This window comes from Marinomonas sp. A3A (genome assembly GCF_018336955.1).
GTDB classification, from domain to species: Bacteria; Pseudomonadota; Gammaproteobacteria; order Pseudomonadales; family Marinomonadaceae; genus Marinomonas; species Marinomonas lutimaris.
The window spans coordinates 1,078,551-1,136,221 of record NZ_CP025532.1 but is presented as its reverse complement, the minus strand read 5'-3'; the positions used below and the strand labels follow the sequence as shown (position 1 = coordinate 1,136,221).

The 57,671-nt window shown below is 42.3% G+C and carries 55 protein-coding genes, 1 tRNA gene and 1 pseudogene (2 of these 57 cut by a window edge); 29 read left to right on the top strand and 28 right to left on the bottom strand.

Translation table 11 applies throughout. From position 1 onward, the window contains the following. The 3 genes from dnaG to CYL31_RS05245 all read left to right on the top strand — a co-directional run. Positions 1-1,244: the 3' portion of a DNA primase gene (gene dnaG, locus CYL31_RS05255; protein ID WP_212917908.1), read on the top strand. It extends 757 nt beyond the left edge of the window; the window shows 1,244 of its 2,001 coding nt (coding positions 758-2,001); the start codon falls outside the window, past its left edge; it ends in the stop codon at positions 1,242-1,244. A 115-nt stretch (positions 1,245-1,359) separates the two neighbouring features. Then, complete coding sequence (rpoD, locus tag CYL31_RS05250) at positions 1,360-3,198, top strand: RNA polymerase sigma factor RpoD (RefSeq protein WP_212917907.1); 1,839 nt, start codon at positions 1,360-1,362, stop codon at positions 3,196-3,198. 348 nt (positions 3,199-3,546) lie between these two features. After that, a complete protein-coding gene (locus CYL31_RS05245) occupies positions 3,547-4,953 on the top strand; it encodes a PhoH family protein (RefSeq protein ID WP_212917906.1) in 1,407 nt (468 codons plus the stop codon). 101 nt (positions 4,954-5,054) lie between these two features. On the opposite strand, the gene CYL31_RS05240 is transcribed toward CYL31_RS05245, so the two are convergent. The 4 genes from CYL31_RS05240 to CYL31_RS05225 form a co-directional block, all read right to left on the bottom strand. Then, on the bottom strand, positions 5,055-5,681 hold the full coding sequence (locus CYL31_RS05240) for a bifunctional 4-hydroxy-2-oxoglutarate aldolase/2-dehydro-3-deoxy-phosphogluconate aldolase (protein WP_212917905.1): 627 nt from the start codon (positions 5,679-5,681) through the stop codon (positions 5,055-5,057). Between the two features lie 39 nt (positions 5,682-5,720). Further along, on the bottom strand, positions 5,721-7,196 hold the full coding sequence (zwf, locus tag CYL31_RS05235; RefSeq protein ID WP_212917904.1) for a glucose-6-phosphate dehydrogenase: 1,476 nt from the start codon (positions 7,194-7,196) through the stop codon (positions 5,721-5,723). A gap of 19 nt (positions 7,197-7,215) precedes the next feature. Then, entirely contained in the window at positions 7,216-8,190 is a 975-nt protein-coding gene (gene glk, locus CYL31_RS05230; protein ID WP_212917903.1) for a glucokinase, read from the bottom strand. Positions 8,191-8,293: 103 nt separating this feature from the next. Beyond that, positions 8,294-9,358 carry a GGDEF domain-containing protein gene (locus tag CYL31_RS05225; protein ID WP_212917902.1) on the bottom strand — a complete coding sequence of 355 codons (1,065 nt, stop codon included), beginning with the start codon at positions 9,356-9,358 and terminating at the stop codon, positions 8,294-8,296. Between the two features lie 319 nt (positions 9,359-9,677). On the opposite strand from CYL31_RS05225, the gene CYL31_RS05220 reads away from it, so the two are divergent. Then, positions 9,678-10,001 carry a hypothetical protein gene (locus CYL31_RS05220; RefSeq protein ID WP_212917901.1) on the top strand — a complete coding sequence of 108 codons (324 nt, stop codon included), beginning with the start codon at positions 9,678-9,680 and terminating at the stop codon, positions 9,999-10,001. Between the two features lie 11 nt (positions 10,002-10,012). On the opposite strand, the gene CYL31_RS05215 is transcribed toward CYL31_RS05220, so the two are convergent. After that, positions 10,013-11,044, bottom strand: coding sequence for a DUF3080 family protein (locus CYL31_RS05215; RefSeq protein WP_249411701.1), 1,032 nt, complete (start codon positions 11,042-11,044; stop codon positions 10,013-10,015). Between CYL31_RS05215 and CYL31_RS05210 the strand changes: the two genes are divergently transcribed. Next, positions 11,043-11,453 (top strand): acyl-CoA thioesterase, encoded by a 411-nt coding sequence (locus CYL31_RS05210; protein WP_212917900.1) that lies wholly within the window; start codon positions 11,043-11,045, stop codon positions 11,451-11,453. The genes CYL31_RS05215 and CYL31_RS05210 overlap by 2 nt on opposite strands. Positions 11,454-11,510: 57 nt before the next feature. Here CYL31_RS05210 and CYL31_RS05205 read toward each other — a convergent pair whose 3' ends face one another. From CYL31_RS05205 to rlmE, 15 genes are all read right to left on the bottom strand, one after another. Beyond that, positions 11,511-12,101: an LPP20 family lipoprotein gene (locus CYL31_RS05205; protein ID WP_212917899.1), complete on the bottom strand. Its 591-nt coding sequence runs from the start codon at positions 12,099-12,101 to the stop codon at positions 11,511-11,513. A 162-nt stretch (positions 12,102-12,263) separates the two neighbouring features. After that, positions 12,264-14,372 (bottom strand): polyribonucleotide nucleotidyltransferase, encoded by a 2,109-nt coding sequence (gene pnp / locus CYL31_RS05200; protein ID WP_212917898.1) that lies wholly within the window; start codon positions 14,370-14,372, stop codon positions 12,264-12,266. A gap of 175 nt (positions 14,373-14,547) precedes the next feature. Continuing rightward, positions 14,548-14,817 carry a 30S ribosomal protein S15 gene (gene rpsO, locus CYL31_RS05195; protein ID WP_012068748.1) on the bottom strand — a complete coding sequence of 90 codons (270 nt, stop codon included), beginning with the start codon at positions 14,815-14,817 and terminating at the stop codon, positions 14,548-14,550. A 111-nt stretch (positions 14,818-14,928) separates the two neighbouring features. Beyond that, entirely contained in the window at positions 14,929-15,855 is a 927-nt protein-coding gene (gene truB / locus CYL31_RS05190) for a tRNA pseudouridine(55) synthase TruB (RefSeq protein WP_212917897.1), read from the bottom strand. Positions 15,856-15,864: 9 nt separating this feature from the next. After that, a complete protein-coding gene (gene rbfA / locus CYL31_RS05185; RefSeq protein WP_012068746.1) occupies positions 15,865-16,254 on the bottom strand; it encodes a 30S ribosome-binding factor RbfA in 390 nt (129 codons plus the stop codon). Positions 16,255-16,266: 12 nt separating this feature from the next. After that, positions 16,267-18,840, bottom strand: a complete 2,574-nt coding sequence (infB, locus tag CYL31_RS05180) for a translation initiation factor IF-2 (protein WP_212917896.1) — start codon at positions 18,838-18,840, stop codon at positions 16,267-16,269. 26 nt (positions 18,841-18,866) lie between these two features. Further along, complete coding sequence (nusA, locus tag CYL31_RS05175) at positions 18,867-20,357, bottom strand: transcription termination factor NusA (RefSeq protein ID WP_212917895.1); 1,491 nt, start codon at positions 20,355-20,357, stop codon at positions 18,867-18,869. 28 nt (positions 20,358-20,385) lie between these two features. Continuing rightward, positions 20,386-20,847, bottom strand: coding sequence for a ribosome maturation factor RimP (rimP, locus tag CYL31_RS05170; RefSeq protein WP_113916650.1), 462 nt, complete (start codon positions 20,845-20,847; stop codon positions 20,386-20,388). Between the two features lie 328 nt (positions 20,848-21,175). Beyond that, positions 21,176-21,261, bottom strand: a tRNA-Leu gene (locus CYL31_RS05165). Positions 21,262-21,311: 50 nt separating this feature from the next. Continuing rightward, the gene (gene secG, locus CYL31_RS05160; protein ID WP_212917894.1) at positions 21,312-21,665 is read right to left on the bottom strand and encodes a preprotein translocase subunit SecG; all 354 of its coding nucleotides are present in this window, start codon (positions 21,663-21,665) and stop codon (positions 21,312-21,314) included. A 3-nt stretch (positions 21,666-21,668) separates the two neighbouring features. Continuing rightward, positions 21,669-22,418: a triose-phosphate isomerase gene (gene tpiA, locus CYL31_RS05155; RefSeq protein ID WP_212917893.1), complete on the bottom strand. Its 750-nt coding sequence runs from the start codon at positions 22,416-22,418 to the stop codon at positions 21,669-21,671. 89 nt (positions 22,419-22,507) lie between these two features. Next, on the bottom strand, positions 22,508-23,854 hold the full coding sequence (gene glmM, locus CYL31_RS05150) for a phosphoglucosamine mutase (RefSeq protein ID WP_212917892.1): 1,347 nt from the start codon (positions 23,852-23,854) through the stop codon (positions 22,508-22,510). Further along, complete coding sequence (gene folP, locus CYL31_RS05145) at positions 23,854-24,687, bottom strand: dihydropteroate synthase (protein WP_212917891.1); 834 nt, start codon at positions 24,685-24,687, stop codon at positions 23,854-23,856. The genes glmM and folP overlap by 1 nt, the downstream gene beginning before the upstream one ends. A 34-nt stretch (positions 24,688-24,721) precedes the next feature. Continuing rightward, positions 24,722-26,713, bottom strand: a complete 1,992-nt coding sequence (gene ftsH / locus CYL31_RS05140; protein ID WP_212917890.1) for an ATP-dependent zinc metalloprotease FtsH — start codon at positions 26,711-26,713, stop codon at positions 24,722-24,724. A gap of 60 nt (positions 26,714-26,773) precedes the next feature. Continuing rightward, positions 26,774-27,394, bottom strand: a complete 621-nt coding sequence (gene rlmE, locus CYL31_RS05135; RefSeq protein ID WP_212917889.1) for a 23S rRNA (uridine(2552)-2'-O)-methyltransferase RlmE — start codon at positions 27,392-27,394, stop codon at positions 26,774-26,776. Positions 27,395-27,493: 99 nt separating this feature from the next. Between rlmE and CYL31_RS05130 the strand changes: the two genes are divergently transcribed. Further along, complete coding sequence (locus CYL31_RS05130) at positions 27,494-27,796, top strand: YhbY family RNA-binding protein (protein ID WP_012068736.1); 303 nt, start codon at positions 27,494-27,496, stop codon at positions 27,794-27,796. 100 nt (positions 27,797-27,896) lie between these two features. Further along, on the top strand, positions 27,897-28,739 hold the full coding sequence (locus CYL31_RS05125) for a hypothetical protein (RefSeq protein ID WP_212917888.1): 843 nt from the start codon (positions 27,897-27,899) through the stop codon (positions 28,737-28,739). Positions 28,740-28,831: 92 nt separating this feature from the next. Here the strand turns inward: CYL31_RS05125 and erpA are convergent, their stop codons facing one another. Next, complete coding sequence (gene erpA / locus CYL31_RS05120; protein ID WP_072840290.1) at positions 28,832-29,179, bottom strand: iron-sulfur cluster insertion protein ErpA; 348 nt, start codon at positions 29,177-29,179, stop codon at positions 28,832-28,834. A 69-nt stretch (positions 29,180-29,248) separates the two neighbouring features. Further along, on the bottom strand, positions 29,249-30,835 hold the full coding sequence (locus CYL31_RS05115) for a peptide chain release factor 3 (protein WP_212917887.1): 1,587 nt from the start codon (positions 30,833-30,835) through the stop codon (positions 29,249-29,251). Between the two features lie 371 nt (positions 30,836-31,206). On the opposite strand from CYL31_RS05115, the gene CYL31_RS05110 reads away from it, so the two are divergent. Genes CYL31_RS05110 through fhuB form a run of 3 tightly spaced genes read left to right on the top strand, consistent with a single transcriptional unit; the run spans position 31,207 to position 34,834 of the window. After that, positions 31,207-31,971 (top strand): ABC transporter ATP-binding protein, encoded by a 765-nt coding sequence (locus tag CYL31_RS05110; protein ID WP_212917886.1) that lies wholly within the window; start codon positions 31,207-31,209, stop codon positions 31,969-31,971. 20 nt (positions 31,972-31,991) lie between these two features. Beyond that, complete coding sequence (locus tag CYL31_RS05105) at positions 31,992-32,858, top strand: iron-siderophore ABC transporter substrate-binding protein (RefSeq protein ID WP_249411700.1); 867 nt, start codon at positions 31,992-31,994, stop codon at positions 32,856-32,858. After that, a complete protein-coding gene (gene fhuB, locus CYL31_RS05100) occupies positions 32,858-34,834 on the top strand; it encodes a Fe(3+)-hydroxamate ABC transporter permease FhuB (protein WP_212917884.1) in 1,977 nt (658 codons plus the stop codon). Before CYL31_RS05105 ends, fhuB begins: the two co-directional genes overlap by 1 nt. Positions 34,835-34,988: 154 nt before the next feature. On the opposite strand, the gene CYL31_RS05095 is transcribed toward fhuB, so the two are convergent. The 6 genes from CYL31_RS05095 to CYL31_RS05070 all read right to left on the bottom strand — a co-directional run bounded on the left by CYL31_RS05095 (position 34,989) and on the right by CYL31_RS05070 (position 38,999). After that, positions 34,989-35,600, bottom strand: coding sequence for an HrpE/YscL family type III secretion apparatus protein (locus CYL31_RS05095; protein WP_212917883.1), 612 nt, complete (start codon positions 35,598-35,600; stop codon positions 34,989-34,991). 4 nt (positions 35,601-35,604) lie between these two features. Beyond that, complete coding sequence (locus CYL31_RS05090) at positions 35,605-36,234, bottom strand: hypothetical protein (protein WP_212917882.1); 630 nt, start codon at positions 36,232-36,234, stop codon at positions 35,605-35,607. 16 nt (positions 36,235-36,250) lie between these two features. Then, positions 36,251-36,979: a type III secretion system inner membrane ring lipoprotein SctJ gene (gene sctJ / locus CYL31_RS05085; protein ID WP_249411699.1), complete on the bottom strand. Its 729-nt coding sequence runs from the start codon at positions 36,977-36,979 to the stop codon at positions 36,251-36,253. A gap of 47 nt (positions 36,980-37,026) precedes the next feature. Beyond that, entirely contained in the window at positions 37,027-37,404 is a 378-nt protein-coding gene (sctI, locus tag CYL31_RS05080) for a type III secretion system inner rod subunit SctI (RefSeq protein WP_212917880.1), read from the bottom strand. A gap of 81 nt (positions 37,405-37,485) precedes the next feature. Then, positions 37,486-38,640, bottom strand: a complete 1,155-nt coding sequence (locus tag CYL31_RS20800; RefSeq protein ID WP_212917879.1) for a hypothetical protein — start codon at positions 38,638-38,640, stop codon at positions 37,486-37,488. Between the two features lie 125 nt (positions 38,641-38,765). After that, complete coding sequence (locus tag CYL31_RS05070; protein ID WP_212917878.1) at positions 38,766-38,999, bottom strand: type III secretion system major pilin HrpA; 234 nt, start codon at positions 38,997-38,999, stop codon at positions 38,766-38,768. A gap of 311 nt (positions 39,000-39,310) precedes the next feature. Here CYL31_RS05070 and CYL31_RS05065 point away from each other — a divergent pair, with 311 nt between their 5' ends. The 19 genes and pseudogenes from CYL31_RS05065 to CYL31_RS04975 all read left to right on the top strand — a co-directional run. Then, positions 39,311-39,871 (top strand): type III secretion system major pilin HrpA, encoded by a 561-nt coding sequence (locus tag CYL31_RS05065; protein WP_212917877.1) that lies wholly within the window; start codon positions 39,311-39,313, stop codon positions 39,869-39,871. A gap of 154 nt (positions 39,872-40,025) precedes the next feature. Then, positions 40,026-42,260 (top strand): PAS domain-containing protein, encoded by a 2,235-nt coding sequence (locus CYL31_RS05060; protein WP_212917876.1) that lies wholly within the window; start codon positions 40,026-40,028, stop codon positions 42,258-42,260. Continuing rightward, the gene (locus tag CYL31_RS05055) at positions 42,206-42,880 is read left to right on the top strand and encodes a response regulator (protein WP_212917875.1); all 675 of its coding nucleotides are present in this window, start codon (positions 42,206-42,208) and stop codon (positions 42,878-42,880) included. Before CYL31_RS05060 ends, CYL31_RS05055 begins: the two co-directional genes overlap by 55 nt. Positions 42,881-43,085: 205 nt before the next feature. Beyond that, entirely contained in the window at positions 43,086-43,979 is an 894-nt protein-coding gene (locus CYL31_RS05050; RefSeq protein ID WP_212917874.1) for a hypothetical protein, read from the top strand. Positions 43,980-44,056: 77 nt separating this feature from the next. Continuing rightward, positions 44,057-44,386, top strand: coding sequence for a hypothetical protein (locus CYL31_RS05045; protein ID WP_212917873.1), 330 nt, complete (start codon positions 44,057-44,059; stop codon positions 44,384-44,386). A gap of 187 nt (positions 44,387-44,573) precedes the next feature. Further along, positions 44,574-45,671 (top strand): type III secretion system gatekeeper subunit SctW, encoded by a 1,098-nt coding sequence (gene sctW, locus CYL31_RS05040; RefSeq protein WP_212917872.1) that lies wholly within the window; start codon positions 44,574-44,576, stop codon positions 45,669-45,671. 20 nt (positions 45,672-45,691) lie between these two features. After that, positions 45,692-46,165 carry a GNAT family N-acetyltransferase gene (locus CYL31_RS05035; RefSeq protein WP_212917871.1) on the top strand — a complete coding sequence of 158 codons (474 nt, stop codon included), beginning with the start codon at positions 45,692-45,694 and terminating at the stop codon, positions 46,163-46,165. A gap of 16 nt (positions 46,166-46,181) precedes the next feature. Beyond that, positions 46,182-48,269: a type III secretion system export apparatus subunit SctV gene (gene sctV / locus CYL31_RS05030; protein WP_212917870.1), complete on the top strand. Its 2,088-nt coding sequence runs from the start codon at positions 46,182-46,184 to the stop codon at positions 48,267-48,269. Continuing rightward, positions 48,259-49,413, top strand: coding sequence for a GGDEF domain-containing protein (locus CYL31_RS05025; protein WP_212917869.1), 1,155 nt, complete (start codon positions 48,259-48,261; stop codon positions 49,411-49,413). Before sctV ends, CYL31_RS05025 begins: the two co-directional genes overlap by 11 nt. A 202-nt stretch (positions 49,414-49,615) precedes the next feature. Next, positions 49,616-50,350: pseudogene (locus tag CYL31_RS05020) on the top strand (FHA domain-containing protein); the annotation flags it as partial. Between the two features lie 194 nt (positions 50,351-50,544). After that, positions 50,545-51,900, top strand: coding sequence for a FliI/YscN family ATPase (locus tag CYL31_RS05015; protein ID WP_212917867.1), 1,356 nt, complete (start codon positions 50,545-50,547; stop codon positions 51,898-51,900). Further along, positions 51,887-52,360: a hypothetical protein gene (locus CYL31_RS05010; protein ID WP_212917866.1), complete on the top strand. Its 474-nt coding sequence runs from the start codon at positions 51,887-51,889 to the stop codon at positions 52,358-52,360. Before CYL31_RS05015 ends, CYL31_RS05010 begins: the two co-directional genes overlap by 14 nt. Then, a complete protein-coding gene (locus CYL31_RS05005; protein ID WP_212917865.1) occupies positions 52,357-52,875 on the top strand; it encodes a type III secretion system HrpP C-terminal domain-containing protein in 519 nt (172 codons plus the stop codon). Before CYL31_RS05010 ends, CYL31_RS05005 begins: the two co-directional genes overlap by 4 nt. Next, entirely contained in the window at positions 52,868-53,968 is a 1,101-nt protein-coding gene (locus tag CYL31_RS05000; RefSeq protein WP_212917864.1) for a FliM/FliN family flagellar motor switch protein, read from the top strand. Before CYL31_RS05005 ends, CYL31_RS05000 begins: the two co-directional genes overlap by 8 nt. Next, on the top strand, positions 53,965-54,618 hold the full coding sequence (sctR, locus tag CYL31_RS04995; protein WP_212917863.1) for a type III secretion system export apparatus subunit SctR: 654 nt from the start codon (positions 53,965-53,967) through the stop codon (positions 54,616-54,618). The genes CYL31_RS05000 and sctR overlap by 4 nt, the downstream gene beginning before the upstream one ends. A 23-nt stretch (positions 54,619-54,641) precedes the next feature. Beyond that, positions 54,642-54,902, top strand: coding sequence for a type III secretion system export apparatus subunit SctS (gene sctS / locus CYL31_RS04990; protein WP_212917862.1), 261 nt, complete (start codon positions 54,642-54,644; stop codon positions 54,900-54,902). Between the two features lie 3 nt (positions 54,903-54,905). Then, complete coding sequence (gene sctT / locus CYL31_RS04985) at positions 54,906-55,700, top strand: type III secretion system export apparatus subunit SctT (protein WP_212917861.1); 795 nt, start codon at positions 54,906-54,908, stop codon at positions 55,698-55,700. A gap of 13 nt (positions 55,701-55,713) precedes the next feature. Next, entirely contained in the window at positions 55,714-56,817 is a 1,104-nt protein-coding gene (gene sctU / locus CYL31_RS04980) for a type III secretion system export apparatus subunit SctU (RefSeq protein WP_212917860.1), read from the top strand. A 406-nt stretch (positions 56,818-57,223) separates the two neighbouring features. Further along, positions 57,224-57,671: the 5' portion of an RNA polymerase sigma factor gene (locus CYL31_RS04975; protein WP_212917859.1), read on the top strand. Its footprint extends 80 nt past the window's final position; 448 of the gene's 528 nt are visible here — the first part of the coding sequence; it begins with the start codon at positions 57,224-57,226; the stop codon falls past the right edge of the window.

Genomic DNA, 57,671 nt, shown 5'->3' with positions numbered 1-57,671 from the left:
AGCAAAACACCCCAATACTCGACCAAATTATTGTGGTTGAAGGTTACATGGACGTCATCGTATTGGCGCAACATGGCATTACTAATGCGGTCGCCACACTGGGCACATCCGTAAATAGCCAACACATACGCAAATTATTTAAACTGGTCAGCAAAGTGGTACTCTGCTTTGATGGCGATAAAGCTGGCCGTGCCGCCGCAATACGCGGCCTAGAAGCCTCTCTTCCCGTCATGCAAGACGAAAAACAAATACGCTTTCTATTCTTGCCAGAGGGAGAGGATCCGGATTCTCTTGTTAGAAAAGAAGGCAAAGAAGCCTTTAATCACCGCCTAGAAGACGCATCATCTTTATCCCACGTCCTGTTTGACCACGCCCGAAATCAAGTAACCCTTGGTGATGAAGAAGGTGAAGCGCAATTTGCCCGCAACGCCATGGAAATGATTAAACAAATACCTAAAGAGCTAACCTTTCGCTCGGTATTAATTCGTCAATTAAGCGACCAATCAGGCATAGACAGCGAAACACTAGGCAACACGGTATTTAAAACTCGCCGCCAACACACACCGACGGAAGGTCACGAGCCAACACCTCAAAGCCACACACAGCAAATCCAACATTTTGATGGCGATACACCAGATCTAAGCCATTACGATTACGAACCATCCCATGGCGATTATGATGATTTTCACCATAACGATTACACACCCTCAACCACTCAACCCAAAACACAAGGTTCGTTCAAAAAACCATTTGGAAAAAAACCTTTCTCTAAGGGTAAATTTTACAACGACGAGCCAGCTCTTCCACCAGCAGCACCAAGTCTCAGCCGAATAAAACAAGCCACCCTGTGTATTTTGCTGCATCCGCATATAGCGAAAGAAATCGATTTACCCGACCCATTGGTGAATCAAGCTAACGACGAACTACAAATCTTTTGCAAAATATGGAGATATTTCGCAAAACACCCTCAAAAAAACACCGGACACTTGCTGGGCGAAATGACAGATCAAACCACAATATCGTCTATTTACGCACTATTAAACCACCAAGACGCTACAACCAAGCAAAAAATAACCAATGCGCAGCAAGAAGTGCTCGATATGGTTTTAGCACTAGAAAAAAACCTTGGATTAAATAGCAGCATCGCACGGTTGAAAAGTAAGGGGAATGAATCCATAAAGGATAATAGCAGCAAGCAGGAATTACGGAATTTAATGGATTTAATTAGACAAAAAAAACCTTAAACACCGTTTATTTTTCATTCAAAAAAAATAGGATTCGGTGGATAAAAGTGATTGATTTTGTTATAATCCGCGGCTTGCTAAACTCCCAAATGAATTTCTAACGATAGGTTGTCGAATGCCAGACACTCAACAGTCACGTCTCAAAGAGCTGATCTCCAAGGGTAAAGAACAAGGTTACCTAACTTTTGCTGAAGTTAACGACCACCTCCCTGATGACCTTTCAGACCCGGAGCAAGTAGAAGAAATCATTGCCATGATCAACGACATGGGCATTACGGTTTCTGAAGTTGCTCCTGATAAAGATAGCCTTCTTATGGAAGAAGGCGATGCTACAGATGAAGCTGCTGCCGAAGAAGCGGCTGCCGCATTAGCTGCAGTAGAAGGCGACATTACCAGAACAACCGATCCAGTGCGTATGTATATGCGCGAAATGGGTACAGTTGAGCTATTGACTCGTGCAGGCGAAATAGCCATTGCAAAGCGTATCGAAGAAGGTACTCGCGAAGTCATGGCGGCCATTTCATACTTCCCTGGTGCGGTAGACGTATTGCTTGATGCATACGCAAAAGTACAGGAAGAAGAAGGTCGTTTAAGCGATATATTTAGCGGTTTCATCGACGGTGATGGCGAAGAACCTGTTTTTGAAGAAGCAATTACTGAAGAACCGATTATCGAAGAAGACACTGTAGACAGTGACGACGATGACGATGATTCAGAAACAACTGAAGAAGAGACAGATAACGGCCCTGATCCTGAAGAAACAGCTTTGCGTTTCAACGATATCGCACGCATCTATAATGAGTTAAAAGTCTTGCTAGAAAATAGCAATAGACAAGATCCTGCAGTTCAAAGCAAGCAAGAAGAGTTAAGCATCAGCTTTGCTCCTATCAAACTTGTTCCTAAGCTGTTTGATGATTTGATTGATCGCGTTCGTTCACGCATGGAAAAAGTGCGCGACCAAGAGCGTCTTATCATGCAAGTGTGTGTACGTAAATCAGGCATGCCAAGAACTGAGTTTTTGAAACGCTTCCCAAGCAATGAAACCAACCCAGATTGGCTTAAAGAGCAAATTGCTTCTGGTGCCGATTACGCGGCAACGCTTGAAGAGAATGAAGCTGAGTTTATGCGCAGCCAACGCAAACTTCGCGCTGTTTCAAAAGAGACAGGCCTAACTATCGCAGAACTAAAAGAAATTAACCGTCGTATTTCTATCGGGGAAACTCGAGCTCGCCGAGCTAAGAAAGAAATGGTTGAAGCTAACTTACGTTTGGTTATTTCTATTGCGAAAAAATACACCAATCGTGGCCTACAATTCTTGGATCTTATTCAAGAAGGTAACATTGGCCTAATGAAAGCGGTTGATAAATTTGAATATCGCCGTGGTTATAAGTTCTCAACTTATGCCACTTGGTGGATTCGTCAGGCAATTACTCGCTCGATTGCCGATCAGGCTCGCACCATCCGTATTCCAGTACACATGATTGAAACGATTAATAAATTAAATCGTATCTCTCGTCAGATGCTTCAGGAAATGGGTCGTGAAGCAACACCTGAAGAATTAGCTGCTCGCATGGACATGCCTGAAGATAAAATTCGCAAAGTGTTGAAGATCGCAAAAGAACCTATCTCTATGGAAACCCCTATCGGTGATGATGAAGATTCTCACCTGGGTGACTTCATTGAAGACGATGGCGCTGAATCTCCTATTGATATAGCGACGATTGAAGGCTTACGTGAGTCAACAACCATGGTGCTTGCAGGCCTAACCGCTCGTGAAGCCAAAGTTCTACGCATGCGTTTCGGTATTGATATGAATACCGACCACACTCTTGAAGAGGTTGGTAAACAGTTTGACGTTACTCGTGAGCGTATTCGTCAAATCGAAGCCAAAGCACTACGCAAACTACGCCACCCTAGCCGTTCAGAGCACCTAAGAAGCTTCTTAGACGACTGAGGTTAGTCAAGCACCAAAAAACCGCTGCCATAAACAGCGGTTTTTTTATAACTAAAAAATGTTAAAAAATTCTATTAGAACAAGCATAAGCAACAAAACTGTCATACACTCTAATTAGAGTATGGATAAAGACAGTGAGGTTTAGCTTGCTACAAAGCCATAATCAAAAGAGTTCAATTTTCCACCCATCCTTGGCGGATACAATATCTAGCCAACCGCTTTCTATAGTATTTCACTTTCTCTCATTAAAAGCTCAGCTCCCCCCAAAGACACTAAGTACTTATTTGTTTTGTTCGTTTATTCGCTCTTCAAAAGAAAACTTCATGTTCATTGCCGGAGTAATACTCTATGGAAAAAATCTACGTTCTTGATACCAATGTTTTATTGCACGATCCATTGGCAATTTATGCGTTTGCCGAGCACAAAGTCGTTATTCCTATGACCGTCCTCGAAGAATTGGACGTTATTAAAGACAGAAGAGAAAAAGATGTGAGTCGCGAAGCTCGGGTTGCCATTAACACCATTGATAAAATAGTAGGCGATGCTTCACCTAGAGAACTACAAGCAGGAGTGCCAATCAGAATCGTGAGCAACGATGTGGATAAAGACCAGAATAAGCGAAGCGAAGGCTCTTTAGCCATTTACCCAGACCAACAAATCACTCTTACCGACAATGTTCCTTTCTTAAACGGCAACCACGACCACGCCAACGACAATCGCATCATCAATGTTGGCCTAAGCCTACAGGCAACCCACCCACGCTCTTCTGTTTGCCTTGTAACCAAAGATATCAATATGCGCATCAAAGCCAAAGGCTCTGGGTTAGAGCGCGTGGAAGACTACAGAAAAGATAAAGTTCTTGATGATCTAGACTTAATGAGCAAAGGCTATATTCAGTTTAGCGGTAGCTTTTGGTCTACTATAGAAAGTGTTAAAACTGAAGCGCATGGCCGCCACACAGTACATGTCATAGACAAAAGGCACTTACCCAACATCTATTTCAATATGTTTGTGATTGATGATGAAGACTTTATTGGATTTGTGGTCAATCTGGATCAGGAACACGTTTTTTTACTCGATATAAACAAACAGCACCTGATGAACCAAAACTTCTGGGGTATATTGCCACGCAACCTAGAGCAAGCCATGGCGTTTTATTTATTACGCCATGACAACTCAGACCTCATGGTAATGACAGGCCCAGCAGGCTCTGGTAAGACACTATTAGCCTTAGCCTATGGACTACAAGTCACCATGGAGGAAAAACGCTTTAATAAGATCATTGTTGCCAGATCAACACCACCAATGGCAGAAGACATTGGCTTCTTGCCAGGTACGGAAGAAGAGAAAATGGCGCCTTGGCTGGCAGCCTTCGATGATAACTTAGAAATTCTACACGGCGCTGACGAGCACTCTTTTAGCAGCATCGATTACGTAAAGCAAAAAGCCAACATTCAGTTCAAGTCTTTGAACTTTATGCGCGGCCGATCTTTTAATAATGCGCTAATTATCATTGATGAGGCGCAAGGATTAACGCAGTTTCAGCTAAAGTCTATCGTGACTCGAGTAGGCAGCAACTCAAAAATCATCGTACTTGGCAACTTGGCACAAATCGATAACAAGTACATCACCCCACTTACATCAGGCCTAACCTACTTAGTCGAAAAAACGAAATCCTTTAAATACGCCAGTATCATGCATGTCAATGGCATAGAACGAAGCCGACTCGCTGAGTTTGCCGAAGAAAATCTATAACAATACCGACAGCGAAAAACAAAAAAGGGAAGAGCATATGCTCTTCCCTTTTTTAATTATATAAATCAATAACACTAAATCTATTTACTATTTACTGCTTATTACTGAGCGACAGATTTCGCCAACTCAGTAATTTCATCCCATTTACCAGCACGAACCAAATCGGTTGGAACAATCCAAGAACCACCAACACAAAGCACGTTAGGCAGCGCCAAATACTCACGGAAGTTATCAGCACCAATGCCGCCAGTTGGACAGAATTTAATTTGAGGCAATGGTCCGCCAAATGCTTTTAGTGCCTTAACACCACCATTCACTTCTGCTGGGAAAAACTTGAAACGGTCATAGCCGTATTCCATCCCCAGTAAAATATCAGAAATGGTCGCGACAGCAGGCAAGTAAGGAACATCATACTCTTTACCTACAGCCAATAGATCAGCCGTCATTCCAGGGCTGATAATAAACTGTGATCCAGCTTCAATCGCCTGAATGTATTGCGCACGTGAACATACGGTTCCCGCGCCAACAATCGCATCAGGCACTTCCTTGCGAAGTGCAGTAATTGCCTCCAAGGCAGCTGGTGTACGTAAAGTAACCTCTAAAACAGGCACTCCGCCAGCAACAAGTGCTTTACCAAGCGCTACAGCTTGAGCAACATCATCAACAACAATAACAGGCACAACAGGCGTAGCTGTCATAACTTGTTCAGCAGTATAAGAGGTGGTCATTATTATTTTCCTTTTTTTAAAAGCTTCTTTGTTTTAGGGCTAGTAATCGTGCCAATTACGGCCGTCTTTAATTGGCAATGCCATAGACGCTGCAGGACCCCATGAACCAGAAGCATATTCTTTTGGACGCTCACTAGTTTGATTCCAAGCAGACATAATTCCATCCACCCATTTCCAAGCCGCCTCAACTTCATCGTAACGCATAAACAAAGTTGCGTCGTTGCGCATCACATCAAGCAATAATCGCTCATAAGCTTCTGGGCTACGCTTATCATTAAATGCTTCAGTCAGACTCAAGTTCAAATCAACTGGCTGAAGAACCATGCCTTCGCTCACGCCTGGAACCTTATTCATTACAGTTAAAGAGATTTTCTCTTCTGGCTGAAGACGAATAATCAACTGGTTACGCTGAAGTTGGCGATTACTCTCATCACTAAAGATACTGTGCGGAACAGCCTTATATTGAATAACAATCTCAGAATAACGCTGACCAAGACGTTTACCCGTTCTCAGGTAAAACGGCACACCAGCCCAACGCCAGTTATCAATATCAGCTCGCAAAGCAACAAAGGTCTCAGTTCTTGAATTCGGGTTACTACCCTCTTCATCAAAGTAACCTTGAACATCCTTACCTTTGATCATGCCTTTGGCATATTGACCACGCACGGTTTTGGTATAAGCATTTGCTCCAGCAATTGGACGCAGTGCTTTTAAAACTTTGATTTTTTCATCACGTACAGAGTCCGCATCCATTCGACCCGGAGGCTCCATCGCAACTAAGCATAAAAGCTGGATCAAATGGTTTTGCACCATGTCACGCATTGCACCGGCTTTATCGTAATAACCCCAACGACCTTCTACACCAACCGTTTCTGACACAGTAATCTGCACGTTATCAATGTGCGCACTGTCCCATAAAGGTTCAAATAGTGTGTTACCAAAGCGAATCGCCAACAGGTTTTGTACAGTTTCTTTTCCAAGGTAGTGATCTATACGAAAAGCTTGCTGCTCATTAAAGTTCTTCATTACTTCATCGTTAATCGCACGGGATGAAGCTAGATCTCGACCAAGTGGCTTCTCTAACACAACACGCATGCGATCAGCATTTAAACCGTGTGCTGCCAATGACGAACAGATAGAACCAAATAGATCTGGAGAAGTTGCTAGGTAAAATACAACGTCACGGTCATCGCCACCGACCTGGTGATCATTCAATCGAGAAAAATCAGACTCTTCCTGCGCATCAACAGAAACATAGCTCAAACGCTCTTTAAAGCGGGGCCATGTTTTTTCATCACCAATACTTGAAGGTACAAATTCATCAAGCGCAGCTCGAATCTTTGTCTGATACTCTTCAGTGCTTACTTCTCGTCTTGAAGCTCCAATGATACGCGTCGTCGGAGCAAGCAAACCATCCATATCCAAATGGAACAAAGCAGGAAGCAACTTGCGCATAGCAAGATCACCACCACCACCAAAAATTACAACATCACAGGCTTTTAAACTGGCCTTCATTATCTCTTCTCCAACTAATCTAGGCTTTCGACACAAGATGGGACGCATAACATGCACAGCCCATCAGCCCTGGGTATTCAGACATCACAACAAAAGTCGGAATAGGGGAAACAAATTCTTTCATACGACCTTTGTCTTGCATCGCGTCACGGAAACCACTTTCAAGAATTGCATTTAAATAACGAGGAACAATACCACCGGCAATATATACACCGCCGCGAGATTCAACTGACAGCACAAGATCGCCAATCACTCGCCCCAAAAACACAAAGAACTGCTCTAAAGTAGCAGTTGCTATAGGGTCATTACCAAGCTTTAATGCTTCGCCAATTTCAGGCGCTGTTAAGCGCTTTTCAATCCCGTCGCGCAATGCCAAGGCTTCGTATATATTTTCGAGTCCCATTCCTGATAAAACACGCTCTGCTGAAACTCGCTTATGACGGGTACGTAGGAATTTTAAAATATCATCTTCGACTTCGTTACATGCAGACAAGTCAACGTGCCCACCTTCTCCAGGCAACACAATATTAGGACCATTATCTTGAGGAACAACACAGGATATTCCCAAACCAGTTCCAGCTCCAACCACCCAACAAGCCCCTTTTGGATCTACTGTTGAGTTTTCACCAATGACAACCAGGTCCTTGGGTTCAAGGATTTCCAAACAATGACCAACCGCATCAAAATCGTTCAATAAGGCCACCGCTTTATCATCGCCAAAATAGGCCTGAACTTCTGCACGGGTAAATTGCCATGGATTGTTAGAAAAGCGTATTACAGGTTGGTTTACAGGCCCTGCAATCGCCAAAACAATAGCGTCTATTTTATCCATGCTAATACTACAGTTTTCTACATAGTCTGCTGCAGCATCAAAAAAACTATCGTAATTTTCACAAGGAAGCACTCTAACTTCTAGAGGCTCGTATTGATGGATAGGAACCAAGGCAAAACGCGCATTAGTTCCACCAAGATCGGCGATTAAAGCATGGGACATAAACGAACCCTATTTAATTTTTTTGAAATTTTACAACAAAATTGAGGTGAAAAATACCGCGACCTTGAAAAAATAAGCGTAATATTGTAATAAAATTACAACATTATCTGAGTCTATTTAAAAACTTAAAGACTTTTGTTGGCACCAATCTTTTACGGTTATTTTTATAATCATAGAGGCGCTCATCTGCTACTTTCAGCAAATGCTTATAGTTACTTGGCATGTCAGACATGACACTGGCACCACCGTAACTAATAGTAATAGGTACAAGATTAGATTTATACCTTAATGGGTTAGATTGCAGGTATTCTTGAATAGATTCCGCTACTAAAATAGCTTGATCATAGCTTTTCCCTGGCATGACAAACACAAATTCATCACCAGCAAAACGAAATGCCAGCCCTTGCTTATGAACGTATTTTAGCAAACGCTTAGCGATATACTCCAATACTTCATCACCACAATTATGGCCCAATGTATCATTGATCGATTTAAAGGCATCACAATCAATGAATACGACCGTTAAATCACGTTCCTGCATCTTAGACCGAGCAAACTCACGATCTAGCATTAACTCTAGCTGTCGGCGATTTAGTAAGCCCGTTAAAGGATCGCGCGTCGCCAAATATTCTAGTTTTTCCCTTGCCGTCACATTACTCAAGCAAATAGAAATCTTAATCGCCAACTGATCGAGCAAAAAAGTGTCTTTGGTGGTGGCATCATAGCGAGAACTATCTGAATCAGCTTGGCAAAACAACCCAACCAACTCACCATCAATAGTTAATGGTGAGATAGCAACAGAAGAAATAATATCCCGATACACAGGAGGAATGATCTCCCAGCAACGACTGAGATTGGTATTAATCAAAATCGTTTTATTACTGGATTTGATGATATCAATCATTGAACGACGTCTTGAAAAAAGCACTCGATCACGTAGATCAGGCATTTTTTCTAGACTTTCTATCAGATGAGACAAAGGCGCTTCATTAATTAAGTTTACCCAAACATAGGGCACACTAAATTGCTTTTGCACTTCTTTGGTTAACGTAGAAACAAACTGATCACAACGGCCAATCGAAAGGATACAGCGCTCGATCTCAAAAAACTTGCGCGCGATCTCTTCATTGCGTCTAACATTGTCGATCAGTTCGTTAATATCATGCATGCACTATGCCCTACCGCACTGATGTTAAGCGGCTCACTTTTCTAAATAAAAGCAGAAGATTCTAAAAATATAATTGATCTGTAATGCATTATAGTACGATGCTTAAACACTTTGGGCTATACATTGAATAAAAATTGATAGCCTTATCTACAAAAAATCACAATTAGAAAGTGCTCATATCGTACTGTAAGGAAAAATAGTTATATCCCACTCACAAAAACCTTCGATAAAAAGCATTTTTTAATTAATTCCCTGTTTTCTTTAAGAAAAATCACTCTGTGCCGATAGCGTTATCGTAGATAATTTAATAGGCTCATAAATGAACATAAGAGAAATTGTTGAAACACAGGTAACCCAAAGCAGTAAAGCGGGCAAACCGGTTTCTGGCAGTGCTCATTTTGCCTTATTAATGAGTTTATTTAATCAACCCGGCCCATCAATCATTGATACACCAGATGAATTAAGTCGCCATAAACCTCACGCAATTACACGGCCAATACAGTTTTCGCACAGCATTGGAGAAAATCCAATTGCAAACATAGCCTTGCTAAAAGCATTGAGCTTCGAACCTTTGGCAGAAGGACCCGCCTACCAATACGATGCGGTTGAAAGTTTAGAGCAACAAATAAATACTCATATCTAACGATTTCTTTGCTATAACTCACCACCAATAGAAACCGAACATTTAGTCAATAAAGCGCTCCACTGCCGAGCATGATTTTGAGAAGCCCACTGATAACGCTGCCAAACACTATCCGATTCCTTCAAAGAAAATTGATCCGAAAAATCATGCATATCTCGACTTAGTGGCTCACTGACCGAGAACAGTCGATTCAAAAGCGGTAAAACCTGATAAGCACCTCGATTAATTCTCCCCATATAAGGTTGAATAACCTTTACGTAATGCACCTCAAACTGTTGTTTAAGGTAAACCATTGGAGCACCACAAATATCGTCATCTAATGTTTTTATCTCACTAGCAACTAAATCCAAATAACTCGAGACCCTAACTAGGGAATACAGCAATCGGCCAGCATACTCACTATCCATCAATATTTTTAGATCACCTTCAAACACATTAGCATCTACAAGTGGAAGGTCTTCGAGATTTTCGCCAACAACAACTAATCGATTTAAAGCATTTAATAACTCTTGTTGCTCTGCAGTAGAATAGTTAAGAGGTAAAAAACCATTAGACAAACTAAAAAAAACACCACTTTCTGCGCCATTAAAAAGCGCATTACCAAATGCCATCGGTAACTCACGGCGCTTCTGCTGGGCTATCAGATGCAATTCTTTAGACAAGGATTCATTTTTGATATCGCATGATTCAATGGCTCGAATAATATCCAACTCATATAAAAATCGTTGACTATCAGGCATGACCTTGCCAAGAATACTATTTTTTCTGCCCGCCACAATACCAACATCACATTGCTGCAAAGACAAAAAATCCAATAAACCAATATCAAACTGAGTCAAACTTTGTTGACGATGACGTGATGACGGTAAGCTAGCTGGCATCACGATTGCAGGAGAAGAAACAGACATAAACTGCGAGCGATTTAAATCAGCAACATATTGAGATAAAACGTCTTCGGCTTGAAAGCGCGTGTCACAACCACTCATTCCAGCGAGTATAATGCAGCTTAACAGAATCATTGAAAGAAAGGGTTTTATTGACATGAACAAGCTACTCATTCAAAAACGAGAAGAAATATCAGAAACGCGCGTTGCAAAAATGGTCTTTCCAGCAACAACAAATCATTACGACACATTATTCGGTGGTATCGCCTTACAGTGGATGGACGAAGTAGCCTATATCGCAGCAACTCGCTTCGCCAGAAAAACCATGGTAACCATTTCAACTGAGCAAGTAGATTTTAAGCAACCTATCCCTTCAGGTATTTTAGTTGAGTTAATTGCTCGTGTCGTTCACGTGGGCAGAACATCATTGAAAGTAGAAGTATCGATTTTTCTAGAACAGTTGGACAGTGATAAACGCACAAAAGCAGTAACTGGACACTTCAACTTTGTCGCAGTAGATAGCAATAAAAAGCCCACTCCGATTTTTGATGAAGAGACAAATATTTAGAGCAAAATAATGATGAGTAGTGCTTAAACTTAAGCACTACTCATCATTATGGCTTATTTAATTAGCGTGACGTTTGGCGATTTCTTCTGCCAATTCATCAAAACTTTTTTCAGATTCTAATTTTTGATACAAAGCTTGTTCATTTTTCATAGAAGTACGCAAAATATCTTGTGCTACTTTTCCAGCTTGATCAGGATCTAAACCAACCAAAACAACCAAACCGCCACTAGGCGTTGGCATCTGACGCACAACTTTAGAGCCAATCAACTTTTGCTCTGTTACTTGCTTAGTCACTACGCTGTTTACGCGATCTACTGTTTCCGCATCACCAGCACCCGTTGTTTCAACATACTGCTTCACCATGTTTTGTAGATCAAGACTTAGCACTTGAGCCAATTCAACACGTGCAGCAGTCGCCGCCATTTGCTTCATGTAGTTAGGGCCAGCAGCTGATTTTTCGCTATAACCTACCGCAGACAAAGCAACACCTTCAACTGGCGCGCCACACACCCAAGCAGGAGCAGCTTGGTTCGAGCCATCAGCAAATACACAATCAGGAATCGCCTCAACAGGCGTGTTCAAAGCATCTTTACTACATGCGGCCAATACAAGGCTAGCTGCCAATAAACCCACGAATCTCAACGTCATCATCTTTTCCTTTATATAAGAGACTGAATTACCAAGAGGTAAACAGTGTCGGAAATACAACCAAAACATAAATTCAATACTGTTATTTTAGTCTATTACATACATTAAAAACAAAAAAAGGCGCTATAAATAGCGCCCTTTTACATCAATTTACACTAATAATTATTCAGTATAAGCTGCTTTTTCTTCTTCAGTCACATCTTTCATAGAAAGCTTGATACGACCACGAGCATCAACATCTAATACTTTAACGATAACTTCTTGGCCTTCAGAAAGGAAGTCGGTTACCGCACGAATACGCTCTTCAGCGATTTGAGAGATGTGAACCAAACCATCTTTACCAGGTAAGATATTTACGAATGCACCAAACTCAGCCAGACGAACCACTTTACCTTTGTAAAGTTTATCTACTTCAGCTTCAGCAGTGATTTCATGAATCTTAAGCAAGGCTGCATCAGAAGATGCTTTATCAGCAGCGTAAATACGAACAGTACCGTCGTCATCTAGATCGATAGACGCACCAGTTTGCTCAGTGATAGAACGAATTGTAGCGCCACCTTTACCGATAACGTCACGAATTTTCTCTGGATCAATTTTGATCGTCGCCATAGAAGGCGCGTTTGGAGAAACTTCTGGACGAGCGTAACCAATAACTTTCGCCATTTCACGAAGGATATGCGTACGAGCTTCAAGCGCTTGGCTCAAGGCGATGTCCATAATTTCTTCGTTGATACCTTCGATTTTAATGTCCATTTGAAGCGCAGTGATACCTTCTGCTGTACCCGCTACTTTAAAGTCCATATCGCCAAGATGATCTTCATCACCCAAGATATCAGTCAATACAGCAAAGCCGTCGTCTTCTTTGATAAGACCCATTGCGATACCCGCAACTGGTGCTTTAAGAGGAACACCAGCGTCCATCATAGATAAAGATGCACCACATACAGATGCCATAGAGCTTGAACCATTAGATTCAGTGATCTCTGACACGATACGAATTGTGTACGGGAATTCATCTTCAGAAGGTAATACAGCTTGAACACCACGACGAGCTAAACGACCGTGACCAATCTCACGACGACCAACCCCCCCCATACGACCACACTCACCTACAGAGTAAGGAGGGAAGTTATAATGAAGCATGAAGCTGTCTTTGCTTTCGCCCGTCAAACCATCAGTCATTTGTGAGTCACGGCTAGTACCTAGAGTACAAGTTGCAATCGCCTGAGTCTCACCACGTGTAAACAAAGCAGAACCATGAGTTTTGCTTAGCAAACCCACTTCTACGTCAATTGGACGAACAGTTTTGTTGTCACGACCATCAATACGAGGTTTGCCATCGATAACACGACGACGAACAATGCGTTTTTCAAGTTTAGAGAAAGCACCAGTCACATCAGCTTCTGAGAACTCGCCTTCTTCAGTAACCAGTGCAGCAACTGCAGCATCACGAACAACACCTAGCTGAGCGTAACGAGCCATTTTTTCACTGATTCCGTATGCTTCTTCGATTTGAGCTGCATAACCAGACTGAAGTGCATCAGTCAAAGAAACGTTTGCCGCATCAGCAACCCAATCCCAACGAGGCTTAGCACACTCCGCTGCAAATTCAGTAATAGCAGAAATAGCCGCTTGCATTTCTTTATGGGCGTAAAGTACAGCACCTAGCATTTCGTCTTCTGTAAGCTCTTGCGCTTCAGACTCAACCATCAATACTGCGTCTTTCGTACCCGCTACAACCATGTCTAGCAAAGAACCATCTAGATCAGAATAGCTTGGGTTAAGAACGTAACCAGACTCGTCGTTAAAACCAACACGAGCTGCACCGATAGGACCATTGAATGGGATACCTGAAATAGTCAATGCTGCAGATGTTGCTAACATAGCCGCAATATCAGCGTCTAAATTAGTGTTAGTAGACATTACTGTACAAACAACCTGAACTTCGTTCATGAATCCCTTAGGGAACAATGGACGAATTGGACGGTCGATCAAACGAGAAGTTAACGTTTCTTTTTCAGAAGGACGGCCTTCACGTTTTAGGAAACCACCTGGAATTTTACCAACAGCATAAGCACGCTCTTGATAATGAACAGATAATGGGAAGAAGTCTTGACCAGGTTTCGCTGATTTAGCACCTACAACAGTAGCAAGTACTTGTGCATCACCAATTGTACAAAGAACAGCACCTGTTGCTTGACGAGCAATGCGGCCTGTTTCTAGCGTTACGGTATCGTTACCGAACTGAAAAGTTTTAGTAGTAATACTCACACGTATTCCTTTTATTAAAAAAAATTCTTCTCCCAAAGACCTCTTTTTAAGCCAGTACTCATATGGACTCTTTTACTTTTTCATCAAAGAAAAGAAAAGTGCATATGAAGTACAGGCTGTCCCTTGGGAGACCAATAAAAAAAGGGCCATAATAATTTATGGCCCTTTCTCAGTCTTAGCGACGCAGACCTAGTTTTTTGATCAAACTAGTGTAACGAGCTGCATCTTTACGCTTAAGGTAATCCAACAACTTACGACGCTGGTTTACCATACGGATTAGACCGCGACGAGAATGATGGTCGTGGATATGAGCTTTAAAGTGACCTTGAAGACCTTCGATGTTCTTAGTCAACAATGCTACTTGAACTTCAGGAGAACCAGTGTCGCCTTCCGCTACTTGAAACTCTTTTACCAACGCTGCTTTTGATTCTGCAGACAATGCCATAATCTTAATCTCCAAATTAATATGCTATTAAAAGTAAAGGATAGCCGAGCATATTTTCAGTCATCCTAAGTTTGCAAGTTTAACACTCTTTTTAGCAGAACTCACTGCTATTTATAAAGAGAACTCGCTAGTATTTACCAATCGATAAGGACGAATAAACGCACCTTTAATTTGCCCAAGACCTAAGAACCGCTGCGATCCCTGATCATACATTCTCACCACCTCCTCATGATCTAATGAAGCAGGACTCGGAATGGTTCGACCAAACATCATGTCCAGTGTATCCACCTCAGGTAAATCGACTCTAGTGAAGTACTCTACAGCGGTATCCATCGAAATTAGATGAGAATCTAATGCCTCATATCCTTGCTCTGCTATCGCTTCGAACTGCTCTAGTGTCATCATATTTTCAGGCAAATAACCTGCTGTCGAAATACGATGCAAAGAATGAAGATGCGCACCACAGCCTAACGCCTCTCCAATATCCTCACCAATGGTTCGAATATAAGTACCTTTGGAACACTGAATATCAAGAGTCAGTGTATCTTCGGTTCTCGAAACAAGAGTTAGATTTGAAATAGTAACGCGACGGCGTTTCCTCTCTATAACAATGCCCTGACGAGCATATTCATACAAAGGTTTACCTTCGTGTTTTAACGCAGAATACATAGGCGGAATTTGCTCAATCTCACCACGAAAACCATTTAGAATTTCTTCAAGAGACTCATCGGTTAAAGCAGGAACGGAATCCTCCGTCAAAACCTCACCTTCCCGATCCCCTGTGGTGGTTCTTTTCCCTAATTGAATGCAGGTTAAATAACGCTTGTCTGCATCCAGTAAGTATTGGGAAAATTTCGTCGCTTCCCCTAAACACAATGGCAACATACCTGTTGCCAAAGGATCAAGCGCGCCAGTATGACCCGCTTTCGCTGCCTGATATAGGCGACGTACACGCTGCAGCGCTTGATTCGAACTCAAACCTATCGGCTTGTTCAGTAGGACGATACCGTCTACTGAACGCCATTTTGCTTTAACCATACGAACTTATTACTCGTCTTCGTTACCGTTTTTTGTCTCATCATCACGAATTGCTTCGTCAATCAGAGCAGACATGCGCGAACCATTAACAACACTCTGGTCGTAGTGGAAACGCAAATGCGGCATAACACGAAGTTTTACTTCTTGTGCTAAACGACGACGCAAGAACCCTTTTGCACTATCGAGTGCAGCTTGGTTCTCAGCCAATACTTCTGGCTGATCATCTTTACCAAGTACGGTGTAATAAATATCCGCATAGCCTAAATCTTTTGCTACACGTACTTCGTTGACAGTAACCAATCCTAAACGCGGATCTTTTACTTCAAACTGGATCAAGGACGCCAGCTCCTTTTGGAGCTGGTCACCAATCCGACTAGTACGACTAAATTCGCCTGCCATGATCTTGTCCTATTAAAGCGTACGCGCTACTTCGACGGTTTCAAAAACCTCGATCTTATCGCCTACTTTGACATCGTTGTAGTTCTTCACGCCGATACCACATTCCATACCGCGACTAACGTCGTTAACGGCATCTTTGAAACGACGAAGAGACTCAAGTTCACCTTCGTAAATAACAACATCATCACGCAATACACGAATCTGCTTGTTACGGTAAACCGTACCTTCGATAACCATACAGCCGGCAATCAAGCCAAACTTAGGCGAACGGAACACATCACGTACCTCAGCTGTACCTTTGATGTCTTCACGAAGATCTGGCGACAACATGCCAGACAAGGCAGACTTAACATCATCAATGATGTTATAGATAACGCTGTAGTAGCGAAGATCGATGCTTTCGCGTTCGATAAACTGCTTAGCAGAGTTGTCAGCACGTACGTTGAAACCGAAGATAACGGCATCAGAAGCCAAAGCCAAGGTTGCATCCGTTTCGGTGATACCACCAACGCCACTAGAGACAACATTCACTTTCACTTCGTCAGTGTTCATATCAGTCAATGATTTAATCAAAGCTTCTAGAGAACCACGAACATCGGCTTTTAAAACAACATTCAAAGTACGAACTTCGTCTTTGCCCATTTCAGAGAACAAGTTCTCCAATTTAGCAGAGTGTTGACGAGCAAAGCGTACTTCACGGTATTTACCCTGACGGAAGTTAGCTACTTCACGCGCTTTACGCTCATCAGCAACAACGATGAACTCTTCACCAGCTTCTGGCGTTCCGTCAAGACCAAGAATCTCAACAGGAATAGATGGACCAGCAGAATCAATAGCCTTACCAGTTTCATCCAACAAAGCTCGAACGCGACCCATTTGAAGACCAGCCAACACGATGTCGCCCTTCTTCAAAGTACCGTTTTGCACAAGCAAGGTTGCAACAGAACCACGACCGCGATCAAGGCGAGCTTCCACAACAACACCTTTAGCTGGTGCGCTAGGAACAGCCGTCAACTCCAATACTTCAGCTTGTAAAAGAAGCGCTTCTAGCAGCTCTTCAATACCTTCGCCCGACTTAGCAGATACACCAACGAACTGGATGTCACCACCCCATTCTTCCGGCACAACTTCTTGCGCTACCAATTCGTTTTTAACACGATCGATATCAGCGCCTTCTTTATCAATCTTAGTCATGGCAACAACCATCGGCACGCCAGCAGCACGTGCGTGCTGGATTGCTTCGATTGTTTGCGGCATAACACCATCATCAGCAGCACAAACCAGGATAACAATGTCTGTTGCCTTAGCACCACGAGCACGCATAGAAGTAAACGCTGCGTGTCCAGGTGTATCCAAGAAACTGATCATGCCATGTGGCGTTTCTACATGGTACGCACCAATGTGCTGGGTAATACCACCAGACTCACCCGCAGCAACGCGAGTGGTACGAATGTAATCAAGTAGTGATGTTTTACCATGGTCAACGTGACCCATTACCGTAACTACTGGTGCGCGTTTAATTGCTTCACCTTGGTAGTCAATGGCTTCAATCATGTCATTTTCGACTGCATTCTCATCGATAAACTTAACCGTGTGACCCATTTCTTCAACAACCAAAGTCGCTGTATCACGATCAATTGTTTGGTTAATAGTCGCCATAGCGCCCATTTTAAACATGATCTTAATAACTTCAGCGCCTTTCACTGCCATTTTTTCAGCAAGGTCAGCAACAGTAATGCTTTCTGGTAATGCTACTTCGTGAATCATTTTAGCTGTAGGCTTTTGGAAACCATGTTCTTGTTTAGATGGCTTCTTATTCTTACGACCCAATTTACCACGACGAGTAAATTCATCTTCGTCATTCACATTGACGCGTGAAGTACGTTTGTTATCTGGGTTTACGCGTCCACGAGGTTTGTCTTTATCTTTGTCGTTATCATGTCTAACCGGACCTTTTTTGCCTTTAGGTGCAACAGTAGATTTTTTACTATCCATTGCTGGTTGAGACACTTTTTTCGCCGCTTTAGGCTGCTTCGGTGATTCCACGGGTTCTGCCGCTCCTGTATCGGAAACATACTGCTCCGTTTCATTGACCGCGCCAGCATCCGCTACGACGTTTTTCACCGCTGCTTCTTGACGCGCTTTTTCTTCGGCTTCAGCCTTCGCTTTGGCCGCCTTCTCTTCTTCTAACTTACGCTCTGCTTCAAGACGAGCTTTTTCTTGTGCCAAACGCTCTTGCTCTTCTGCAAGACGCTTCGCTAACTCTTCTTTCTGTTGAGCTTCTTCATCAGCATCATCACGCTTAACATAAGTACGCTTTTTCTTAACAGCAATATTGACGGCTTTTCCACCATCGCCACGAGACAAAGTGCTTGTCGTCTTACGCTGCAAGGTAATACGTTGGCTATTATCGCCTTCTTCGCCATGTTGACGCTTCAAATAATTCAATAGAGCTTGCTTTTCAACTTCAGAGACTTCTTGACTTGCACTCGTTTGAGGTAAGCCAGCGTCTTTCATCTGAGCTAGTAGCTTATCGACTGGTGTATTTACCAGCTCGGATAGTATCTTTACGGTTTGAACTGTCATTAAGTTCCCCCTTATGTACTCAGATTTTATTCAGATTCAGTAAACCAAGGTGCGCGAGCAGTCAAAATAAGACGACCTGCACGCTCTTCAGTCATACCTTCAACGTCAAGCAATTCATCAACCGATTGTTCAGCCAAATCTTCCATAGTGATCACACCCATAGAAGCAAGGACCAAAGCAAGGTGATTATCCATTCCTTCCATCGCCAATAAGTCGGCAGCAGGTTTGGCATCGTCTAATTGCTCTTCAGCCTGAAGCGCTTGATTCAGCAAGGCTTCTTTTGCACGTGAACGTAGTTCGTTTACTAAATCTTCATCAAATCCGTCGATGTCTAACATTTCTTCCATTGGGATATAAGCGACTTCTTCTAAAGAAGTAAATCCCTCATCAACCATCTGGATCGCCAAATCATCATCGATATCTAATCCATTAACAAAGATATCAATCAGCTTTTGCGACTCTTCTTGTTGCTTAGCTTCTGCATCTTCGCTGGTCATTACATTCAAAGACCAACCAGTCAAAGTGGACGCCAAACGAACATTTTGACCGTTGCGGCCAATCGCTTGCGCTAAATTATCACTCTTAACTGCTACATCCATTGAATGCGCATCTTCATCAATAACAATAGAATCTACTTCTGCAGGCGCCATTGCGTTGATCACTAGCTGAGCTGGGTTATCATCCCACAATACGATATCGACGCGCTCACCATTCATCTCGTTAGAGACAGCTTGCACGCGCGCACCGCGCATACCAACACAAGCACCGATTGGGTCAATACGGCGATCGTTTGTTTTCACAGCAATTTTGGCACGTAGACCAGGATCACGCGCTGCACCACGAATTTCGATAACTTCTTCAGAAATTTCTGGCACTTCGAGGCGGAACAATTCGATCATGAACGCTGGCGCGTTACGAGAAAGAATCAATTGCGCACCACGGCTATCATCGCGAATTTCAAGCAACAACGCACGAATACGGTCATTCATTCTGAAGCTTTCACGAGCGATCAATTGATCTTTTGGTAATGACGCTTCCGCGTTTTCACCAAGATCGATGATCAAGCTATCACGAGTCACTTTTTTCACTTGACCATGAACAAGCTTGCCAACTTTTTCTGTATACAACGCCACCATTTTAGCGCGTTCAGCTTCACGTACTTTTTGCACGATAACTTGTTTTGCTGTTTGAGCAGCAATACGACCGAACACTTCAGACTCAACTTCTTCTTCGTAAATCTCGCCAATAGGCACGCCAAGATTTTGCTCTTCAGAATCATCGATTGTTAATTCAAACGCTGGTGCAGAATAATCTTCATCTGCAACAATGTGCCATTGGCGGTAAGTTTTATAATCGCCTGTACGCTGATCAATAGAGACACGAATTAATGCGTCTTCTTCAAAACGGCGTTTGGCAGCACTAGCTAAAGCAATTTCAACGGCTTCGAAAATAACTTGTTTCGGAACATCTTTCTCGTTGGAAACGGCTTCCACTACCAAAAGAATTTCTTTGCTCATCCTTTTAGCCTCTCTTCAAGGTTAATTTTTAAAATTGTGGAACAACATTTGCCTTGTCGATCAAATCAATAGGCAATAAGTATTCTTCTTGATCTACGCGAATAACAATATCTTCGCTTTCGATCCCCATTAGTTGCCCTTTAAATTTACGACGGCCATCAAAAGGCACACGCAAACGCAAAGAAACAATAGAACCGATATAAGCCTGATATTGAGCCAAACTGAATAAAGGCCGATCTAAACCTGGTGACGATACTTCTAGGTTGTATTCCCCTGTAATTGGGTCTTCAACATCTAGAATAGAACTAACTTGACGGCTAACGCGGGCGCAATCTTCTACATCAATCCCTTTTTCATCATCCGTTTCAATATAAATACGAAGTACAGAATCCTTACCTAAAGATAAGTATTCCATCCCCCAAAACTCAAACCCTAAACCTTCAACGACTGGTCGAATAAGTTCTTCTAAAATCGTATATTTTGCTGACAATCGTTTTCTCCGAAAACCAATTTTGTAAAACGCAGAAACAAAAAACGGGCTCAAGGCCCATTTCCATTTATAAACAGTCACAGTACAGATAACAAAAAACCCCATATAGGGGTTCTCAGCACTCTGCTCAAATAAAACTGAGAGAGCATCCTTCATAAAGAAGGTCGTCAATCCTGACACTAAATACTAAGAACAAACTGGTGCGGATACCTAAACTAGGAAAACCATGAGAAGAATATCTTTTTAAAAGAACTCAAATCTCGACAAACCAGATCATTCTGCATCAATATCCCGACATCATACACAGAATACGACATCATTTCAAGATTGGTGCGGATGGGGGGACTCGAACCCCCACGAGCAAAGCTCACCACCCCCTCAAGGTGGCGCGTCTACCAATTCCGCCACATCCGCAAAACACTACACTACTAACAAAAACACTTTTAGAACAATGTAACTAAATATTATTCAGTTACAGGCAAGTCCGATGATGTTTTTTTCTTCTCACCAAGCTCAGGCAAACCCACTGTTTCATCAACCTGAGGAGCCGAAGGAACAAAATCAAGCGCACCTGAAACACTTTTTGCCTGTTCACTGGCAAAATAAGCCAGACCAAAGCTAGTCAAAAAGAAAACTAATGCAAACACTGCAGTCATTTTCCCAAAGAAACTACCACCACCTTGGCTACCAAATACAGTTTGGGACGCACCACCACCAAAAGAGGCGCCAGCGTCCGCACCTTTGCCTTGCTGCAACAAAACCAACGCGATAATAACTACCGCCGCCAGTACATGCAAAACTAAAATTAGTGCTTCCATCAATTAACCTGCTGTTTTTACAATCGCGATAAATTCTTTTGCATCAAGAGATGCACCACCAACAAGAGCACCATCTACATCAGGCATTTGAAACAAAGCCGAGCTGGTTGATGCCTTAACACTTCCACCATACAAAATCTGCACTTTTTGAGATACAGATTCTGACGATTTTGCCAAAAAGGCTCTAATAGAACTATGAACTTCTTGAGCCTGCTCCGCACTTGCAGACAAACCAGTTCCTATTGCCCATACCGGCTCATAAGCAATAACCATCTGCTCAAATGACACAATACCAACAACATCAATCACTGCTTGAAGCTGCTGCTCGCACACTTCAAGCGTCTTGCCTGACTCTCGCTCAGCCAATGTTTCACCGATACATAACATTGGAGTCAGACCAGAATCTAAAATTGCCTTTACTTTAGAAGCAACAAGCTCATTGGTTTCACCATAAAGAGAACGCCGCTCTGAATGACCAAGCAATACATACTTAACCCCAAAGTCACCCAACATTGAAGCGGACACTTCACCTGTGTAGGCGCCTTTAACTTCTTGACTCACATTCTGCGCAGCTAAAACAATACTGCTGTCAGATATTAAATCATTAACTTGTGATAAATAGGGAAAAGATGGAGCAACAACCACTTCAGAATTAGAACCTTCCATCTCAAGCAAGCCATTAATCAGTGAAACAATAGACTCTTTAGAGCCATTCATTTTCCAGTTACCAGCCACTATCTTTTGACGAATCATATTCTAACCCCTAAATTCGAGGCGCCCATTCTATGGAATGGGCGCTTTGGTTTCAAGTATTTATTGTTATTCAACACATAAAATTCGTTTTATGCGTTCGCTTTTGCAGAAACGACAGAATTAACTTCTTCAACTAAATATTCAACAAGCTCATCGACAGTATCATCATCTCGACCTTCGACCATAACTCTAATCAAAGGCTCAGTACCAGAGGCCCTAAGCAATACACGCCCCAAGCCATTTAAACGCTCGTTTGCCACCGCGATTGCCTTTTGCAAAGCAGGCTCTTCATTTGGAATAAAGCGCTTAGCCACACGGATGTTTTTCAATTTTTGCGGGAATTTAACCAAACCAACTAAAAGTTCATCGAGCGCCTTACCCTCTTCAACCATGGCGCGAAGCACCTGAAGCGCAGCAATGATACCATCGCCTGTTGTCGTAATTGAACGACACACGATATGGCCAGATGGCTCACCACCCAACACCCAACCATGCTGCATCAACTTTTCATTCACATAACGATCTCCAACCGCAGCACGACTAAAACCAATACCCGTTTCAGAGAAAGCCAACTCCAAACCAAAGTTACTCATCAGAGTACCAACAACACCACCACTAAAACGCCCAGTACGCATCAAATGATTAGCGATAATATATAAAATATCATCACCATCGCGCACTACACCGTGACGATCGACCAATATCAAGCGATCACCATCACCATCCAGAGCAATACCAAGGTCAGCCTCTTCCGCCAAGACATTTTTGCGCAACAACTCAGGCTTAGTTGCCCCACTAAATTCATTAATATTCAAACCGTCAGGATTAACACCAATAGGAACAACTTCCGCACCCAACTCAGAGAATACTCGAGGGGCTACGTGATAAGTAGCACCATCAGCACAGTCAACAACAATCTTAAGACCACTTAACTGCAAGCCAATAGGAAATGTACCTTTACAATATTCGATATAACGCCCAGCAGCATCATCAATACGCTTAGCTCTACCTATAAGACTAGACTCAACCACTACCATTGGCTGCTCAAGAAAGTATTCGATGCGCTCCTCTATCTCATCAGAGATTTTGCCACCTTCAGCAGAAAAGAACTTAATGCCGTTATCCGTATAAGGATTATGAGATGCACTAATAACAATACCCGCACTTGCACGAAATGTACGTGTTAAATAGGCAATTGCAGGTGTAGGCATAGGGCCAACCAAACGCACATCCGCTCCTGCAGCAACAATGCCAGACTCAAGCGCAGATTCGAACATATAGCCAGAAATACGAGTATCTTTGCCTATCAGGATTTTTTTATCATTTTCTTTAAAAACTTGGCCAGCCGCCCAACCAAGCTTAAGCATAAACTCTGGCGTAATTGGTGTCGTACCGACTTTTCCACGAATTCCATCTGTACCAAAATACTTACGCATTAAATCTCTCTCTCAATACGAGACATTAACGCCAACATTTCAACATGCGGCCTAACGTCATGAACTCTAAAAATACGAGCACCCTTCAAGTAAGCAGAAGCATTTGCTCCCATAGTGCCATATAAGCGCTCTTCAACAGGCAAACCTAAAGCCTCTCCTATCATAGTCTTTCTCGATAGACCGATAAGAACCTCAAAACCCATACCTTTGAACACTTCAGTGTGCTTCAGCAACAATAAATTATGCGCTAGCGTTTTCCCAAACCCAATACCAGGATCCAAAATAAGGCGAGAACGGTGAATCCCCATCAACTCGCACTGAACTACTCTTGACATCAAATAGCTCATCACATCATCAACTACTGATACATAATCAGGTCGATCCTGCATCGTTTGTGGCATACCTTTCATGTGCATCAAACAAATGGGCAAATTAGTTTCAGCTGCAGCCAGCAAAGCCCCTTCGCGCTCAAGCGCCCTAACATCGTTTATCAACCCCATTCCAAGCAGAGCGGCTCCCCGAATAACCTCTGTCGTACTAGTATCTACAGACACAACAATATCGAAGCGTTTTTTTATTGCTTCAACAATAGGCAATACACGATCCAACTCTTGCTGAATAGAAACAGGCGCCGCACCGGGACGAGTTGACTCTCCGCCAACATCAATAATACTAGCACCTTCTTGAATCATCTTTTCAGATTGACGCAAAGCGGCATCTAAGGAGTTAAAAGCACCGCCATCAGAAAACGAATCCGGCGTAACATTTAATATCCCCATTACATGAGGAAGGGACAAGTCTAGCGACTTGTCCCCAAAAGGCATTAACGACATGAAAAAACCATATCAAAAAATTAACAGTTCGAAGTTACTCACCTGCAGGCTTAGGCGAAGTCTGACCTGAGTCAGAATCAAGATCACCTGACTCCACCTCACCTTCAGTAGAGCCAACATCAGATGAAGCAACAACGCCATCGTTCACTTTATCTGCATCATCACCTTTCGGAGCATTAGCACCAGGATCAGACCAACCCTCAGGAGCAGAAGGCTTCTTACCATCCATAATTTCTTTAATTTGCTTAGCATCAATTGTCTCATACTGCATCAAGGCTTCCGCCATCACATCCAGCTTAGGACGATTCTCAACTAATATAGTTGTCGCTTTTTCATAGCAACGACTAATAATGTCTTGAACTTCAGCATCAATAATCTTGCCGGTTTCAGGTGAAAAATAGTTTGCTTTGCTTCCAGTTGGCCCAGAAATATAGCCACCACTATTATCATCTTCTTCATATGCGAATGGACCAAGTTTTTCCGACAAGCCCCATTTAGTCACCATATTACGAGCAATACTCGTAGCACGTTCAATATCATTTGATGCGCCCGTAGAAACACCATCAAAGCCATGAATCATTTCTTCAGCAATACGACCACCGTACAAACTACAAACCTGACTTTCAAGACCGCGCTTACTAATACTGTATTTATCCTCTTCAGGTAAATACATAGTGACACCAAGAGCTCGACCTCGAGGAATAATCGACACTTTGTAAACCGGATCATGCTCAGGCATCAAGTAACCAATAATAGTATGACCAGCTTCATGGTAAGCAGTATTAAGCTTTTCTTTATCGCTCATCACCATGGTTTTACGTTCAGCACCCATGAGGATTTTATCTTTCGCTAACTCAAGTTGTTCCATATTCACTAATCTACGATTAGAGCGAGCCGCAAACAATGCTGCCTCGTTGACCAAGTTAGCTAAATCCGCACCAGAGAAACCTGGCGTACCACGGGCAATGTTTTTTGGCTCAACATCATCATCGCAAGGCACTTTGCGCAAATGCACTTTTAGAATCTGTTCACGACCACGAATATCTGGCAAACCTACCTGTACTTGACGGTCAAAACGACCAGGACGAAGCAAAGCTGGATCCAATACGTCTGGACGGTTTGTCGCAGCTATAACAATAATACCTTCGTTACCTTCAAAACCATCCATTTCAACCAATAACTGGTTCAATGTTTGCTCACGCTCATCGTTGCCACCGCCCATACCGGAACCACGGTTACGACCCACGGCATCAATCTCATCAATGAAGATGATGCATGGTGCATGTTTTTTAGCTTGTTCAAACATGTCACGGACACGAGAAGCACCAACACCAACAAACATTTCAACGAAGTCAGAACCAGAAATAGTAAAGAACGGCACTTTTGCTTCACCAGCAATCGCCTTAGCAAGCAAGGTTTTACCTGTACCTGGAGGCCCGCACATCAAGATACCACGAGGAATTTTACCACCTAGGCGCTGAAATTTACTCGGCTCACGAAGGAAGTCCACCAACTCAGATGTGTCTTCTTTTGCCTCATCACAACCAGCAACATCTGCAAAAGTTGTTTTAATCTGATCTTCAGGTAAAAGTCGTGCTTTAGACTTACCAAAAGACATTGGACCACCCTTACCACCGCCACCGCCTTGCATTTGGCGCATGAAAAACATGAAAATAGCAAGAATAAGAAGAATAGGAAAACTGGCAACTAATAGTTGAGTCCAAATACTTTGCTGCTCAGGCATACGCCCTTCAACAACAACATTATTACTAAGCAAATCATCCATTATTTTTGGATCAGCTGCCGCAGGACGCACTGTATCAAAAGTGTCGCCACTAGTTCGGCTGCCGCTAATGGTGTAACCATCAACAACTACTTTAGCTATACGCCCATCTTGGACCTCTTTCACAAACTCAGAATAAGAAATTCGATTTGTGTCAGATGTCGTATTAAAGTTATTAAACACAGTTAGTAGTACAGCAGCTATTACCAACCACAACAGTATATTTTTCAGCATATCGTTCAAGAGCACACCTCTTAACGGTTATTTTAAATGTCTCTGGCAATCATACCAGAACATATCCCATTAACCTTTATATTGTCTTCCTAATAAGTAAACTTCGCGACTTCTTGCTCGCGACGCATCCGGCTTACGTGTCACCACAGAATCAAATTGAGCCCGCATGGTTTTGAGATATTCTTCAAATCCCTCCCCCTGAAACACTTTTACCAGAAAATTCCCACCTGGACGTAGCACTTGAGACGCCATATCCAAAGCAAGTTCTACAAGATACATAGCTTGTGGCTGATCAGAAGAACTGTTACCACTCATATTGGGGGCCATATCCGAAATTACAAGATCTGCTTTCTTATCTCCAATTTCAGCCAAAATCGCCTCGTACACTTCTTGCTCAGTAAAATCCCCCTGAACAAAACTTACACCAGGCAAAGGCGCCATCTCTAAAATATCAGAAGCCACAATAGTCCCGTTATCACCCACCAGCTTTGCCGCCACTTGAGACCAACCACCAGGAGCAGCACCAAGATCAACAACACGCATCGCAGGTCTAAATAACTTGTCCTTGTCATTAATCTCTATGAGCTTATAACTCGCTCTAGAGCGATAACCATCTTGTTGGGATTTTTTGACATACGGATCGTCAAAATGTTCCTTCATCCAATTATTACTACTTTTTGATCTTGCCACGTTTTCATCATACCTAAATCAGTCAATATTCCGCTATAATATCGCTTAACCTCTTAAGCCTCCAATAAAGAGGGTCAACTAATATGAGAAATTTTTACTATGAGTCTTACAAACGCCCAAAAAAAGCAATATCGCCTAATCGGCCACGCACTTAATCCTGTGGTTATGATTGCGGGCAACGGTTTAACAGAAACAGTTCTCACTGAAATCGATCGTGCTCTTGAAGATCACGAGCTGATTAAAATACGCATCAGCATTACGGACCGCGAAGTTCGCACCGCACTGATTGAAGAAATTAATAAAATAATGAAGTCTGAAACCGTGCAAACCATTGGTAAAGTAGCGCTTTTCTACCGCGCTGCTTTAAAACCAAACCCAAAATTGTCTAACTTACTTCGTTAAAAAAACTTAGAGATAGTCTTTTTTGAGTAAAAAACAGACTATCTCTAAACTCTTCAAAAATACGGCCGATACCTTTGACAGCTAACAAAGGAGTCGTACCATGCTATTTATAGAGGCACTCAATAGAGCCAGCACTCAGCCGAATGAGAAAAAGTTGATTTCTAGAGCCAAATATCGCCCTATAATCAGCAATAAAGACTCTGTCGACTTAAGCTCTGCCGCACACCAAGTAAAGGAAATACATTTAGATAGCCAAACCAAATCACCACTCACTGCATCAACAAGTGTTTTTGCCAACCTTATTGAGCACGTATTGAGCCATCTTATAAACACCAATGCGCACTTACACTCCCCAGAAGAGCTTAATTTAGACACAAAAGACTGGAAACTCTTTCTACAAGTCCCACCAATGACAAAAGAGAAGGACAACAAATCAGTAGAATATGTTGCACCAGAAGTGTTGCAGCGGCCACCAGCTAAACAACTTATATTCCATATTCCAGTAAAGCCGTCATACGGCATCCCTATAGAAATGACACTATTGCTGTCGCCTCATAACGGCTCACCTGAAGCACCAAGCATCTTCTACACTTTCCCTAAGGAAAACTGGTTGCCAGTATTACGTACACCCTACCCACCAGAATTTCTTGAACAGCAAATCACTCATTATCACATACTGCTTGATCAAGATGGCGAACCAGACCAGCTATCCTCCCTCTACACGCACATTAATCAAAGCAGAGTGATGAGCGAAGACACATTTTCATCACAAACTTTCGGCCTACGTATTTGGAGAGCAAAGAACAACACCTTAACACCTGTTGTTTTAGGGGATAGTCAGATTGGCTTATTATTTGTTGGCCATTTCAAACCAATTGAAGGCAATCCGATCAGCGAAGAAGAAAGAGCCCGGCAAGCGAGCAACCTTTATACAAAGGCCTAAGTCGCATTTCATGCAATAAAAAACCCTTCATGCAATTCGCATGAAGGGTTTATTTTTTATCGACGAACTTAATGAACTTTTAAGGCCGAGTGCTAAACACTAAAGCTCGCACCACAACCACATGTAGAGGTGGCATTAGGGTTTTGCACTACGAAGCGCGAACCTTCTAAGTTTTCTTTATAGTCCACTTCCGATCCAACAAGATACTGGAAGCTTAACGGATCAACAACCAAAGTGACTCCATTACGCTTTACTTCTGTATCGTCTTCTTGATGCTCTTCATCAAACGTAAAACCATACTGAAAGCCGGAACAACCGCCCCCCGTCACATAAACACGCAACATGAGTCGATCATTTTCTTCTTCTTCAATTAACGATTGCAGCTTTGCCGCTGCAGCGTCTGTAAATTCAATAGGATCAATCGATTCAACCATGCTCATTCCACTACCACTAAAACCATTTCGATAAATGAATTATCCGCTTATCCGAGTAATTTAGTCAAGTATTGATCAGTGCTCACGAGTAGAACGGAAACGCACCTGAGGCCATTTCTCTTCCGCCATCATCAAATTCACTCGCGTTGGTGCCAGATAAGTTAAATGGCCACCACCATCAATGGCTAAGTTATCACGACATTTGTTCTTAAATTCTTCAAACTTCTTAGCATCGTCACATTCAACCCAACGAGCCGTATTAACGTTAACAGGCTCGTAAATACATTCCACCTTGTATTCATCTTTTAAGCGATAAGCAACAACTTCATATTGCAACTGACCAACAGCACCAACAATAAGTTCGTTGTTACGTTGAGGCATAAACAGCTGGGTAGAGCCTTCTTCAGAAAGCTGCTGCAAGCCTTTTTGCAAGGCTTTCATTTTCATCGGATCTTTTAAGCGTACACGGCGGAATAACTCAGGCGCAAAATGAGGAATACCAGTGAACTTTAAATCCTCACCTTCCGTAAAAGTATCACCTATCTGAATCGTACCATGGTTATGCAAACCGATAATGTCACCAGAGAAAGCCTCTTCAACACCCTCACGATCACCTGCTGTGAAAGATACCGCATCAGTCACCTTAATATCTTTACCAATACGGCAATGACGCATTTTCATACCACGATTATATGTCCCTGAGCACACTCTCATAAACGCAATACGGTCACGGTGCTTAGGATCCATGTTAGCCTGGATTTTAAAAATAAAACCGGAAAACTTTTCTTCCTTTGCTTCAACTTTACGGCTATTGGTTTCGCGATCAATAGGAGCTGGCGCCCATTCCACAAAACCATCGAGCATTTCACGAACACCAAAATTAGAAAGCGCAGTACCGAAAAATACTGGCGTCAACTCACCTGCTAAATAAGCAGCATGATCAAATTCATGACTCGCACCACGAACCAGTTCGATTTCATCGACATAAGCTTCCCAATCATCACCAAGCAATTCTTTTGCTTCGTCAGACTGTAGACCTTCGATACGAATATCGTCCATCAATGTATGACCACGACCACGAACAAACACATGGATAGTATCTGTATAAAGGTTATAAACCCCCTTAAAGAAATCGCTCATACCAATCGGCCAAGTAATCGGTGCGGCAGCGATTTTTAGGACTTCTTCTACTTCATCTAACAATTCAATCGGATCACGAATATCGCGGTCCATTTTGTTGATGAAAGTCAAAATAGGCGTATCACGTAAACGACAAACGTCCATCAATTTGATAGTTCGGTCCTCTACCCCTTTTGCGCCGTCAATGATCATCAATACAGAATCAACCGCAGTAAGTGTACGGTAAGTATCTTCCGAGAAATCTTCGTGCCCAGGTGTATCAAGCAAATTCACAGTACGATCTTTGTATGGGAACTGCATCACTGAAGAGGTAATTGAGATACCACGCTGCTTCTCCATCGCCATCCAATCAGATGTCGCGTGCTTATCACCTTTACGGCCTTTTACGGAACCCGCTGTTTGAATAAGCTGACCAAGCAACAAAAGCTTTTCAGTGATGGTTGTTTTACCTGCGTCGGGGTGAGATATGATAGCAAAGGTTCTTCGTTCGCTTACTTCGTTGAGAAAATTCTGGTCTGCCATTAAAGTGTTCTTTTAAGTTATACGCGGGTTCTACAAGCACTCGACATAAAAGCCAATACTCAACCCCGTTATGTTAATCGTGATTTCATTACGGCTATTTTCGCTGATCTCGGCCTTATAAACAATCAATGCCTATGGAATTAATCACTATTTAAACTTTCATGCGATAACCACCTAACATCCTCTGCATAGCACAACAGCAGATAATCAACACATACCCACCAAGAAAATCAAAAGTTAAATTTACAAATGATTTGCATTACCATTATTAACAGCAATAAAATAACATCCCGTCAGAATTTCAGTACAAAGCCTCAAATGCGGGTATAAGCACGATAAATCATCGATTTAAAATAGTAGAGCCTTAAAAAATGATAGAGTCTAGAGAACTGCAGTTTAGTATCGGTGACCGTTCACTATTAAAAAACTTTTCAATGTCATTTGAGCCAGGGAAAATTTACGCTCTGGTTGGTCACAATGGTTCTGGCAAATCGACCCTTTTAAAACTCCTTGCTCAGCAACAAAAACCAACAGCTGGCAATATTTTGTTAGACAGCAAATCTATTACTTCTTGGTCTCAAAAAAAATTTGCTCAGCAAATAGCGTACCTTCCTCAACAAACACCTTCTACAGACAGTCTTTCTGGAAGAGATCTTGTTAGCTTTGGTCGCTATCCTTGGCATGGATTACTCGGACGACTAAACAAAGAAGATCAACAATACATTGACGAGGCAATGGAACTAACCGATACAACAGGCTATGCCGATCGGTTGGTTGACACCTTATCAGGAGGTGAGCGCCAGCGCTTATGGTTGGCTATGTTATTGGCCCAACAAACACAATATCTACTTCTCGATGAACCTCTTTCGGCGCTCGATATCGCACACCAAGTTGATATGCTCAATCTCATAAAAACACTCAGTGAAAAACTCAACTTAGGCGTTATTATCGTCATCCACGACATCAATATGGCGGCACGCTTTTGTGACCATATTGTGGCACTTCACAGCGGTGAAATGATTGCTTCGGGCTCTGTAGAGAGCATTTTTAACCAAGATCAATTGCAAAAAATCTATGGTATCAAGATGCATATCTCTGAACACCCAGCCGGCTACCCAGTTGCTATGCCCTACTGATGAAAAAAGACCTTATAACGATGAAACACTCTATGATTTTAATGGTATTTTTTGCTTTTTTCGCATCAAATATTCTTCAAGCAGAACAAACAACGCCACTTAGAGTGATGTCGATTGACTGGACTCAAACTGAAACACTTATCGCGCTTGGTGTAAAACCTATTGCCATGGCACAACAGTCTGGTTACGACGCTTGGGTTAAAGAACCAGCGATCCCGACTACAACCGCAGATGTGGGATTAAGAACCCAACCAAACCTAGAACGACTTTCAGAGCTCAAGCCTAACAAGATTTTCATTTCCCCCATGTTTAGCTCGCTTACCCCTAAGCTTTCCCATATCGCTCCTGTTACTAATATCACCCTTTATAAGCAAGACAACATTTCTTGGGATGGTTTTAAGACCTTCACTCGTAGGCTTGGCGACGAGACAAATACACAAGCAGAAGCAGAAGCCCTGATTTCCTCCTCAGAAAAAAAATTCGCCGACCTAGCCGGTCAAATAGCAAAAGACACACCACCACTACTGATGGTCCAATTTATGGACAGTCGTCATGTCCGAGTTTTTGGTGCAAACAGCATGTATAAAGTTGCAGCGAATAAAATCGGTTTAGAAAGTGCTTGGAAAGAAGAAACCAATGCTTGGGGATTTTCGCTGGTAGGCATAGATAAATTAATGAATACCAAGGGTCAAATCATCATTATTAAACCTTTACCTGTTGGCGTAGAGCAAAACTTACAACAAGATTTATTTTGGCAATATTTAGTGAAGAAATCTGGCCAACCCGCTTTGACTGTAGCGCCCACATGGAGCTTTGGCGCGATCCCATCTACGGTTCGCTTTGCAGAGTTACTCACCAACACTTTAAGCAATAAGGAGAAGCAATAATGCGATTTTTTCCTATTAGCTTTATCACCATATTAACCGCCAGTGTCGCATTACTTATCGGATGGCAATTGTCACTTAATGACACTTTTATCCATAATCTCACAAGTTTAATACAGCCAGATTGGCTCTCGGACAACTCAATAAAGCTTCACTTGACCTGGTGGCCTCGACTCTTTACCACTTTAATTTGTGGTGCCGCATTAGCTATTGCAGGCCTACTAATGCAACAAGTATTAAGAAACCCATTAGCCTCACCAACTACGCTTGGTGTTGCAAGCGGGGCCAGTTTTAGCTTAATGATGGCAACGCTCTATGCGCCATGGTTGATCGAATTGTCTCAAAGTTTAGTCGCACTGGCTGGTGGCTTAATAACCATGGGGATTGTTTTTGCTCTTTCTTGGCGTCGTGCTCTTTCACCTACCATTGTGGTTATATCTGGACTCATCCTTAACCTCTACTTTGGCGCTTTCAGCTCTGTCCTCCTCATCATGAACCAAGAAAAACTCGCGGGACTAATGATCTGGGGTGCAGGTTCGTTAGTGCAAACAGGCTGGGGAAATGTTGCCTATTTGGCACCTAGAATTATCGTACTTATTCTTATTGCCTTCCTTTTCGTTAAGCCTTTAACACTCTTACAACTGTCTGAATCTGGTGCAAAAAGCCTTGGTGTCTCACTCGCTAAATTGAGAGTTATCTGTCTAGGTCTTGCTGTATTATTAACCTCCTTTGTAGTGGCCACCGTTGGCATAATAGGTTTTATTGGGCTTGCCGCACCAGCTATCACACGCCTTATTGGCGTCCATAGATTACTACCGAAATTTCTAGTATCTATGTTTATTGGCGCATTTTTATTAACCCTGACTGATTTGCTGATACAACGCTTACCTGGCCTCATGTCGATCATGCTTCCAACAGGCGCCGCAACGGCTGCTCTCGGTGCGCCACTCATGTTGTGGTTATTACCAAAACTGACAATGCGCAGCCAAGCACATACCGAAACGGTTTTAACTCGCCACAGCGAACAAGGACGATACCTGAGCAAATACACCATCTGGATTGCTCTTAGTAGTGTTTTGATCGGGTTCTTTGTTTTTTCAAGCCTGTCTATTGGCAATCAAGGCTGGAGCTGGATATTCACCACAAAGGATTGGCCTGTATTAGAGTGGCGACTGCCTCGATTACTAGCTGCCATTCTAGCTGGCGCCATGCTGGCAACAGCTGGAACCATTATTCAACGTCTAAGTGGCAACCCAATGGCAAGCCCAGAAGTCATTGGCATAAGTTCAGGAACAGCTCTTGGCGTTATTGCTGTGCTATTTTCTGGTCTGAGCGCAAGCTTAACCGGAATGTATGTTGGCGGTTTAATTGGTGCTCTATGCGCTGTTGGTTTAATCATATTACTCAACCGGAAAACCGGCTTCCAACCAGAAAAAGTGCTATTAACAGGTGTTGCTATAACCGCATTAATGGGAGCGGTACAAAGCATCGTTTTGGCTGGTGGCGACCCAAGAAGCTATCAGTTACTTGGCTGGCTGGCTGGCACAACGTATTACGTTACGACTGATGCCCTCATTCCACTAACAACGATTACATTTATCTTTATCTCTATTGGTTTTCTCTGCCATCGTTGGCTGGATATTTTGCCGTTAGGCGAAGCCAGTGCTCGAGCTTTAGGAGTAAATGTCTCTCGATCAAGAATGCTACTGTTATTGCTCGTTTCAGGACTAACAGTTAGCGCAACGTTAGTAGTTGGCCCTCTTAGCTTCATCGGCCTAATGGCACCACACCTAGCTCGTTTATTGGGATTTAGCCGTGCCAAAGAACATCTGATTGCCTCTATTCTGGTTGGCAGTACATTAATGCTTTTCTCTGATTGGCTTGGTCGTCAGATACTTTATCCTGAGGACATTCCAACCGGTATGGTTGCTTCTATTATCGGCGGGCTCTATTTGATGTGGGGGCTGAAAAGACTCTAAATTACAATTGAAAAATTCTCTTTGATCATTCAGAGCCACAAACTTGTTAAAGAGTTAATGCTCGCTAAAGCAGGCGATATTCAGACTAAGGGGCTCTGGACATCAAATTATTATCACTGTTTCAGCGGTTGTCAGATTGAAGTCACCAACAAAACTAACTTGTTAATTGCTCACAAAGGGACTGCCAAGAACAACGAAAACTCCCCATTCCCGTCACAAGAGAAATTTCACCAGATAACAAATTTGAGTCAGTAACAGCATGCCAATGCAAAATTTTCTGCTGATCTAGTACCGTTTTAACACTATCGAACAATTCAGGAGAACACAAAAGGGTCCCATTATGTGATTGACGCTGAACCTTCACAAGCTGCCTTACAAGAACTTGCGCCTTTTCCTGATGTCCTGCTTGCCCCATAAATTGCAGGAGTGCTTCATTCAAAACCACTGTTGCACTCTTCTCAATATCATCCCACAACTTCTCCTTTTGTTGATTCAACTCTGCAATAAGCTGATTCAACTCACGCCAAGCCTCCTGCTCTATTTCTTGCCGGACAAGTAAAGCTTGCTCATTTGCTTCCTTTTCAGCCTGTTGGCGAATATGCTCTGCTTGCTCCAATGCTTCATCCAATATGTTCTGAGCACGTTGTTGGGCATTAGCGATGATATCGTCAACAGTAAGACACACGTTTATATCTTGGGCTTTAAGCAAAGACAACACCGCGTCATCATTTTTCGAGAGGTTAAACTGCCGTTTCACAAATGACATTTTTTTATTCCTTACCAGTATCGGCAGCATGATCATCTAACGATTGGTTAACAGATTGCAGTTGTGATACCCGCCACATCACCGCATGCCAGAGCTGATTTAAACGCTTCTCAGGAAGCTCTAAAAAAGGTTCTACTGATAAAGAGTCTACAAGGCCTTTATCGTAAAAAAGACGCAGTCTCTGCCAAGTAATAGGAGACACCCACTGACGCATAAGCAACAACCCAACCTGCTCAACTAGTAGTAATTTCCATGAGGTTACAGACCATTTCCCAGGTGTAAGCGCTTTAGCTATATGACGCCCCCATTTAATATCGTCATTTTCCAAGTCAGCCCTACCTATCTCAGGTATTACAATTTCAGCTGCTAACTTTAGCGCATATGAGCGAGCCTTATCGTTCATCATAAGCCAATATTGCAGTGCCTCTCCTGGCTCCGACGGGATACTATCTTCAATAGAAAAAACTGAGCGCATGCATTCGGAAGGAAATTGCTCCCTGCGCCAGCTACCTTGCTTCTTCCATTCTTCAGGAACACATACCTCCCAACTAGGATGCATGCTAACCCAAGGAGACTGCCAAATTCTCAGCCATGCTAAAAAGCAAGATGGAAAAGGGTCATACAATTCGGACATAGCATATGACTCCAGACTAACTACGAGACAAAATAGCGCGACGCCATTGTGGGTTCAGCAACACAGCCAAACCTGCAACCAGTAATACAAAGAATACGCTCCCCCCTACAAGCAAAACTTGCCAGAAACTGACATCTTCTTGTGCCAAAAGAAAAGGGCCAAGATATACAAGTTGTTGCTGCTCCTGATAAGCTTTAGCGGGGACAAATACAACGCTCATTTTTTCTTCTTTTTCAGATAATCCAGGAATACTAGTTCGAACAAGTCTCTCTATTCGTGGCCTGATGACATCTGGATCAAGGTCTTCTCTATGCTTAATAAAAACCGCTGCGGAAGCTGGCTGGACAGGCTCTCCTGGTGCGATGCGTTCTGGTAATACAACGTGCACTCTCGCTACTAAAACACCATCTATTTGTGACAAAGTAGATTCTAGTTCTTGCGACAATGCGTAAATATAACGAGCTCTCTCCTCAAGAGGGGAAGAAATAACACCTTCCTTGCGAAAAATATCTCCCATATTAGAGCGTGCTTCCTTAGGTAAACCAGCAGCATCGAGAATACGAACCGCACGAGCCATATCTGATCCACCTACCGTCACAGATACACCTTCTTTAGTGATCACTTTTTCGGCTTCGATATGCTTTTCCGCTAGTTGAGCAATAACATCATTTGCATCTGATTCACTCAACTGGCGGTGGAGCTCGACATTTTTTTCGCAACCTGTAAGAAAAAGAAGAACGAACAACAGGGCCCCTTTAATAAGATAGTACCTCATAGAAATACCCTTATTTCTTATTGAAGGCTGGTTAATTTTTCTACGGCCTGCGTACCTTTACTGATCAACTTAGTTGTAAGTAAACTCTCCAAATAGAATGAAGAAAGTGCTCGGTTTGCTTGAACAACGTCTTGTGCATCATTGGACTTAGAGGCTTTTTTTAGTGCTCGATCCGCGTCATTTGATAACTTTTGCAAATGTTCAGATGAGCCTGACAACTGCCCAACAATACGCTCGGCAACGTTACCTGTTTCAGTTGTTTTTTGATTCTGCTGAAACGCTGCACTAAACCAACTAGCATCGGTCTGATTCGCCTCTACAGGCTTACTTTGTGTCACGCTCGCTGAATAATTAGCAGAACTAGTTTCTATACTCTGAATTGATTTAACAGACATCATGCTCTCCTGCCATTTTAAAAAGCGGGCAATGAAAAAATCATTGCCAGCTACTTTATGCTCAGTACTTTTTCCACAAAGCTACTTAGAAACCTTATGCATTGCTTCATTAACAATCGCGTCAGAAAGCATCATGGCATCCATATCAATCTGTTGATCACCAGTGCTCTTGCCTTCCATCACACCTTTAACAGCTTCCATTGCTTGCTTAAAGCGACCTATCTCTTCCGAGTTAAAGTCTTTTCCACGTTCGATTCGACTAGCCCAACCACCACGAGGCTGCTCTCCAAACTTATCGGTATGTTGATCCATGAATTTACCGATATCCTTAGCCATATCTTTATCTTCTTTACTAAAAGAAAAACGCTCGCCACCATGAGATGAGTTTTTCTCACTAGAGCGAAATCCACTTTCTTTTATATCGATAGAATCGACTGCTGTTTTACCCAAATGGGAAACAAAGTCTCCTCCCATTGAGAAGCCGTTACGGCTTGCAGGAGACATATCTCCTAAGCCTAATCCACCACCGATTCCAGAATTGCCAATAGAAGAACTACCGAAGCCTGCACCACCAAAACCACCGACACCGCCAAAGCCTGACCCACCTAAACCGCCAATAGCATTACCTAAGCCGCCCATTGCACCACCAGCCATACCGCCAAGAGCCCCACCTAAAGTATCTCCAACCATACCACCGACAGCGCTACCCAATGGCCCCCCAACACTACCTAAAACAGAACCAGCCATGCCACCAGCAAGCCCTCCGAGCCCACCCATAGAACCACCAATTCCACCTAATATTTGCTGCAGTCCACCAGTAATAGCCGTGCTTAATGCATCCTTCAAGCCGCTTGTAAAATCCTTAAGCTCGCTGCCACTTAGATAGTTGTCTTCTGACATTTCATCCTGCCAGTTACGCACGTTACCTGTAGCATCATGTGGACCATTGTATTTACTCGCATTTTGGTCCATAAATTTAGCAATCATATCCATCATTGGATTATTGCCAGCATTATTGAAGGTTGCCCCATCGCCTTTTTTCTGTAGTAGTGAATCTATTAGCAAATCCGCTAACATACCTACTAGTGCATCAGCACCCTGATTAGGAGAGTTGTTCCCGGTAGGTTTATTGAAATCGGCAATACCCTTGTTGTTACCGCCACCCACACCCTGACCAGCCATAAAACCGCCAGACTGATTTAAAGGAATACTAATGGTTAATTTTGCTTCTATCATACTCACCTCTGCATTTTGTTAGACTGCCTATAAAACCCGCTCAACAAACAGGATTGATAGGAAATTGAAAGATGACTTAGACCAATACACAGATATAAGTCATTCTTTCATAGATCCACAATTAATTAGTAGTTGATGGCTTTACCACTTTGAGTCGCGGCGTTATTCGCTTTATTGGCAGAGTCAACATAGCCATTCATAATGCTATTCACTGTATCTGTCTTCATTTTGTCTGACTGAGCCTGAGCATTCATTTTTGTCGTTTCTGCTGACGTCTTATCCAGTAGTTGCAAAGCATCTTGAGAAGCTTGAAGACCAGAACCACCTATACCACCTAAACCACTTAGTAAATTACTCATAACAATATCCACCTTAAAAATTAATTAGTTAAAAAATGAGAGCACATCTTTATGTCTCGCTAAACTAAGTGGCAGAGATCCATATTCGGTTCCTAGATTTTTTTGTTCTATATTTTAAAAGCTCAATATTCCATCAATTGGAACCAATCCTTCTTTCTTAGCCACTCACTGGATGTGATGGTTTATCTATTACAAACAACCTCATTAGCTATATCGGAGTGAAAGGATTACTCAGTTACCATAATGAAGTTAGAACTATGGTTACTCTCCCCTAACACTCGCCACTTTTTTATCCATATAGGAGATAAAATATGACTATTTCATCGGGGTGCATGCCACCACCACAAAACTGGAACAACCAGGGTCCTTCAGCTCAAGCAGGAAAACTAGAAATCACCTTTAGTTTTTCAATGGGTAAAGAAAATCAGATATCAAATCAACCTAAGAATGGATGTACATCAGATCAATTTAATGACGATTATCTTTACGGTGGCTGTCAGGACAACAATGCAAAATCAAGCTCTGGTAGAGATTCAGGACTTGGCGGTGGCTCAGGGCTTGGCGGTGGTTCAGGACTTGGCGGTGGCTCAAGAGTCGAAGGTCAAACAGGCACAGACAGCGTTTCTGGGGCGCCCAACTTTGATTCTATTGAAAATGATATGAAACAACGTAGCCTAGAATTACAAAAGCAAACCTTAGAATCATTAGAACTTCTCGACCATTCCATGGCCGAAACCATACGAATGGCTAGTATTGCTCAATCAGAAAAGTTAATCGTTGATACAAGAAACTCAATAACAAATGGCTACGTAGATTCTGCCAATAAAGCCAACAATGCCAACACCCAAAATGGTAAAGGTATTAATTTCTAAACACCGTATGCCAGCCTCTGGCTGGCGCTTTCTCCTGTAAAACCTAAGTTCGTCTATTCATAAGCCAACCTTACACTCCACGTATCACTAAATACTAGAACAATTTTTTACAGCACAGTAAGCTAACTGTTTAACAAAATAATTGGGCTTCAATATGGATAATGCTGATACCCTTATAGGACCATCAAGCAAGGTGGACCATCTACTACAGGAGAACTCTCTACTTCGAACATTATTTGAGTTCTCTCTTCGCCCCGCAATATTCGTCACCGACCCAGATAATGACTTTAAATTTGTTTTGGTAAACCAAGCTGCCTGTGAGCACTTTAACGTAACCCGAGAACAAATTTACCAATGGACCCCACTAGATGTTGATCCATCCTTTACTAAGGAAACACTTCATGATTTGTTAGCAGATTTAAAAAAAAATAAAACCAAGACTTTTGAGTCTAATCACTTACTACCCAACGGCAAAAGTGTTCCAGTAGAAATAATTACCAACTTATTTGAGTTCAACGATAAACAATTTATCGTGGGTTATTTCTCGAATATCGAAGAGCGGAAATTAGAAGAAAAGCGACGGAATGAGGAACAAATAAAGCGGGAGCACGATCTACTAGAACAACAATATCAAAAAATATTCGACAACTTATATGATCGAGTATATTTGTTAGAAGTAGCTGACAACAAAATTCTCAATATCAATAACACAAACATTTCTAACTCGAAAACATCAACAATACTATGCAACAAGCTATGTTTGGAAGACATCATCCCTCCTTCAAAGTTGCTCTTGTTCGAATCTCAAAAGCAGCTCTGCTTAAGCAAAAAAGAAAGCTGTCACTACGAAGAAACAATCATCCAAGCAGATAATTTAAGCATACACTTAGATATTGTTTTAATCCCAATAATATCTTCTACAGAAGAAGTAAAACGTATAATTCTGGTCGCTCGGGACATCACAGAAAAAAAGAATAAAGAAGAAGAGTTGGCACGTAAGGAGCAGGAATTTCGCGCTTTAGTCGAACTTTCAAAGGACATTATCACTCGCTACGATATTAATTTAAAGAGGATTTATGCAAATCCTGCGTTCACAACACTTTCTCCCATAAAAGAAAACGACATTCCATCATCAATAGAATTTCACAATAAATTAACCCAAGTTTTTCAGTCTGGAGTTAGCCAAACATTAGACCTTTCTCGATTTGTCCATAATGAAGAGCGCTTCTACGAAATTCATTTTATTCCTGAATTTGATCTGAATACAAAAGTTATTAGCGTCCTTTGCATAGGCCGAGACTGTAGTGCAAAAAAACATGCAGAACGAGCCTTATTAAAACGGGAGGAAGAGTTTCGATCATTAGTTGAAAATTCTCTAGATAATATAACCAGACATGCTCCTGATGGTCGTCGAATCTATATAAACCCTATTAGCGCACGTTCAGCTGCCCCTCTTGCTCAAACCTTGATGAACACCACCCCCGAAGAATACCCAGGCGGAGAAAGCGGCCTTTTGTACCAACAAAAAATCCAGCAAGTCGCCAAAAACAAAACAGCAGCTGAATTCGAGCTCTATTGGACATCAAAAAACAGACAAAAGTGTTCATTAATTAGTCTAGTCCCCGAACAAGATAAAGATGGCTCAGTCATTAGTATACTAGCTATAGGCAGAGATATTACCGAGCTAAAGAAAATCAGTAACGATCTCAAACAATCGCAATCTCAACTTCGCGACCTTGCCGCACATCAGGAACGAGCAAAAGAAAACGAGCGTAGACAGATCGCCAGAGAGCTACATGACGAACTAGGGCAGCAATTAACAGCACTAAAAATAGAAACACAAATTCTAGAAGTACGTTATGGACACTTAGACACAACGTTCAAAGAACAAATTTCACGTATTAAAGATCAACTAAAAAACACCATTTCGTTCACGCGTGGTTTTGTTTCTTGGCTACGACCAGCCGCACTGGACCTTGGTTTTACAGCTGCATTGGAATGGTTAGTAGACGATATTGCCAAACTGAATACAAGCTGCCATTTCAATTTAGAACTCTCACATGAGGATATTGATGTATGTGAAGAAAAAGCTATTGCCCTGTTTCGTATCGCCCAAGAATCACTAACAAACATTATCAAGCACGCCTATGCCAGCCAAGTGAATATTAAACTCAAGCTACAGAACTCTTTTTTAGTGATGAAGATAAAAGATAATGGATGTGGTTTTGATACGAAACAATACAACACAAAATCCTTCGGTTTGGTCGGCATTAAAGAGCGAAGTATCATGATCGAAGCCTCATTAAATTTAACCAGCAAGATAGGACAAGGCACATGTATTATCGTCCGCACGCCTTTAGAAAAGAAAAAAAAGCAACAACAAAACTAATTATTGTGGATGATCATTCCATTGTAAGAGCAGGCTTAAAACAACTCTTTTCTATATATAGAGATATTGAATTGGTGGCCGAAGCCGAAAACGGAGAGCAAGCGATTGAACTCATTAGGCAACATCGTCCCGATGTGATCACCTTAGACATACTTATGCCAGGATTGAGTGGCATTCCCCTCATTGAAGCCATTTTAAAAGAGTTTCCTGAACAAGCCATTCTTATATTAAGCATGCATAACGACACACAAATCACCCGTAGGACATTAAGAGCAGGCGTTAGAGGCTACCTCAGCAAAGACTGCGACACTGAAACTCTGCTTGATGCCATCCGTAGCATTCATCACGGTGGGCGATATATCCAACCAGATGTCGCGCAAAAGCTTGCCTTTGAATATGACGATGCTATTGATAGCCCTAAACACAAGACACTATCTAAACGAGAATTTCACATATTCTGCCAGCTCGCAAAAGGAACCAGCATTAGTGATATTGCTCAGACATTAAGCATCAGTAACAAAACAGTCAGCACACATAAATTTCGTTTAATGCAAAAAATGGGCTTCTCAAGCCACTCAGAAATTATCCGCTACGCCTTGGCTCACAACCTTATTAACTAACTAATTAGTACAGCTAAATTCCTTTCATATCTAATTTAGGACAAGGAAAGTGCTCGGCAAACTTCAAGGATGATGGAACCTAACGACACAATTTTTCACTCATTGCTCGGATAATAGAACTTTTACTCGCACTAAGAAGCAGTGACTAGTTTTATCTAAACACTATTTCGATCACTCACTTGCATTACATGGGAAGGTATCAGCTATGTCGATAGGTATTCAATCAAACTCGTTTGGAGGTGGGATTAATTCATTTGATTCATCGAATTTATCCACTGATTTTTCTCAACAGGGAAAAAACACCAGCTCAAGTCAAAAGCTAGGAGGAGAGCAAGGTGGCTCTATGGAGCAACTAGTCGAGCTGCTAGTAAAAACACTTGTCGATATGCTGAAGCAACAAGGTGCCAACGGCCAAAGTAATGGCGGCGGCATGAATGGCATGGGCGGCATGAATGGCGCCGCTCAAGATGGTGGCCTCGCTGGAGGGCTTGGTGGTGCTTTAGGCAACAAACTCCTCGATACATTAACAGACAGTCTGGGCGGCGGCGATAAAAATGCTGGAGCAACAGGCACAGGCAATGCAGACAGAAGTAATGGACAAAACAATGGTATGGGAAGTTCGGATGGCCAAATGAAGCCTGAAGAATTAATGAAAATGCTGATCATGGCCATGTTGCAAATGATGTTAAACCAAGACAGTCAAGGTGGCGCAAACAAGGGTGGCATGGATGGGGCTGGAGCGCTAGGCAACAATGCAGGCCCAAACAGCACAGGTGCAGCTGGGCCAAGTAATGCAGGTGCAGCTGGACCAAGCAATAGCAGTGCTTCCAGTGAAGGCGGCTCATTGCTAAAAGATTTAGGCAAAAGCCTTGTTGATATGGGCAACTCTCTTATGCAAGGCGTAGGAGAAAGCGCACTAAATAATGCAATCAGTCCAACCAAAGATGGTGGCGGTCAAGTCGAAGATCTACTCAAAGACTTTCTCAAACTCATCGCCAAAATGATGGATAACAACTCAGGTGAATTCAGTAGTCCAGCTGGAGCTGGTGATACAAATTCAGCGGCCCCAAAAATCGAATTATCTATTCAAACCAGTTAATCACCTATTAAGGAATTGACCTAGTCAATTCCTTACGTTTATGACTTAAACAAACTCCATTATCTATGAGGCCTCATATGAACACTCAACTATCAAACACAGCTGCTCCACAATTCACAACATGGCAAGCTCTTATTGAGCAAGGCGATGGGTATCTCACTCCCGAGCAACGCCAAACTTTTGAAAAAGCGATCAACATGCTAATAGAGCGCTTTCACGTGACACTTGGGAAGGCAATATCTCCCGCAGAACAAGCAGAAACCTTTGATTTTCAGAATTATATCGAAAGCATGGAAGAACGCTTTCTAAAGGACACACCAAAGGACGATGAGCTACAGCAGGATGTTGCTTTGACCGCTGCACGTATCATTGAACAAATTGGTCAAATTATTCAACAGGGAAAATAGCGATCAATTGTCTTGTCTTTAATTAATAGGAAGCAAGGTTGATGAACTTGCTTCCTATTAATCACTTCATCATTCCTTTTTGCAGATCATTTTTATCGCTAGGCAATTTTAGGAACCAATTCCACAGTAATTCCACCAATATCAACAGAAAGATATCCTTAAACTGATTGACGGCGGCATTTACCTCATGAATATATCGTCTACCAACAATGCGACATTGAACACGATGTTCAACACTACGACGGCACCACAAAAGGCCACCGAAGTGAAAAGTGTAGCGAACAATGAATCAGACAACATGGAGGAAATCTCCATGAAGTTTAGCGAAAGCATAGAGCGCAACTCAAAAAGCTTAGAAAAGAGGACTATTAAACCCCAGACGCAAATGCGCGCAGAAAAATTAGAGGCCCTTTATAAACTATTAGCTGGGCAAGGCGATCAGCTGCACGAAGAAATACAAAGAATTCTTGCCAGAGGACAACAGGCTCTTTCGATGGAAGCCTTTATGTCCGCAGCAAATGGAGACCCCACCAAGGCAGAGGTTCTACTTCAGCATGCAACCCATCAGACAAAAACCTCTGGGAATCAAGCATTGCTCAAAACGTTACAAAATATCTCACAAGAACTCAACGAAGAGCATGGTCAAGATATCTTAGCTGGCATAAACACAGCAGAAGCGCTGGCGATGTACTCTCAAGACCCTCAGCAAAGACAAAATATGCGCAATCTTTATTACCGAAATATTGTTGGACAAGGATCACTGGCAGCTATTTTCGATACGTTATTAAGCCAATTTGACGAAAAACATTTTGCACAAGGTATACATACGCTTATGCGAGCGTTATCAGATGATATTTCCTCTCTGTTTCCATCTAAACCAGGTGCACAACTAAAAGCGCTACTAAAAGACCTTACCGCGAGCCAGAAGCTAAACAGCATACTCAATAGTAGTCGCGATTTATTAGACCGTGTTTCTACTCAGCACCCTCCCCAAGATATGAGCGCTGCGCGCCTAACAAAACGCCTAATTGATTTTACTCAGGGAAGCCTTTATCCAAGGGAAATAAAAAGCCTAAGCGATGACACAGTCGGACAAGATCCGCTTAAGCATGTAAAGTTTCTCAACTCACTCTACCCCTTAGTTAAAGAAATGCCTCTACCACTCTGGAAAGACGGTGAATCTAGACGCAGCGCGCTGCAAGTCATTTTACGCATGATGACCGAATACACTCATTACGAGCGCCAACATCTGGCAAGCACGCAAGCTCATCAAGTACAACAATAGCAGAGACACGGAGAGATCGAATGCCAACACCCTCAATGATGCCTACAGAACGCCAAAATTTTTTTATGCGTCGTGCAGACGACAATGATTTGATCTTCGCACGTGAGCTCATATGCAACAATATGATGAGCTACTACAAAATGATTGGGCTTGATTGGAACAATGATGCTTTCCAAGAAATATGGAACCTGACATCTAATATCATCGTCACTCCCCCTGAGAAAGATGCTTCTCCAATCGGCGTCATGAGAATGCATATTAGCGATCAAGAGGCCACCTTGTGGGATCTGCAATTGTTGTCTGAATACCGTAATCAAGGTATAGGAAAACAACTTCTGCAGCACTGCATCCAAATATCACGTAATGCAGGCTGCAAGCTCATCACTCTCAATGTCTGCAAGACCAATCCTGCGTTTTCATTGTATCAGCGTGCCGGATTTCAAATCGACAACGAGACCGAACACCAAATAAAAATGAAATTTTTACTATCTTGAAGTCATCGAGCACGCTATGAACACACTTTTTAACATTCTAAATCGTATCGCCATCAGTGCAATGAAGCGCTCAGAAGTCGTTGGCGCTGTCTTTGTTATGGCCATTGTCTTTATGATGATTATTCCTTTACCAACAGGTCTATTGGATGTTTTGATCGCCATAAACATAAGCTTGTCTTCACTCTTAGTCGCGCTAGCAATGTACCTACCGGGTCCGCTGGCATTTTCATCTTTCCCTGCCGTTTTATTGCTAACCACCATGTTTCGCTTAGCACTATCTATCTCCACCACCCGACTTATCTTACTCGAACAAGATGCTGGGGATATCGTCGAAGCATTTGGTAACTTCGTTGTCGGTGGAAACCTCACGGTCGGTCTCGTCATTTTCTTAATTCTAACCGTCGTTAATTTCTTAGTGATCACCAAAGGTTCAGAACGGGTCGCTGAAGTTGCCGCTCGTTTCACATTAGATGCCATGCCAGGCAAACAAATGTCCATCGATAGCGACCTTCGTGCAGGATTAATTGATGCAAATGATGCACGTTTTCGTCGCGAGCAGTTAGCCAAAGAAAGCCAACTATTTGGTGCCATGGATGGCGCGATGAAATTTGTGAAAGGCGATGCTATCGCCGGTCTTGTCATCGTTTTTATTAACTTAATTGGTGGTTTTTCTATTGGCACATTACAGCACGACATGTCAGCCTCGGAATCCATGCATCTATATTCGGTCTTAACTATCGGCGACGGCCTCATTGCACAAATCCCAGCACTTCTAATATCCCTCACTGCCGGCATGATCATCACTCGAGTGGCACCTGACAACCAAGCTCTAGATGCCAATATAGGGCGTGAAATGGCAGAGCAAATTACAAGTCAACCGAAAGCCTGGATTATTGCTGCCTTTGGTATGACAGGCTTCGCACTTCTTCCAGGCATGCCTACGATTATTTTTTTAGTGCTCGCAAGCTTGTCTTTCACCTGCGGTATTTTCCAGCTATTCAAGGCACATCGCATTCTAAAAATGCGAGAATCTAATCAGCTTTCTGCAGACATGCCACCAGAACAAAATGGTGTTGAAGATATTCGTCGCTTCAACCCTGCCAGAGCCTATTTATTACAATTCCACCCTTGCCGTAGTGGAGAAAGCGATCCGTTTACCGTCGATCTTATTCAACATGCACGTAAGTGTCGTAACCGTATCGTTAACCAATATGGTATCACCCTACCTTCGTTCGATATTGCTTATAATGATGAACTAGCTGAAGATGAATTCTGTTTCTGTGTCTATGAAGTTCCCACTTTAAGAGCCACTTATATAAAAGATAAGATAGCCATAGAACGAGAGTTCGTGCCAGAAAATCACCTTGAAGAAGGTGAGCAAGCACCAGGCAATAGAGAAGAAGAACGCTGGCTATGGTTTTCGATCAACCATCCTATTTGTCAACAAGAAGACATACCAAAGGCGACGCCAGATACCCTGATTATCGAACGATTAGAACGACTTTTCTTTGCCACAGGACCACAATTTATCGGTTTACAAGAAACCAAGGCCATCCTTAGCTGGGTAGAAATGGAACAATCAGAACTAGCGCAAGAGCTGCAGAGAGTTCTGCCTATGTCACGGTTTGCCGCTGTATTACAACGCCTTGCCGCTGAAAGCGTTCCACTTAGAGCAATACGTCCAATTGCTGAGGCCCTCATAGAACATGGTCAATATGAACGAGATATAGGAGCCCTAACTGACTATGTGCGAGTAAGCTTAAAAGCACAGATTTGTCATCAATACAGCACGGTCGATGGCATGCATGTATGGCTGTTAACGCCGGAGGCGGAAGAACTGTTGAGGGACTCATTACGCCAAACTCAAACAGAGTCATTTTTTGCTTTACCGCCAGAAGTGAATCATACTCTAGTGCAACAGCTAAACTCGTCGTTTCCAGTTCTAGCAAAGCCAAAACCTGTTATGCTGGTAGCTCAAGACCTACGTCGAGTATTGCGAAATTTACTACAAGATGAGTTTAACCATGTCCCTGTATTGTCATTCTCTGAGCTACAAAGCACTTCACAAGTTAATGTATTAGGACGTATTTCTTTTGAAACCTAACCTATCCCTAGACAAACATATCACTACCAATACTAAACTGGCCTTACAAACTAGAATACTGACGCTATTCATTTTACTTACAATAGGACTCACTTCTATTTCCGTTTATCGCGAAATAAATAACGCTCAAGCGCAAGTAAAAAAAAGTTTAGCTATTGCTACATCTTTAAGCAAAAACGCTATCGATAACCTATCTAAAGGTCGTGCCCTAGATACCTTGTCACACATAGAAAAAAATGAATTACAAGCACAGATAAATAGCCTCACACAACATTTCAATTGCCAGCTATATATCATTAATAAAGAAGAAAACCTGCTATTTACCGGCTCAGAAGGCGGACCTTTCAACACGGCAGCAGGACAGCAACTACATAATATTACAGGTCTAAGCCAAGCCATTAGCAAAATACTAGCGGAACAAAAGGAGGAGGCCTATTACGATGGAATAAGCAATCAACATCTGCTAAAAATACTGCCCTTAGAATCACCTAATATGTTCATTGTAGGGGATACCCCGCTACCAGCTTGGTATATGAATTTAGGTGGATCGCTATATTTCTTGTTCATTGGACTAACAGGGCTATTACTTGCTCGTAAATGGATCAAGCAAGCAATCACTGACTGGCGTCGTCAAAACTTGAGCCAAACCATTATGGACTCTTTAACCAGCCTACCTAATCGTCGTGGTATGGAGCTCTTTTTACAGCAGGCATTTGCTACACCATCCTCTGCAACAAATCCACACTCTCTGTTATTAATTAGCTTGGATCATTTTGCGCAGGTCAACATCCACTATGGAACGGATGCTGGCGATATGATTTTAAAACAGATCTCTAGCCGAATACGAACCTTACTGGATTCAGAAGATCTTGTTGGGCGCTGGGATGGTGATACCTTTTTAATTCTCCATAAAGGCATATCTGACACTAATGCAGCCACCATAGCTGAAAAAGTGTTCTTAGATATCAATAGAATAAACTTCGATATAGCAGGAGAAACGGTTCGTATCAATATCAGCATTGGCGTGCATACGATCAACGATCCAGATACGCAACGCTTTTCTCTAGCACACACAGAACAGGCTCTGCGTAAAGCAAAGAAAAAAGAAGACCACCATGTGGTCTACAGCAACGGTATCGCCTAAATAAAGCCTCCTGAGCACTTAACCGAGCATATCTATCAATAGTTATTCACTCTTAAGTGCTCTCTCAACAGTCATCACATTCTATCTCCCTTGCTATTCACTTAGGGAACTCATCCCGTACTTATGCCACTTAATAGTTGAATCTTAGAACTGTCATAGATGTGACTCTAGGAGAAGTTTTAATTTTTTAGGACAAGCTATCATGTACGAATTACGAGTTCTGACGGGTCTACATCGTGGCGCAGCTCTCCCCTTAATTGGGCAACAATGGAATCTCGGTAATGATGACAACGCCGATCTTGCTTTATTTGATCCAGGGATCAGACCAAAGCATTGCCGCCTTATTCAGTTAGAAAATGGCTGGGGATTAGAAAGCGAACAAGGCAAGATTACCGATAACGAAGGCCACAAAGTCGATAAAATTGACCTTCTTTCGGTGAATGCCTCTTTCGCATTAAGTGGTATTTGGATGAGCATTGTTGACGCAAACACCCCGTGGCAACAATACGAAGAAGATGAGCTGATTACCCAAAATATCGAAGATGCTTCAAATAGCCCCAAAAAAACAGCGAAAAGCCCCAAAAGAACCAAATCCCTTATCAACTTCACTTTGGGTTTTTTAAGCGCTGGAGCCATCGTCGCTACGAGCACTTGGGCTTCTTTAAACACCAGCTCTTTTGACAAACCACAAGCCACTAAAAAACAGGAAGAAACAAAACCTGCAGAGCAGTTACTGCCTAATCTATCAACAGAACCAGAAGTGATCAGCCAGCTACGTACAATGCTGCAAGCACGAGAATTAGATAGCCTGGTTCAGGTCAAATCTAGCAACAACCAAATCGTCATCAATGGCGCTATTGACGATTCAGATCGAGAGCGATTAACGCGTATGTTGAAACGCTTTAACAAACAGTTTTATACGTCGATCAAGATCACAAATCAAACCTCTGAATTACCAGTAAATCTACCCTTTAAAATTGTGCAAATCACATCCGGATCAATGGGGAGCGTTGTCACCAATACTGGCAAACGATTATTCGTTGGTGACGAGCTAGACGGTATGCGCTTGATGTCAGTTAGTGAGAATAAGATCATTTTCAAAGGCAAACAGGACTATGAGGTAAACTGGTAATGCAAACCTCATCTCGGTTACAAAACTGGGGGGAAGAGCGAAAACACCATTTTTCAAACCTTCATCCGGTCAAGATCCAAGGCAAAGTATTGCAGATTAATGGCATATTATTAGAAAGCCATCTACCTTTTGCTCGAATTGGTGACCTATGTACCATTCACGGTGAAAATGGCAAAGAAATTTTAGCCGAAATCATTGGCTTTAACGCTGAAACAGTACTGCTCTCTGCTCTCGCCGCCCTAGAGGGAATCGAAGCAGGTGCACTTATCACCCCTCATTATCAATCACATCATATTGAAAGTAGTGACGCGTTATTTGGCTCTGTATTAGATGGTTTTGGACGACTATTACAAGGACCAAAAGACGCCTTCACCTTGGCAAAAAGTGAGACGATTACTCCCGTGATCAATGAAGCTCTGGCCCCCACCCAACGCCCACGAATAAGCACACCGATGCCCACAGGCATTCGCGCTATCGACGGTTTACTTACCATAGGTGAAGGTCAGCGCATTGGCGTTTTTGCAGGGGCGGGCTGTGGTAAAACCACCCTACTTGCCGAGCTAGCTCGCAACATGCCCTGCGATGTTATTGTCTTTGGCCTTATTGGTGAGCGGGGCCGAGAACTTAGAGAATTTCTAGACCACGAACTAGACGATGAACTACGCAGCCGCTCTATTCTTATATGCTCTACATCGGATAGAACCAGTATGGAGCGTAGCCGTGCCGCTTCAACCGCCACAGCCATTGCAGAAGGTTTTCGAGCTCGCGGTAAACGTGTTTTATTGCTCATTGACTCTCTCACACGCTTTGCGAGAGCCCAGCGAGAAATCGGCCTTGCCGCAGGCGAGCCACCAGGTAGAGGCGGCTTTCCTCCGTCGGTTTACACTATGTTGCCACGCCTAGTTGAACGTGCTGGCAATATGGAAGGAGCAGGATCTATTACAGCACTTTACACAGTGTTAATTGAGGGCGACGTTATAGCAGGCGACCCAGTTGCAGACGAAGTACGTTCATTATTGGATGGCCATATTATTTTGTCGCGAAAACTAGCGGAGAAAAACCATTACCCAGCGATTGATGTACTTGGCAGCATCAGCCGAACTATGGGCAATGTAACCGACTCTTCTCATATCCAATCTGCTGGAAAAATGCGTAACCTCATGTCCGCTTACAAAGAAGTAGAAATGCTGATTCGCCTTGGAGAATATGAACAGGGCCACGACCCATTGACCGACTCTGCGGTCTCGTTAAATGGGCCTATCAACACATTTCTTAAGCAGTCTATGCGAGCACCATCATCGCTCAATGATACCGTTGAACAATTAAGTCAGTTGGTATCCCATGCTAACGACTAAACCCAGATTCGTGATTGAAGAATCACCTCCTCCTAATCCTGAACAACAAACGCTAAAAGATACCTTAGCGATTCTTATGCCAATTCGTGCCCACCGCCAGTTCAAGAGTGAACAACAATGGCGAGAGGCAAAGCTAAAACTAAAACAAATAGAGCAACAAATTGAAGAAATGGAAGCCCATCTTGAATCACAAAAACAAGAGCATTTAACTCGCCGCCAAGAACTAAGCGATACACACCAAGGCCAAACACTTAACCAAAAGAACTTGAACGAGTGGATAGGTGAAGAGAAACAGTTGTTGGTCAAATTAGACACAATTAACCGTGAGCTAAACGCTCTACACCAAACGCTTCAAAAACAACAAGAAATAGAGCAACAAGCCAAAGCCCAAGTTCAAGTTAAACAACGAGACCTTGAAAGACTCACGACCTTAAAAAACGAAATTGAGGAGGCCTTATGAACATGGCGACTTCCCAAGCCACCAGTCAACCAGACAGAGAAAGAAACACTCAAGCACTAGAAAATAAGCCGCGAGCAAGGGGCAATGATGAACTGATCGCAGACTCATCCTTGTTTAGTTCGTTTGTTTATCCATTCATACCACCATTATTGGAACCAAACAGCCCGATTGAAAACACGGCCCCTATATCTAAAGCGCCACATTCAATCTATCTTCCACCTCACTTAAATGACGAAATGGTCTTGGATTCGCTGGAAGTACAAGTATCCGATGAACTTAGCGGTAAACAACCCTCTTTCAATTGCACGCTAATCCTACCTCACTTAGGCGAAGTTAAAATGAACGCCAGCCAATCATCCAGTCAATGGCATATTAATTTGGCTTTTAACAAACCAGAAGCATTGGAATACTTACGTCGGACTCAGTCAACGGCAACCCATCGCCTACGCGAGAAGCTAGGGGCAAATGTCATTCTAGGCTTATCCTTAATAAAGGAGAAAGTCACTAATGAGTAACTTTTTAAACACACGTCGTTCCATCAATGCAATGGATATTCCACTCAATAAACGTCTTGGCCGTGGTGTAAACCTAGCTTATAAGGGTAAAGAAAAAGGCACCTTAACGCTCGACTATGGATCCCCTTTTTTTTCACCTAACGATTATCTTGAGATTCAAACGGATATTGGCTGCATTGGCATTAAGATCAATCAAGCCGAACATTGCTTAAATCTTTTTTCCAGTGTGCCCTTTGTGTTAACGCCCTCCGTTACGCAAATAGAAAAACAAGAATGGTATATAGAGCTGTATAACCAGTGTTTATTTTCTAGCTTTCGTGCTCTATTTGGTCGCCTCACAATAAGCCGCACACCATTATTAGACGATGTAAGACCCTATGAGCTCAACTGGAATGAAGAAGCAAGCACTGGAACAGCCTCGCTATTACTCTCCCCTAGCACTTTAGAACAGATGTTAGAGCGTCAGCCTTGGCAGTTTTATTCGTTTCTAGACATTTCTGAACTGATACTGTCCTCTCCTGTCCGCTTAGCAACGACTCGTATTCGATATTCGCAACTAAAACGGTTAGATATCGGCGATATATTAATCCCTGATCGGCCTTTTTTTTCTAGTGAAGGCCAAGGCAGCCTACGTCTATCTAATCTAATTCTGCAACTAGACTTCACCGATAATGGAACTCTTCGCTCTTATAAGGTCACTCAACTACATAAAGCAGCAGTAGAAGAGCTAAATATGTACAACGAGAATGAAGAACATACCTCAAATGAAACACCAACACATCTTGACGAGGATAATGCTTTGAACATCCTCCCCAATGCGGAACATAACAACCCAGCTAGAATAATACCAGAGACACAAATCGCTCTATCTCTGTGTGCTGGAGAAGTGTCTCTCAGTCTACACGAGCTAAGCCAATTGCGTGTTGGTAGCACTCTCACTGCTATTGGTGAGATGCCCGGACACGCAACGCTTTACAAGGGCAATATCGCGGTTGCCCATGGTGAACTAGTTGAAGTTGATGGCCGCTTAGGTGTGCAACTTACCCAAATTCTACTGAATCAAGTACCTCGTTCCGAGGGAGCTAACACATGAATCTTGGCCAAGTCGATCCGATGCTATTCGCCCTCTTTTTAGGAGGGTTATCATTGCTTCCTATCATGCTTATTGTCTGCACCGCTTTCTTAAAAATATCCATGGTGCTTTTAATTACCCGTAATGCCATGGGGGTTCAACAAGTACCGCCAAATATGGCCATTTATGGTATCGCTCTAGCTGCAACGTTTTTTGTAATGGCGCCGGTCTTCAAAGACATCAGTATCAAGGTAAAAGAGACGCCACCTGACTTTTCGTCATTGGACGCAATGCAAACCAGCGTTAACCACCTTATTGGGCCACTACAAGCCTTTATGTCTCGAAATGTTGCCCCTGATATCCAGTCCCATTTAATGGATACAACAGCACAAATTTGGCCCAAGGAAATGGCAGAAAAGGTTACCAAAGATGACCTTATGATTGTGATCCCCTCCTTTATGCTTTCAGAGCTACAAGCTGGACTGAAAATAGGCTTTCTAATTTACATCCCCTTTATCGTGATTGACCTAATTGTCTCTAATTTACTTCTAGCATTAGGAATGCAAATGGTATCGCCAATGACCATTTCTCTACCACTAAAGATTTTACTATTTGTACTCGTCGATGGTTGGAGCCGACTACTGGACGGACTCTTTTACACCTATATCTAAGCATTAAATCTGAGGCAAGTATCATGGACGTATTAACACTTTTTAAGCAAGGAATGGTATTGGTTGTCATGTTGTCTGCTCCACCTCTTTTGGTTGCCTTGCTTGTCGGCGTGATCGTCTCGTTATTACAGGCTCTACTACAAGTGCAGGATCAAACATTACCATTCGCCATAAAACTGGTTGCCGTCTCAGTGACCCTAGCATTAACGGGGCGTTGGCTTGGTGTGGAGTTAATTCAATTCACCGGACAAATGTTCAATCTGATTGCATTAACAAGAGCGTAAGACATGGTTTTCCAAGGAATAGAACCTTTAACAGACTGGTTATTATCTATTGCATTAGCGATGGCACGTTTGTACCCATGCTTATTACTGGTTCCAATCTTCTCCTTCCACGAATTAAAAGGCATGCTGCGCTACGCGATTGTTGTGATTATGGCGCTTATGGTTTCTCCTGGCATTCATGAAGCATTACCTAGCGACCACTCTTGGCTCACACTTTTTTTACTGTACTTCAAAGAAGCCGTACTAGGCATGTTATTAGGAACCCTGCTGGCCATTCCTTTTTGGTTGTTTGAGTCTATTGGGGCTTTATTTGATAACCAACGAGGCGCCTTAATGGGTGGACAACTTAACCCTTCTTTAGGTGCAGACTTCACACCACTTGGTTTCCTTTTTAAGCAAACATTAATTGTATTAATCGTTACAACGGGCATGTTTCCATTTCTATTGCAAATCATCTGGGACAGTTATGTTATCTGGCCACCTACTGATTGGTTTCCAAGCCCGTCACCAGATGGAATGGAGGTCTATCTGAGCCTATTAAAACAAGCATTTGTTGATTTGGTCCTATACGCTCTTCCTCTTGTAGCACTTCTGCTATTTATTGAATTTGGCATGGCGCTACTCAGTCTATACAGCCCACAACTACAAGTTTTTGTGCTGTCGATGCCATTAAAATGCCTAGTCGGTCTGGGCTTTTTAATCCTATATATACCAACGCTGTTTTATTTAGCCGCAGAACGGAATCAAGAATGGCTTCAATTTGATCACATCCTAAAACAACTATTAACCGTTGATTAATTAGGCCTATCTCATGAGCGAAAAAACGGAGAAAGCGACCCCAAAGAAAGAACAGGACTCCAGAAAAAAAGGGCAGGTTGGGCAAAGCCAAGATGTCCATAAGCTCATGATCGCCGCAGCCCTTTTTGAAGTCATACTAGCAATGGTAGACAATAGCATGGCTAGCCTCACCTCTATGGTGTCAACGCCTCTATACTTACTAAATCAACCCTTCTCATACGCCATACAAAAAGTACTCGTTCAATGCAGTACTATTGCTGGATCACTCATTATTATGGCGATAGGAATTGCCGTTATAATGAGGCTTGCAGGAGCTTGGATTCAATTTGGTTTTCTATTTGCTCCAGAAGCATTAAAACTGGATTTTAATAAACTCAATCCCATGAGCCAACTAAAAAACATGTTTTCAGGTAAAAAGCTGTTTGAACTCTTCAATAGCCTAGCTAAAGCGATTGCTTTAGGGTTTATTCTCTACCTTCTCATCACCCCCTCTCTTCAAACATTGATAAAAATACCACTCACCGATATCAATACTGCATGGCATGGTATAGTGCAAATATTCATAAAAATAGAGCGAACCTGCCTAATGGCATTGCTGGTCTTGGCCAGCATAGATTTCGGTATGCAAAAATACTTCCATTTGAAAAGCCTTCGAATGAGTAAAGACGATATAAAACAAGAGTACAAAAACTCCGAAGGAGACCCACACACAAAGGGCCATCGACGCTCTGAAGCCCAACGTTTAGCAAATGAAGACATCCCGACGCCACAAAAACAACAACCTCAAAACTTGGGAGAAGCAGACGCTTTAATCGTCAACCCCACTCACTTTGCTGTCGCCTTATACTACCGCCCAGAAATTACCCCCTTACCTAAAATCATTTGCAAAGGAATGGATAACGATGCATTAGATTTAATTTCTCAAGCAAAGAAGAACAACATCCCAATCATACGTTTTGTATGGCTTGCTCGTACGCTACATAAAGAAGATGTAGGGAGCTATATTCCTCGTAAAACTCTACGCTATGTCGCAAAAATATACCAAGTTATTAAAGATTTTGACAAAGATGCTATGCAAGATGGTCTGCTACCTATACCAGACCTAGAGTCTTTATAAAAGCCTGCTTCTCTTACCCCCCAAAAAAACAATCTTAAATACTCCAACTAAATCGATCAATCGATCAATCGATCACGACAACTTTACTAATCGAAAAAAAACAAAAACGAACAACCATATAAAGCCATAAAAAAGATAAGAATAAAAAACAAATCAAAGCCACAAACAAACAAAACAAATGATTACATCGCATGTAATCATTTATTTACATTAAAATAAAAACACATGAAAACGAAAAATTAAACGCAAAAAATAAAACACCTAAGCCATTGTTTTTAAATGATTTTAACAAAGACTATCAGGCCAATTTATTATTGCTATAAAAATAAGCACAGCCCCCTATTAATAAAATGTTTTTTTCTGTTAACCTTTAACACCTCAAAAGAAAAAATTAAGGGAACTAAAAATGACTTTCGTCCACTCAACTAATAAAGAAAAAATAAATATTGAAAACTTATTTAAAAACCAAAACAGTAGACTAAAAAAATTCATTAGTAAAAAAATATGGAAAAATGAGGATGTCGAAGAAGTTCTACAATTAACTTATTTAGAAGCTATTCGTTGTAAAGATAAGTTTAATGGTGAATCAAAACCTGAAACATGGTTGTTTGGTATTGCCTCAAATTTAACAAAAAATTATTTCAAACGTCACTACAAGCAACCACACACAGAAGAAATCACAGAATTATTAATATCTGAACTACAATCAGATATTGAAACAGATCCAGCTATTTTAATTGAATATGAATATACTTTAGAAAAAACACTAGCGGCAATGGCTAGCTTACCTCAGGAAACACAGCATATTCTCAACATGATTGTAGATAATGAATACAGCTATCAGGAAGCTGCAG

Excerpts from the sequence above, each read along its gene's own strand:
- rpoD (WP_212917907.1), top strand. The coding sequence starts at position 1,360 with ATGCCAGACACTCAACAGTCACGTCTCAAAGAGCTGATCTCCAAGGGT.
- CYL31_RS05245 (WP_212917906.1), top strand. The coding sequence starts at position 3,547 with ATGGAAAAAATCTACGTTCTTGATACCAATGTTTTATTGCACGATCCA.
- CYL31_RS05240 (WP_212917905.1), bottom strand. The coding sequence starts at position 5,681 with ATGACCACCTCTTATACTGCTGAACAAGTTATGACAGCTACGCCTGTT.
- zwf (WP_212917904.1), bottom strand. The coding sequence starts at position 7,196 with ATGAAGGCCAGTTTAAAAGCCTGTGATGTTGTAATTTTTGGTGGTGGT.
- glk (WP_212917903.1), bottom strand. The coding sequence starts at position 8,190 with ATGTCCCATGCTTTAATCGCCGATCTTGGTGGAACTAATGCGCGTTTT.
- CYL31_RS05225 (WP_212917902.1), bottom strand. The coding sequence starts at position 9,358 with ATGCATGATATTAACGAACTGATCGACAATGTTAGACGCAATGAAGAG.
- CYL31_RS05220 (WP_212917901.1), top strand. The coding sequence starts at position 9,678 with ATGAACATAAGAGAAATTGTTGAAACACAGGTAACCCAAAGCAGTAAA.
- CYL31_RS05210 (WP_212917900.1), top strand. The coding sequence starts at position 11,043 with ATGAACAAGCTACTCATTCAAAAACGAGAAGAAATATCAGAAACGCGC.
- CYL31_RS05215 (WP_249411701.1), bottom strand. The coding sequence starts at position 11,044 with ATGTCAATAAAACCCTTTCTTTCAATGATTCTGTTAAGCTGCATTATA.
- CYL31_RS05205 (WP_212917899.1), bottom strand. The coding sequence starts at position 12,101 with ATGACGTTGAGATTCGTGGGTTTATTGGCAGCTAGCCTTGTATTGGCC.
- rpsO (WP_012068748.1), bottom strand. The coding sequence starts at position 14,817 with ATGGCATTGTCTGCAGAATCAAAAGCAGCGTTGGTAAAAGAGTTTCAA.
- truB (WP_212917897.1), bottom strand. The coding sequence starts at position 15,855 with ATGGTTAAAGCAAAATGGCGTTCAGTAGACGGTATCGTCCTACTGAAC.
- rbfA (WP_012068746.1), bottom strand. The coding sequence starts at position 16,254 with ATGGCAGGCGAATTTAGTCGTACTAGTCGGATTGGTGACCAGCTCCAA.
- infB (WP_212917896.1), bottom strand. The coding sequence starts at position 18,840 with ATGACAGTTCAAACCGTAAAGATACTATCCGAGCTGGTAAATACACCA.
- nusA (WP_212917895.1), bottom strand. The coding sequence starts at position 20,357 with ATGAGCAAAGAAATTCTTTTGGTAGTGGAAGCCGTTTCCAACGAGAAA.
- secG (WP_212917894.1), bottom strand. The coding sequence starts at position 21,665 with ATGGAAGCACTAATTTTAGTTTTGCATGTACTGGCGGCGGTAGTTATT.
- tpiA (WP_212917893.1), bottom strand. The coding sequence starts at position 22,418 with ATGATTCGTCAAAAGATAGTGGCTGGTAACTGGAAAATGAATGGCTCT.
- glmM (WP_212917892.1), bottom strand. The coding sequence starts at position 23,854 with ATGCGTAAGTATTTTGGTACAGATGGAATTCGTGGAAAAGTCGGTACG.
- folP (WP_212917891.1), bottom strand. The coding sequence starts at position 24,687 with ATGTCGTTAATGCCTTTTGGGGACAAGTCGCTAGACTTGTCCCTTCCT.
- CYL31_RS05130 (WP_012068736.1), top strand. The coding sequence starts at position 27,494 with ATGAGTCTTACAAACGCCCAAAAAAAGCAATATCGCCTAATCGGCCAC.
- CYL31_RS05125 (WP_212917888.1), top strand. The coding sequence starts at position 27,897 with ATGCTATTTATAGAGGCACTCAATAGAGCCAGCACTCAGCCGAATGAG.
- erpA (WP_072840290.1), bottom strand. The coding sequence starts at position 29,179 with ATGAGCATGGTTGAATCGATTGATCCTATTGAATTTACAGACGCTGCA.
- CYL31_RS05115 (WP_212917887.1), bottom strand. The coding sequence starts at position 30,835 with ATGGCAGACCAGAATTTTCTCAACGAAGTAAGCGAACGAAGAACCTTT.
- CYL31_RS05110 (WP_212917886.1), top strand. The coding sequence starts at position 31,207 with ATGATAGAGTCTAGAGAACTGCAGTTTAGTATCGGTGACCGTTCACTA.
- CYL31_RS05105 (WP_249411700.1), top strand. The coding sequence starts at position 31,992 with ATGAAACACTCTATGATTTTAATGGTATTTTTTGCTTTTTTCGCATCA.
- fhuB (WP_212917884.1), top strand. The coding sequence starts at position 32,858 with ATGCGATTTTTTCCTATTAGCTTTATCACCATATTAACCGCCAGTGTC.
- CYL31_RS05095 (WP_212917883.1), bottom strand. The coding sequence starts at position 35,600 with ATGTCATTTGTGAAACGGCAGTTTAACCTCTCGAAAAATGATGACGCG.
- CYL31_RS05090 (WP_212917882.1), bottom strand. The coding sequence starts at position 36,234 with ATGTCCGAATTGTATGACCCTTTTCCATCTTGCTTTTTAGCATGGCTG.
- sctI (WP_212917880.1), bottom strand. The coding sequence starts at position 37,404 with ATGTCTGTTAAATCAATTCAGAGTATAGAAACTAGTTCTGCTAATTAT.
- CYL31_RS20800 (WP_212917879.1), bottom strand. The coding sequence starts at position 38,640 with ATGATAGAAGCAAAATTAACCATTAGTATTCCTTTAAATCAGTCTGGC.
- CYL31_RS05070 (WP_212917878.1), bottom strand. The coding sequence starts at position 38,999 with ATGAGTAATTTACTAAGTGGTTTAGGTGGTATAGGTGGTTCTGGTCTT.
- CYL31_RS05065 (WP_212917877.1), top strand. The coding sequence starts at position 39,311 with ATGACTATTTCATCGGGGTGCATGCCACCACCACAAAACTGGAACAAC.
- CYL31_RS05060 (WP_212917876.1), top strand. The coding sequence starts at position 40,026 with ATGGATAATGCTGATACCCTTATAGGACCATCAAGCAAGGTGGACCAT.
- CYL31_RS05055 (WP_212917875.1), top strand. The coding sequence starts at position 42,206 with ATGTATTATCGTCCGCACGCCTTTAGAAAAGAAAAAAAAGCAACAACA.
- CYL31_RS05050 (WP_212917874.1), top strand. The coding sequence starts at position 43,086 with ATGTCGATAGGTATTCAATCAAACTCGTTTGGAGGTGGGATTAATTCA.
- CYL31_RS05045 (WP_212917873.1), top strand. The coding sequence starts at position 44,057 with ATGAACACTCAACTATCAAACACAGCTGCTCCACAATTCACAACATGG.
- sctW (WP_212917872.1), top strand. The coding sequence starts at position 44,574 with ATGAATATATCGTCTACCAACAATGCGACATTGAACACGATGTTCAAC.
- CYL31_RS05035 (WP_212917871.1), top strand. The coding sequence starts at position 45,692 with ATGCCAACACCCTCAATGATGCCTACAGAACGCCAAAATTTTTTTATG.
- sctV (WP_212917870.1), top strand. The coding sequence starts at position 46,182 with ATGAACACACTTTTTAACATTCTAAATCGTATCGCCATCAGTGCAATG.
- CYL31_RS05015 (WP_212917867.1), top strand. The coding sequence starts at position 50,545 with ATGCAAACCTCATCTCGGTTACAAAACTGGGGGGAAGAGCGAAAACAC.
- CYL31_RS05010 (WP_212917866.1), top strand. The coding sequence starts at position 51,887 with ATGCTAACGACTAAACCCAGATTCGTGATTGAAGAATCACCTCCTCCT.
- CYL31_RS05005 (WP_212917865.1), top strand. The coding sequence starts at position 52,357 with ATGAACATGGCGACTTCCCAAGCCACCAGTCAACCAGACAGAGAAAGA.
- CYL31_RS05000 (WP_212917864.1), top strand. The coding sequence starts at position 52,868 with ATGAGTAACTTTTTAAACACACGTCGTTCCATCAATGCAATGGATATT.
- sctR (WP_212917863.1), top strand. The coding sequence starts at position 53,965 with ATGAATCTTGGCCAAGTCGATCCGATGCTATTCGCCCTCTTTTTAGGA.
- sctS (WP_212917862.1), top strand. The coding sequence starts at position 54,642 with ATGGACGTATTAACACTTTTTAAGCAAGGAATGGTATTGGTTGTCATG.
- sctT (WP_212917861.1), top strand. The coding sequence starts at position 54,906 with ATGGTTTTCCAAGGAATAGAACCTTTAACAGACTGGTTATTATCTATT.
- sctU (WP_212917860.1), top strand. The coding sequence starts at position 55,714 with ATGAGCGAAAAAACGGAGAAAGCGACCCCAAAGAAAGAACAGGACTCC.